Annotated in this window: 53 protein-coding genes (1 of these 53 cut by a window edge); 26 read left to right on the plus strand and 27 right to left on the minus strand. The window is 48.1% G+C overall.

Features of this window, described 5'->3' with window-relative positions; translation table 11 throughout:
• Positions 1–389: 389 nt before the first annotated feature.
• The 7 genes from ACTJJJ_RS28860 to ACTJJJ_RS28890 all read right to left on the minus strand — a co-directional run bounded on the left by ACTJJJ_RS28860 (position 390) and on the right by ACTJJJ_RS28890 (position 8,491).
• Positions 390–2,576, minus strand: a complete 2,187-nt coding sequence (locus ACTJJJ_RS28860) for a xanthine dehydrogenase family protein molybdopterin-binding subunit (protein WP_188927893.1) — start codon at positions 2,574–2,576, stop codon at positions 390–392.
• Positions 2,560–3,036: a (2Fe-2S)-binding protein gene (locus ACTJJJ_RS28865; RefSeq protein WP_188927891.1), complete on the minus strand. Its 477-nt coding sequence runs from the start codon at positions 3,034–3,036 to the stop codon at positions 2,560–2,562. Before ACTJJJ_RS28865 ends, ACTJJJ_RS28860 begins: the two co-directional genes overlap by 17 nt.
• A 177-nt stretch (positions 3,037–3,213) precedes the next feature.
• Positions 3,214–3,777 (minus strand): hypothetical protein, encoded by a 564-nt coding sequence (locus tag ACTJJJ_RS28870; protein ID WP_426293825.1) that lies wholly within the window; start codon positions 3,775–3,777, stop codon positions 3,214–3,216.
• A gap of 22 nt (positions 3,778–3,799) precedes the next feature.
• On the minus strand, positions 3,800–4,618 hold the full coding sequence (locus tag ACTJJJ_RS28875; RefSeq protein WP_188927887.1) for a metallophosphoesterase family protein: 819 nt from the start codon (positions 4,616–4,618) through the stop codon (positions 3,800–3,802).
• Positions 4,619–4,627: 9 nt separating this feature from the next.
• Positions 4,628–5,482 carry a helix-turn-helix domain-containing protein gene (locus ACTJJJ_RS28880; protein ID WP_440703723.1) on the minus strand — a complete coding sequence of 285 codons (855 nt, stop codon included), beginning with the start codon at positions 5,480–5,482 and terminating at the stop codon, positions 4,628–4,630.
• Between the two features lie 55 nt (positions 5,483–5,537).
• Positions 5,538–5,882, minus strand: a complete 345-nt coding sequence (locus ACTJJJ_RS28885) for a DoxX family protein (RefSeq protein ID WP_188927883.1) — start codon at positions 5,880–5,882, stop codon at positions 5,538–5,540.
• 206 nt (positions 5,883–6,088) lie between these two features.
• A complete protein-coding gene (locus ACTJJJ_RS28890) occupies positions 6,089–8,491 on the minus strand; it encodes a TonB-dependent receptor (protein WP_188927881.1) in 2,403 nt (800 codons plus the stop codon).
• Positions 8,492–8,764: 273 nt separating this feature from the next.
• Between ACTJJJ_RS28890 and ACTJJJ_RS28895 the strand changes: the two genes are divergently transcribed.
• Genes ACTJJJ_RS28895 through ACTJJJ_RS28905 form a run of 3 tightly spaced genes read left to right on the plus strand, consistent with a single transcriptional unit; the run spans position 8,765 to position 10,616 of the window.
• Entirely contained in the window at positions 8,765–9,547 is a 783-nt protein-coding gene (locus ACTJJJ_RS28895; RefSeq protein ID WP_188927879.1) for an SDR family oxidoreductase, read from the plus strand.
• Positions 9,548–9,563: 16 nt separating this feature from the next.
• Positions 9,564–9,689 (plus strand): hypothetical protein, encoded by a 126-nt coding sequence (locus tag ACTJJJ_RS28900; protein ID WP_262892313.1) that lies wholly within the window; start codon positions 9,564–9,566, stop codon positions 9,687–9,689.
• 18 nt (positions 9,690–9,707) lie between these two features.
• Positions 9,708–10,616: a helix-turn-helix domain-containing protein gene (locus ACTJJJ_RS28905; protein WP_426293821.1), complete on the plus strand. Its 909-nt coding sequence runs from the start codon at positions 9,708–9,710 to the stop codon at positions 10,614–10,616.
• Between the two features lie 157 nt (positions 10,617–10,773).
• On the opposite strand, the gene ACTJJJ_RS28910 is transcribed toward ACTJJJ_RS28905, so the two are convergent.
• Positions 10,774–11,130, minus strand: a complete 357-nt coding sequence (locus ACTJJJ_RS28910; protein ID WP_188927875.1) for a winged helix-turn-helix transcriptional regulator — start codon at positions 11,128–11,130, stop codon at positions 10,774–10,776.
• Positions 11,131–11,231: 101 nt separating this feature from the next.
• Here ACTJJJ_RS28910 and ACTJJJ_RS28915 point away from each other — a divergent pair, with 101 nt between their 5' ends.
• The 4 genes from ACTJJJ_RS28915 to ACTJJJ_RS28930 all read left to right on the plus strand — a co-directional run bounded on the left by ACTJJJ_RS28915 (position 11,232) and on the right by ACTJJJ_RS28930 (position 13,848).
• Positions 11,232–11,840 (plus strand): FMN-dependent NADH-azoreductase, encoded by a 609-nt coding sequence (locus tag ACTJJJ_RS28915; RefSeq protein ID WP_188927869.1) that lies wholly within the window; start codon positions 11,232–11,234, stop codon positions 11,838–11,840.
• Between the two features lie 11 nt (positions 11,841–11,851).
• Positions 11,852–12,226: a DoxX family protein gene (locus ACTJJJ_RS28920; protein WP_188927867.1), complete on the plus strand. Its 375-nt coding sequence runs from the start codon at positions 11,852–11,854 to the stop codon at positions 12,224–12,226.
• A gap of 114 nt (positions 12,227–12,340) precedes the next feature.
• On the plus strand, positions 12,341–12,910 hold the full coding sequence (locus ACTJJJ_RS28925; RefSeq protein WP_188927865.1) for a Crp/Fnr family transcriptional regulator: 570 nt from the start codon (positions 12,341–12,343) through the stop codon (positions 12,908–12,910).
• A 77-nt stretch (positions 12,911–12,987) separates the two neighbouring features.
• Positions 12,988–13,848 (plus strand): SDR family oxidoreductase, encoded by an 861-nt coding sequence (locus ACTJJJ_RS28930; RefSeq protein WP_188927863.1) that lies wholly within the window; start codon positions 12,988–12,990, stop codon positions 13,846–13,848.
• Between the two features lie 49 nt (positions 13,849–13,897).
• Here the strand turns inward: ACTJJJ_RS28930 and ACTJJJ_RS28935 are convergent, their stop codons facing one another.
• The 4 genes from ACTJJJ_RS28935 to ACTJJJ_RS28950 form a co-directional block, all read right to left on the minus strand.
• Positions 13,898–14,740 carry a helix-turn-helix domain-containing protein gene (locus tag ACTJJJ_RS28935; protein WP_188927861.1) on the minus strand — a complete coding sequence of 281 codons (843 nt, stop codon included), beginning with the start codon at positions 14,738–14,740 and terminating at the stop codon, positions 13,898–13,900.
• A gap of 17 nt (positions 14,741–14,757) precedes the next feature.
• Entirely contained in the window at positions 14,758–15,795 is a 1,038-nt protein-coding gene (locus ACTJJJ_RS28940; protein ID WP_229221114.1) for an SDR family oxidoreductase, read from the minus strand.
• Positions 15,796–16,132: 337 nt separating this feature from the next.
• Complete coding sequence (locus tag ACTJJJ_RS28945) at positions 16,133–17,599, minus strand: HAMP domain-containing sensor histidine kinase (RefSeq protein WP_188927857.1); 1,467 nt, start codon at positions 17,597–17,599, stop codon at positions 16,133–16,135.
• Position 17,600: 1 nt separating this feature from the next.
• On the minus strand, positions 17,601–18,305 hold the full coding sequence (locus ACTJJJ_RS28950; protein WP_188927854.1) for a response regulator transcription factor: 705 nt from the start codon (positions 18,303–18,305) through the stop codon (positions 17,601–17,603).
• 138 nt (positions 18,306–18,443) lie between these two features.
• On the opposite strand from ACTJJJ_RS28950, the gene ACTJJJ_RS28955 reads away from it, so the two are divergent.
• The 9 genes from ACTJJJ_RS28955 to ACTJJJ_RS28995 all read left to right on the plus strand — a co-directional run bounded on the left by ACTJJJ_RS28955 (position 18,444) and on the right by ACTJJJ_RS28995 (position 26,470).
• On the plus strand, positions 18,444–19,730 hold the full coding sequence (locus tag ACTJJJ_RS28955) for a spondin domain-containing protein (RefSeq protein WP_188927852.1): 1,287 nt from the start codon (positions 18,444–18,446) through the stop codon (positions 19,728–19,730).
• Entirely contained in the window at positions 19,727–20,194 is a 468-nt protein-coding gene (locus tag ACTJJJ_RS28960) for a YHS domain-containing (seleno)protein (RefSeq protein WP_188927850.1), read from the plus strand. The genes ACTJJJ_RS28955 and ACTJJJ_RS28960 overlap by 4 nt, the downstream gene beginning before the upstream one ends.
• Before the next feature lie 17 nt (positions 20,195–20,211).
• Positions 20,212–20,652, plus strand: coding sequence for a YHS domain-containing (seleno)protein (locus tag ACTJJJ_RS28965; protein WP_188927848.1), 441 nt, complete (start codon positions 20,212–20,214; stop codon positions 20,650–20,652).
• Positions 20,652–21,047, plus strand: coding sequence for a DoxX family protein (locus ACTJJJ_RS28970; RefSeq protein ID WP_188927845.1), 396 nt, complete (start codon positions 20,652–20,654; stop codon positions 21,045–21,047). The genes ACTJJJ_RS28965 and ACTJJJ_RS28970 overlap by 1 nt, the downstream gene beginning before the upstream one ends.
• Positions 21,048–21,109: 62 nt before the next feature.
• Positions 21,110–21,610 carry a DinB family protein gene (locus ACTJJJ_RS28975; protein ID WP_188927843.1) on the plus strand — a complete coding sequence of 167 codons (501 nt, stop codon included), beginning with the start codon at positions 21,110–21,112 and terminating at the stop codon, positions 21,608–21,610.
• The gene (locus tag ACTJJJ_RS28980) at positions 21,598–23,379 is read left to right on the plus strand and encodes an NRDE family protein (protein WP_426293820.1); all 1,782 of its coding nucleotides are present in this window, start codon (positions 21,598–21,600) and stop codon (positions 23,377–23,379) included. The genes ACTJJJ_RS28975 and ACTJJJ_RS28980 overlap by 13 nt, the downstream gene beginning before the upstream one ends.
• A gap of 378 nt (positions 23,380–23,757) precedes the next feature.
• On the plus strand, positions 23,758–23,892 hold the full coding sequence (locus ACTJJJ_RS28985; protein WP_262892346.1) for an amidohydrolase family protein: 135 nt from the start codon (positions 23,758–23,760) through the stop codon (positions 23,890–23,892).
• Positions 23,893–23,991: 99 nt separating this feature from the next.
• Positions 23,992–25,236, plus strand: a complete 1,245-nt coding sequence (locus tag ACTJJJ_RS28990) for a serine hydrolase domain-containing protein (protein WP_188927835.1) — start codon at positions 23,992–23,994, stop codon at positions 25,234–25,236.
• A gap of 16 nt (positions 25,237–25,252) precedes the next feature.
• On the plus strand, positions 25,253–26,470 hold the full coding sequence (locus ACTJJJ_RS28995; protein ID WP_188927833.1) for a DUF418 domain-containing protein: 1,218 nt from the start codon (positions 25,253–25,255) through the stop codon (positions 26,468–26,470).
• A gap of 94 nt (positions 26,471–26,564) precedes the next feature.
• On the opposite strand, the gene ACTJJJ_RS29000 is transcribed toward ACTJJJ_RS28995, so the two are convergent.
• The 5 genes from ACTJJJ_RS29000 to ACTJJJ_RS29020 all read right to left on the minus strand — a co-directional run bounded on the left by ACTJJJ_RS29000 (position 26,565) and on the right by ACTJJJ_RS29020 (position 30,756).
• Positions 26,565–27,065, minus strand: coding sequence for a DUF6691 family protein (locus ACTJJJ_RS29000; RefSeq protein WP_188927831.1), 501 nt, complete (start codon positions 27,063–27,065; stop codon positions 26,565–26,567).
• A gap of 3 nt (positions 27,066–27,068) precedes the next feature.
• On the minus strand, positions 27,069–27,632 hold the full coding sequence (locus ACTJJJ_RS29005; protein WP_188927829.1) for a YeeE/YedE family protein: 564 nt from the start codon (positions 27,630–27,632) through the stop codon (positions 27,069–27,071).
• 2 nt (positions 27,633–27,634) lie between these two features.
• The gene (locus ACTJJJ_RS29010; protein ID WP_188927827.1) at positions 27,635–29,116 is read right to left on the minus strand and encodes an MBL fold metallo-hydrolase; all 1,482 of its coding nucleotides are present in this window, start codon (positions 29,114–29,116) and stop codon (positions 27,635–27,637) included.
• A gap of 108 nt (positions 29,117–29,224) precedes the next feature.
• On the minus strand, positions 29,225–30,019 hold the full coding sequence (locus ACTJJJ_RS29015; RefSeq protein WP_440703724.1) for a sulfite exporter TauE/SafE family protein: 795 nt from the start codon (positions 30,017–30,019) through the stop codon (positions 29,225–29,227).
• Between the two features lie 83 nt (positions 30,020–30,102).
• On the minus strand, positions 30,103–30,756 hold the full coding sequence (locus ACTJJJ_RS29020; protein ID WP_188927823.1) for a Crp/Fnr family transcriptional regulator: 654 nt from the start codon (positions 30,754–30,756) through the stop codon (positions 30,103–30,105).
• A 275-nt stretch (positions 30,757–31,031) separates the two neighbouring features.
• Between ACTJJJ_RS29020 and ACTJJJ_RS29025 the strand changes: the two genes are divergently transcribed.
• Positions 31,032–31,202, plus strand: a complete 171-nt coding sequence (locus tag ACTJJJ_RS29025) for a hypothetical protein (protein WP_188927821.1) — start codon at positions 31,032–31,034, stop codon at positions 31,200–31,202.
• Positions 31,203–31,529: 327 nt separating this feature from the next.
• Entirely contained in the window at positions 31,530–31,847 is a 318-nt protein-coding gene (locus ACTJJJ_RS29030) for a hypothetical protein (protein ID WP_188927819.1), read from the plus strand.
• Positions 31,848–31,933: 86 nt separating this feature from the next.
• Here the strand turns inward: ACTJJJ_RS29030 and ACTJJJ_RS29035 are convergent, their stop codons facing one another.
• Positions 31,934–32,566, minus strand: coding sequence for a MarR family winged helix-turn-helix transcriptional regulator (locus ACTJJJ_RS29035; protein WP_426293818.1), 633 nt, complete (start codon positions 32,564–32,566; stop codon positions 31,934–31,936).
• Positions 32,567–32,678: 112 nt separating this feature from the next.
• Here ACTJJJ_RS29035 and ACTJJJ_RS29040 point away from each other — a divergent pair, with 112 nt between their 5' ends.
• Positions 32,679–33,089, plus strand: coding sequence for a DoxX family protein (locus ACTJJJ_RS29040; RefSeq protein WP_188927815.1), 411 nt, complete (start codon positions 32,679–32,681; stop codon positions 33,087–33,089).
• A 176-nt stretch (positions 33,090–33,265) separates the two neighbouring features.
• Here the strand turns inward: ACTJJJ_RS29040 and ACTJJJ_RS29045 are convergent, their stop codons facing one another.
• Both ACTJJJ_RS29045 and ACTJJJ_RS29050 read right to left on the minus strand, forming a co-directional pair.
• Entirely contained in the window at positions 33,266–33,631 is a 366-nt protein-coding gene (locus tag ACTJJJ_RS29045) for a hypothetical protein (protein WP_188927813.1), read from the minus strand.
• A gap of 152 nt (positions 33,632–33,783) precedes the next feature.
• Positions 33,784–36,909 (minus strand): ligand-binding sensor domain-containing protein, encoded by a 3,126-nt coding sequence (locus tag ACTJJJ_RS29050; protein ID WP_426293817.1) that lies wholly within the window; start codon positions 36,907–36,909, stop codon positions 33,784–33,786.
• 304 nt (positions 36,910–37,213) lie between these two features.
• Here ACTJJJ_RS29050 and ACTJJJ_RS29055 point away from each other — a divergent pair, with 304 nt between their 5' ends.
• The 3 genes from ACTJJJ_RS29055 (at position 37,214) to ACTJJJ_RS29065 (ending at position 40,736) form a co-directional block, all read left to right on the plus strand.
• Positions 37,214–37,528, plus strand: a complete 315-nt coding sequence (locus ACTJJJ_RS29055) for a hypothetical protein (protein WP_188927806.1) — start codon at positions 37,214–37,216, stop codon at positions 37,526–37,528.
• Between the two features lie 221 nt (positions 37,529–37,749).
• A complete protein-coding gene (locus tag ACTJJJ_RS29060) occupies positions 37,750–38,088 on the plus strand; it encodes a PadR family transcriptional regulator (RefSeq protein ID WP_188927804.1) in 339 nt (112 codons plus the stop codon).
• Entirely contained in the window at positions 38,085–40,736 is a 2,652-nt protein-coding gene (locus tag ACTJJJ_RS29065) for an ABC transporter permease (RefSeq protein ID WP_426293816.1), read from the plus strand. The genes ACTJJJ_RS29060 and ACTJJJ_RS29065 overlap by 4 nt, the downstream gene beginning before the upstream one ends.
• A 295-nt stretch (positions 40,737–41,031) precedes the next feature.
• Here ACTJJJ_RS29065 and ACTJJJ_RS29070 read toward each other — a convergent pair whose 3' ends face one another.
• Complete coding sequence (locus tag ACTJJJ_RS29070; RefSeq protein WP_188927801.1) at positions 41,032–41,265, minus strand: helix-turn-helix domain-containing protein; 234 nt, start codon at positions 41,263–41,265, stop codon at positions 41,032–41,034.
• Positions 41,266–41,344: 79 nt separating this feature from the next.
• Here ACTJJJ_RS29070 and ACTJJJ_RS29075 point away from each other — a divergent pair, with 79 nt between their 5' ends.
• Positions 41,345–41,779 carry a response regulator gene (locus ACTJJJ_RS29075; RefSeq protein WP_188927800.1) on the plus strand — a complete coding sequence of 145 codons (435 nt, stop codon included), beginning with the start codon at positions 41,345–41,347 and terminating at the stop codon, positions 41,777–41,779.
• A gap of 99 nt (positions 41,780–41,878) precedes the next feature.
• A complete protein-coding gene (locus ACTJJJ_RS29080) occupies positions 41,879–42,271 on the plus strand; it encodes a response regulator (protein ID WP_188927798.1) in 393 nt (130 codons plus the stop codon).
• A 495-nt stretch (positions 42,272–42,766) separates the two neighbouring features.
• On the opposite strand, the gene ACTJJJ_RS29085 is transcribed toward ACTJJJ_RS29080, so the two are convergent.
• The 3 genes from ACTJJJ_RS29085 to ACTJJJ_RS29095 form a co-directional block, all read right to left on the minus strand.
• Positions 42,767–42,946, minus strand: a complete 180-nt coding sequence (locus tag ACTJJJ_RS29085) for a hypothetical protein (protein ID WP_188927796.1) — start codon at positions 42,944–42,946, stop codon at positions 42,767–42,769.
• Positions 42,947–42,973: 27 nt separating this feature from the next.
• Positions 42,974–43,750 (minus strand): exodeoxyribonuclease III, encoded by a 777-nt coding sequence (gene xth, locus ACTJJJ_RS29090; RefSeq protein ID WP_188927795.1) that lies wholly within the window; start codon positions 43,748–43,750, stop codon positions 42,974–42,976.
• A 313-nt stretch (positions 43,751–44,063) separates the two neighbouring features.
• Complete coding sequence (locus ACTJJJ_RS29095) at positions 44,064–44,615, minus strand: hypothetical protein (RefSeq protein WP_188927794.1); 552 nt, start codon at positions 44,613–44,615, stop codon at positions 44,064–44,066.
• Positions 44,616–44,733: 118 nt separating this feature from the next.
• Here ACTJJJ_RS29095 and ACTJJJ_RS29100 point away from each other — a divergent pair, with 118 nt between their 5' ends.
• Positions 44,734–45,633: a LysR substrate-binding domain-containing protein gene (locus ACTJJJ_RS29100; RefSeq protein WP_188927793.1), complete on the plus strand. Its 900-nt coding sequence runs from the start codon at positions 44,734–44,736 to the stop codon at positions 45,631–45,633.
• A gap of 152 nt (positions 45,634–45,785) precedes the next feature.
• On the opposite strand, the gene ACTJJJ_RS29105 is transcribed toward ACTJJJ_RS29100, so the two are convergent.
• Together ACTJJJ_RS29105 and ACTJJJ_RS29110 are read right to left on the minus strand one after the other, a co-directional pair.
• Complete coding sequence (locus ACTJJJ_RS29105; RefSeq protein ID WP_426293815.1) at positions 45,786–53,036, minus strand: choice-of-anchor D domain-containing protein; 7,251 nt, start codon at positions 53,034–53,036, stop codon at positions 45,786–45,788.
• 992 nt (positions 53,037–54,028) lie between these two features.
• Complete coding sequence (locus ACTJJJ_RS29110; RefSeq protein WP_426293814.1) at positions 54,029–54,805, minus strand: helix-turn-helix domain-containing protein; 777 nt, start codon at positions 54,803–54,805, stop codon at positions 54,029–54,031.
• A gap of 61 nt (positions 54,806–54,866) precedes the next feature.
• Here ACTJJJ_RS29110 and ACTJJJ_RS29115 point away from each other — a divergent pair, with 61 nt between their 5' ends.
• Positions 54,867–56,366, plus strand: a complete 1,500-nt coding sequence (locus tag ACTJJJ_RS29115) for an alpha/beta fold hydrolase (RefSeq protein ID WP_426293813.1) — start codon at positions 54,867–54,869, stop codon at positions 56,364–56,366.
• Positions 56,367–57,147: 781 nt separating this feature from the next.
• Here the strand turns inward: ACTJJJ_RS29115 and ACTJJJ_RS29120 are convergent.
• A protein-coding gene (locus tag ACTJJJ_RS29120; protein WP_188927786.1) for a serine hydrolase domain-containing protein crosses the window boundary here: on the minus strand, positions 57,148–57,671 show its 3' portion. It continues 1,018 nt past the right edge of the window; only the last 524 of its 1,542 coding nucleotides appear in the window; its start codon lies beyond the right edge, outside the window — the gene reads right to left on this strand; it ends in the stop codon at positions 57,148–57,150.

Consider the following 57,671-nt stretch of genomic DNA (forward strand, 5'->3'; position numbering starts at 1 on the left):
GGTTAATTTAGCCATTCCTTTTTCCAGCTCATGACGACAAGAAAAGGGTTCACCACATTATAATGCTGGACAATCGTCGCGTGCCCCTTCCGTTGCAGGAACGTATTGTCTCTACGGTCAAGTGATTTACCCGCCGATGATGCAGCCTGGATATCAGAAGTTTGTTCAATTGTTTAACTGAAAGTCGCTACTACCGGAACATGCTTCCGCAAAGGGCAAAATAACGGAGTTTTTATAGGCGTTGATGCTTTGCTGTCAATGACTAAATCAACTATAAAGGTGGAAGTCATAAACTCCCACCTTTATTTTAACTGTACCTACACAAAGCCACCAGGAAACCTGGAGAGCTAATCACTCCATTGCCATCAGATTAGTGTTGATTAACTATTCTATTTTTCTGAATCCCGGTAATGAGCCTCCAATGCGGCCTGCAATGGAAGCGATCTTAGACGTATCCCGGATAGATTGTAAATAGCATTAGCAATAGCGGGCGCCACAGGCGAAATTGGAGGTTCTCCCACACCAGAGGGCAATTCCAGACTTCCCTGGATGATCACCTCGATTTGAGGCGTATCCCTGAGCGTAGCTACCTGATAATCAACAAAATTTGTTTGCACAAACTGACTGTTTTCAATCGTAGCCTCTTCATAAATGGCAGCGCTGATGGCCATGATCGTGGCTCCCTCTACCTGCTGTCTGACACCGTTTGGATTTACGATTATTCCCGCATCAATGGCTTGGACGACTCTTGTGACCTTTATTTTTTTATCTATAATTTGTACCTCAACCAACGCCGCCGATATGGTACCCCGGTCCTCACAGACCGCTATGCCCCGACCAAGCGAATCAGTTTTAGGTGTATTCCATCCGCCCTCTTCTCCAAGCTTCAATAACAACTTTTTACGGCGTTGCAGCAGTTCAGTGTTGCCGCAATGTTCAATTCTAAATTTTAAGGGGTCAACGCCTGCCCTCTCTGCCATTTCATCCATAAAGCTTTCCATAGCAAATGTATTGGCAAACATGCCTACACCCCGCCACAAACCGGTCTGAAAAGGGAGATCACCGCCCCATATTTTGGTGGTTTTGTTTGGAATGGTATAGGGAATCCTGGCTCCGTGACCCGCCGCCGGGAAGTCGGCTCCAATGATGGTTTTTGCGATGGGAACAGCTAAGAATGCCATAGAGCCAGTCGCAAATTCATGTTGTAAAACCGAAACTTTACCGTTTGTATCCAATTGGCCGTGAATGATATGATGCGTGTTGGGCCTTACATGTCCGTTTTGAAATTCCTGTTGCCTGGTATAAAGCAGGTGTACCGGCTTACCCGCAGCTTTGGAAAGTTTGACAGCCTCAATTCCATTGTGTTTGTATCCCCTACGTCCAAATCCTCCTCCGATGAATCTTGGAATAATTTCAATATTTTCCTCTTTGAAATCAGTTTCAGCGGCAATAGTTTCGCGCATGAAAGCTGAATTCTGTGTAGAGGCATATAATGTTACGGTTTCGCCAGATACATCTGCAATCATTACACTGGGTTCCATGGACGCATGATAGCCAAGCGGGGTCCGGTACTCACCGATCATCCGTTCACTTTTTGAGTCGACCGTAGCATCGCCTTCGTCTTGCATAACTACTGCCACTCCATTGCCTACCGTAATAGCCTCAATTGCGTCCCTTGTTGAATAATTTGGTTCAAAAGCCCAGGAGACTTCAATTTTTGAGACAGCTTGCTCCGCTGCATACCTTGTTCTCGCCACCACACCAATCCACTGCTTATCCTGAACAATCTTTAAGACGCCAGGGCTATCTGAGGCACGCGAGGTATCCGCCGTTTTTACCTCACCGCCAAAGTACGGACAATACAAAACGGAACCGTAAAGCATTCCGGGAATGTCCGTATCAATTCCATAAACTGCTTTGCCCAATACTTTTTCCTCGGCATCGACCCGTTTGTGCTCCTTACCGATCAGTTTAAAAGTGGATGCCGGACGTAAAGCAGGAGTTTGAGCCAGCTTCCATTTTTTGGTTTGCTGCGCTATTTCTGCATAAGTCGCCCGATGGCTTCCGGATGTGATCACACCATCGGCAGTTTGCAAAGTGGTTATTGGAACGCCCCATAACTTCGATGCGGCCAGTTTTAAGGTTTCCCGCAATGTGGCAGCCACTTCTCTGATACCAGTGTACAAAGAAGCGGTGCTGTTGCTCATTCCGGTGCTCGCGGTGCTTTGCGGGCCCGATAACGTCGATGCATGAACGACCTTGATACCGGCAAAGTCTACATCGAGTTCTTCGGCCGCCAGGATAGCAAAACCTGTAAAAATACCCTGCCCCATTTCTACTTTCGGAGACTTCAATGTGATGGTATTGTCGGCATTAACCTCAAACCACACCGTCGGATCAAAATCAGTGACGCCGGAGTCAAACTTCATACCAGCGGCCAAATTGCTCAGCGCACCGCGAACTCTGGACCGTCCAAAATAAAGTAAGGCAACCGACCCGAGTATTGTTGCACCGGAACGGGCCAGAAATTTCCTTCTGGAAAATCCCTTTTTTGGCTTTTCAGTCGATACTTTCATGATTTTTTGTTTGGGCAGCCAGGAGAATCGCTTTGATAATGCGCGGATAGGTCCCGCAACGGCAAATGTTGGAAATGCTGTTTTGAATATCTTCTTCCGTAGGGTTTTTGTGTCTTTTCAGAAAATCGGCAGCAGCCATCATAAATCCGGGTTGACAATATCCACATTGCGGCACCTGCACTTCCAACCATGCCTGCTGTACGAAGTGCAGGCGATCCTGCCCCTTTGACAAACCCTCAATGGTGGTCACCGCTTTTTCATGGGCCATATGTGCCGGATACAGGCATGAGCGAACCAATTCTCCGTCTATATGAACCGAACAAGCGCCGCATATTCCTTTACCACACCCAAACTTGGTTCCTTTTAACTTCGCTTCGTCCCTGATAAGCCACAAGAGAGGCATATCAGGATCCGCTTCAAATGTGCTGGCTTCGGTATTAATTTTGAGCGCTATTTTCATGTTTTTAAAGTAAAGATTTCATCGACTTTTAAAAGCACTTCGTGAGACTATGGCAACAAGGTGTGTGCGGTCGCGACTTCTTCAACTTCGCCGGTCGCGGGAACGATACAAAAGTGCTGTATATACAGTTGGCGCAATTAGTCTAAACACCTTTTGTTGTAGCCAAAACGGATGGCTTTAAAAATGGATCCTGATCCCACATCCAATCTTGATGATATCTGTGATTGCCAGTACCGTTGGATTGAGCACATAGCTGACCAGATACAGATCATTGGTATTTAACTCGATATATCCGGTTACCGCTTTTATGCTACCTGCGTTTTTCAATTCACGGGTAACAGAGGACTCTGTGGCCAAATGAAGCCGGAGCGCAGACTTCCACCAATAATAACCCCGGGGAAAGCGTTCGGGCCAGTTGAGATAAAACTGGTCGCCAAAATGGTACGCGGATTTTATTCCAATATCCAGCGGATGAATAGTAAAGGCTTTGGCCACCTTTATCTTCAATGGCTGGCAATAAACCGAGGCGGAAAGTATGTGCAACTCCCCACCAAAATCCTTGGGTAAATAGCCGTAATGCAGGCCGGTCCGTATCCGGCTGCGAAATAAGTCGTAACCGGTGCCCACACTGACCCACCCGATGCTCCCTGCATATTGAACCCCTAAGTGATCAGGTACTAAATTTTTCAGAAATTGCGCACAGCAATTCCGATCTGCTGATCCGATCAGCAGCGCAAGCATTACCCATACTTTCGGTTTCATTCTAGTATCCCACTATCGATTTGAAGACTCTTCCGTTTACCATTTTAAGCAGTACAAAAGCATTCTGGTTAAAAGCATAGCTGGTCATATACCTGATACCATCCTCAAATGGGTAAAAATCCAGATGCTGGTGAACATGCCCATGAAGTGACAGCAACATTTTTGGCGTTCGGCTTAATAATAATGGGTACGACTCAGCCAGCTCACGATCAAATTCCAGCGGGCTGAATGGTGGGACATGAGAAACGGTCACAATATACGCAGCATCTTCTGTACCGGACAATTCCCGGGAAAGCCAGGTCATGTCCGGTACTTTACGATTTGAGTATTCCAGGCTATTTGTATTATGACAGATAAATTTGACGCTGTCATATACGAACGAGAAATCGGTCGGTCCAAACATTCTTGTAAATACTTTCTCGCCATTCGCAATCAGGTCGTGGTTTCCGACTACGCCGATGTATGGTTTTTTCAAATGGCCCAACCGGCCAGTCACCCACTCAAACTCCTGTAAAAGGCCAAAATCCGAGACGTCGCCTGCAAGGAGAACCAGGTCGACATCATCCAGTGTATTTACCTTTTCTACAAACCGGTCGAGTTCATCATACCAGCGCTGCGAATCACCGACGAAAACAACAGTTACCGTATCGTCGGTCGGGTTAGCAAATAGCTTGATCAGATTTTTCGAATTCAGATCTCTGGGCGAGTCCTTGTCGCTGACCTGGTTGGGACTAAATTCGAAGCTGCCGCAGCCCGTCAGCAGCAAAAGCAGAAAGATCCAACATAGAAATTCAGTCTGTAATTCACATTGGCGTCTCATCAAAGATCATCAGTTGAACGACGCCCTGAATTCCAAAGGAGAAACTTTGGTTTTGCTCTTAAAAAGCTTGTTGAACGATTGCGGGTGCTCAAAGCCCAGGCCATAGGCAATCTCGCTGACCGACAAGGTGGTCGTAGACAGTTTTTCCTTGGCCTTATCAATCAGCTTTTCGTGAATGTGCTGTTGCGTGCTTAGTCCGGTCAAATTTTTAAGCAAACTCCTCAAATAACCTGGTGAAACGTGAAGCGCCTCGGAAATAAACTCTACTGTCGGCAAGCCGTTGGTCACCAGATCATCACTTTCAAAATAATTGTTCAATAAATCATTGAGCCGATCAAGGATCTGGTGGTTGGTGATCTTCCGGGTAATGAACTGTCGCTGGTAAAAGCGTTCAGAGTAATTGAGCAGGGTCTCCAAGTACGATACGATGATGTTCTGGGTGAACGGGTCGATATTCCCGTTGCATTCGTGGATAATATTTGCAACGATTTCGTTCATCACCTTTTCCTCTTTGTCCGATAAAAACAAGGCTTCCTTTACCGAGTAATTAAAAAATTCGTACTGCTTAATCTTTTTGGCAAGCGGTGTTCCCCAGAAGAAATCTGGGTGCACAAACAGCATCCATCCTTTGGGTTCATACCCGGGGGCATGCTCTTGCCCGCTTAAAATTTGGTTAGGTCCCACAAAGGCCATAAAGCCCTCGTCAAAATCGTATTTCTGCTGCCCATATATCAGGTTGTTACAATTCCGTTTGATCGAAATCATATAAAAATCCAGCACGACGCTCATGCCAGGACTGTCTTTTAGCTGGCCGCATTCGATAATGCTGATCATGGGATGCGGCGGCGGTGCGAACCCCTGCATCTTATGGGCCTGAGAGATGGAACTTATTCTAATCGGTGCATTCATCATATTTTTCTTAGAATTTGAAAGGATATCTGAACCAGATCAATAACAAAGGCAAGGCCAGAAAAGGGATTTCCATCAAAGCGGTTTTAAAGTCGCCCGCTCGTAAAGACAAAGCCATGATCAGAACAATGGTAACGGCATTAAGTACATTACCAAGAAAAAAGGTTTGCGGAAATAACAACATCAAGCCAATGATGATTGAAAACACGCCGAAATACGGCATGATAGACTCGGTAACGCCCAGGTTGCCCATCATTTTTGCCTGCTCCGGACTTGGCGGCTGAAACGCATCCCAGCCATGTTTGACGCTCAAAAATGCGGATGCCAGAATAAGTATCACACTTACTATTTTCATTGGAGAGATTTTATAAATACAATTAATGGTAAATCAAATGCCAGCTATTTTTTTGTTTGCGATACAACAAACCAGTACTTTTTTTGCACCACCCCTATCAGAGATGCGCGCGAGTGGCAGGGCGGCAAGTGTGTAACACAATGCTTACAAATAGTAAGGTCGCTAAAAGGGTAACTTTTCTCCAACCACGTATATAGGCATGTTATTTATAGTTCAACCCTTACCCCAAATGTTGGAAACATCCCCAGGCCGACCCTGTACACGTTTCCGGTATTGGGAATGAATACCTCGGAATTCACATTAAACTGGTTGTTGATGTTAGCAAGGTCTACGAAAGCGGAGAACATTCCTCTTTTCAAAGGCACATTGTAATCGACGCGAACGTCCAGGCTGACATAATCAGGTAGTCTTCTGCCATTAATCTCCGTGATTTCCTGCGAATAACGCAGCATATCAGGATCGCCGAGCACATTGGAGTGAAGGGTATACACATCGGCAGGACGGCCGGTACTGTACCGGAATTTACCTGAGAAGATCCATTTGTTATTAGGCTTGTAGCTGCCTAGCAATGAAAAGTTGTGTGGTACGCTAAAGGTGTAGTCGTATCGGCCTTGACCGTTATGATCATCCCGTTTGCTTTCCATATATGAGTAGCTGACAGTACCGTACCAGCTTTGTGAAAGTCTTTTGGTAAGGCTCACGTCAGCGCCGTATGCGTAACCCGTGCCATTATTATTAAGGTAGCTCTGCACCCGGTTGGGCTGGACAACCACGTCGTCGAACTGTTTATGCCAACCTTCCACGACCAGTTTCAGATCGCCTGAAAATTGGTATTTGTAGCCTACAATGTTTTGAAAAGTCCGTTCATTTTTCAGCTTATTGGCAGCGCTCTGACCTGCCAGATCGGAGAAAGCAGCATCCTGAAAGTAGATACCGGAAGCAAAATTGACGCTCTGTTTATCCCCCAACAGAATGCTCCCGCTCAGCCTTGGCGAAACGGTATGCTGCTCTGTGAAGCCCGTGTAATCGTAGCGAATGCTTGGGTTCAGGGTAAAGCCATCAGCAATTTTCCATGATACCGCTACGTAGCCCGAACCATTGAAGGCACTGTTATCGAAATCTGAATTGTACTGTGCCGGATTCAGTATCTGATAATACTGGCCAGCACCTGGTCTTGGATCGGTACGGCGGAAAGTGTAGACCGTATCTACCCGTTTAAGGGCCCGTTCATAATCCAGGTTTACCATGGCCGCATCTATCCCTGCGGTAAAGGTGACTTTATTGAAGCGTTTGGTATAAACCGAGCGGTAACCCATTTCTGCCTGGTTGTTCTTGATCCGCCTGAGATCGTCTTCGTATCTGCCATGTCTTGGGTTCAGGACCATGCCTTCTTCATTCAGGGATGGCGTGAAATTGCCAAAGTTGTTATCCACCCTCGATGTACGGAAATAAAGGACGTTCTTGATGTAACTTTTGCTATCGATCAGGGTCCTCAGATTCAGTCCGACCAGCGTCTTGCTACCCCTGTGATTAAAGAGCATCGTGCCGCCACTGTTGTCATCATTAATATTGTAGTTTGGATCGATATCTTCAATGCTCCGCCTTGGCCTTTCCGGATTATACATGGCAATAAATGAAAGTTTATTTTTTGCATTGAGCTCTGTTGTCGTTTTAATCAGGTAATCGCCAAAGCCGATACTCACCGGATTTTGCAGATCCAAAACCCTTTGCAGCAATGCAAAATTCTGATACCTTCCCGAGGCGAATACACTTGTCTTTTTAGAGATCGGGCCATCGGCAATCAAAGTAGCCCCCAGCAAATCGAACTGTCCGGCAAATGACCAGGTTTCTTTATTCCCTTCCTTGATGCCAAGCGCGAGATAGGACGAAGATTTTCGGCCATACACCGCATCGAAGCCGCCATTCTGAAATTGTACGTTATCAATGATCCTGGGTGCAAAAATGCTAAACCGTCCGCCATTAGGGTCGTTAAAACCAGAGTTGAAACCCTCCGCCTCCAAATGCGACAAGTTGAACATCGGTATATCATCGACCATGTAAACGTTGTCCTGAGTCCCCTGCCCTCTTGCGGCGATAGCAGAAAATTGGGCCCCGCTGCTTACCACACCCGGCAGGCTTCCCAAAGCCCGCATAATGTCGCCTTGGGCACCCGGATTTCTGAAAATTTCTTCCCTCGAATAGGAAAAAGTGGAGACTGGAGTCAAAAGATTGTTTTCTCCCTTAAATGCGCGGACCGTCGCCTCGTTTAAGTTGGCCACCGCTTCCAGGATTTCTAATTCGGAATAATAGGTTTTACCCGGTGTGATGACTACTTCACTGATATTCTTGGTCTGAAAACCGATATAAGAAATCGTTACCGCATAAGTACCGGCTGGGATATTATTGAGTGTAAATATCCCCGATGTATCGGTGGTCGCCCCGAATTGTGAATGATCGATCTGCACAGTGGCGCCGATAACGGGCTGTTTGGTGGATTGATACAAAATTTTACCTTTGAAATTCCCTGTCGCCTGCGCGAATGACGCCAAGCTCGCAATACTGAAAAGTAGGGTCAGCACATGGAGCTTCATCTTGCTTCTTTGTTTCATTTTATCCTGATTTCGTTTGCACAAAATTGCAGCAGGAATAAAAAGCGGAATTAGCCTAAACGCCTTTTGATGTAGCCAAAAGGAATATGATCTGCCTGAGCAGCCTATTGTCTCATTAATTATCAAGGCAAAATCAGCAGCAATCCCGAACCTGGACATCGACGGATGGAAACAGAAGCTCTTAATCTTCCTTTTCACTACAACCTGGCGACTTTTGGATACATCCGCTAATTGACATTTGCTGAACTTTGCATCAACAACAGCAAGAAAAATATGGACTTAAAGAATAGCACCATCCTGATCACAGGAGGAACCAGCGGTATAGGTTTGGAACTTGTCAGGCAACTTACCCGGCAAGGGTCAACAATCATCGTCACAGGTCGTAAACAAGACGCCTTGAATGATACCAAAAGGCGTTTCCCCAAAATACACGCCTTTCAGAGCGATGTAAGCGATCCGCAGGATATTGAGCGCCTGTATAAAGAGGTAACACAACAATTTCCTGATCTGAATATGATCGTTAACAATGCAGGTGAAATGCGGTTGCTCGACATTCAGGACGCCAGTAAGGACCTCGAAAACATAACCCGTGAGATAGATATCAATCTTACGGGAACGATCCGGATGGTTCATCAATTTCTACCGCACCTGATCAGCAGACCTTCTGCGGCGATTGTGAATGTTTCCTCTGCCATTGCTTTTATGCCTTACTCAACGGCTCCGGTTTACAGCGCTTCAAAAGCAGGGGTTCATGCTTACTCCCTTGCCCTTCGCCTGCAATTAAACAAAACCAGTGTCAAGGTATTCGAACTGGTCCCTCCGGGCGTGAACACCAATCTTCAGAATGATTGGGTGCTGCCACCTAATCCCAGCCAAATGATGGATGTGGATAAACTCGTCGGTGTAGCCATCAAAGGACTTTTGAACGACACACCCGAGATTAAGCCACTGCTGGTGAATGTGATCAAATTTTTAAGCCGCTTGATGCCCAATCAATTGATAAAAATCGGACACAGGGAATTTGAGAAATTCAAAAAACTGAATAATCAATCATAAATATCAGATATGAACCATGATCAAAAACATAGCTTCCGCGCTGCTGCTGCTCATTTCGGTATCGCTCAGTTTCAGACACGCCTGGGATACCCTGAATTACAAAAACAATCCCGAGTCCGTTAAGATGATGGTATCCGTTTAAATTTAAATAGCTCACAGGATGGCAAACAGCAAACCCTACCGGATCAGCTCCATCACGGAGATACACCGTTTGATGAGGCTCCCTAAACCCCATCACCCGCTGATCAGCATCGTCGACCTGAAAGGCCTGAAGAATGATACAGGTATAGAGGCGGTCATTTTCGATTTGTATGTAATATCTATGAAAAGAGGGTGTGACGGCTTACATTACGGGCAACAGAAATACGACTTTGATGAAGGGCTCATGGCCTTTTTGTCTCCCGGCCAGATCTTGCGCGGCGAAGAGAATGGTGTACCCGAGGCTCTGGAGGGCTGGATGCTATTCGTACACCCCGACTTTCTTTGGAACACATCGCTTGCTGCCAAGATCAAGCGGTACGAATACTTTAGCTATGCCACCAGTGAAGCGCTATTCCTCTCAGACAAGGAAGAAATAGTGATCAATGACCTGATCGAAAACATTAAAGCTGAATATTATTCCAATATGGATAAATTCAGCCAGGACATTATTATCTCGCACCTGGAGACCTTGCTCAAATACGCCGAGCGCTTTTACCAGCGTCAGTTCATCACCCGAAAGATCACCAACCACCAGGTCCTAAACCAGGTCGAAGAGATCGTAACAACCTATTTAAACAACGAAGCCCTGCTTTCCGAAGGACTGCCAACCGTAGCATACTTTGCCGATGCTTTGGACATATCCTCAAAGTATTTAAGTAGCCTGCTGAAACAACTGACCGGCCAGACGATGCAGCAGATCATCCACGAAAAACTGATCGAGAAGGCCAAAGAAAAATTATCTACAACGACGATGTCTGTCAGTGAGATCGCCTATCAGCTGGGTTTCGAGCATCCTCAGTCTTTCAATAAACTATTTAAAAGCAAGACCAAACAAAGCCCATTGGATTTTCGGCAGTCCTTCAACTGATATGGTCAAACAGCTTCCGAAGACTGCCAGGTCAGCAACTTCTTCGGGTTCAGCCATTCTCCCCATGAGCAGGTAAACGGGCCGTTGAATGCTGGTTAATTTCTGTTTGACAACCGTACGGTGATGTCAGCCGGTTGCCCGTCGAGACTAAATATTATCATTTAGCGGTAATTTTCTTTTTATGTTTTTGTCCCCAGTCTGCTAATACAGCAAAAACGTCTTTGAGTGTTTTTGCATATTCCGTAGGAACGTATTCTACCACGACGGGGGTTTGGTCAGCTTGCACCATCCGTTTTAGTAATCCGTTTAACTCTAATTGCTTTAACTCATTGGAAAGCACTCTTGCCGAAATGCCATTAACTATTCGTTGCAATTCGTTGAAACGTGTGTGTCCGCCGACCAATGCAATAACAATTCTCAATTTCCATTTACCACCTACCACATACAGCGCGTCTTCAACTCCGTTGATGTGACTCGTGCATTGCTCTTCTGAATACAGCGTTCTTTCTTTCATATCTTATAAGGTAACCTAAATATTACTACTAACCTTTTGTTTACTACTAATTATTAGTTAGCAAACATAGGTAATTTTGCTTCATTAAAAAACAAAAAATAATGAGCAAAAAAGTATTACATATTATTACAAGCCCACAAGGTGAGGCTTCAGTCAGCAAACAATTGGGTAATGTAATCATTGAGAAAATTCAAGCGAAATACCCTAACAGTTTTGTCAAAGAAAGAGATTTGGCAAAAGAATCCTTTCCACATTTAGATGGACTGCAAATTGGTTCGTGGTTTACGCCTGCCGAAAATCACACACCTGAACAAATAAAAGCGATAAAGATTTCAGACGAAGCTATTGCGGAAATGCGAGAAGCGGATATCTATGTTGTTGGTGCGCCATTTTACAACTTTGCGATAACGTCCACATTAAAAGCCTATCTAGATCACATTGCAAGACCAGGAATAACTTTTAGCTATAAAGAGGACGGAATGCCTGAAGGCCTTTTGAAAAACAAAAAAGCATATATCGCAATCGCTTCAAGCGGCGTGTATTCTCAAGGCGTAATGCAGTCGTTTGATTTCGTTAGCCCATATCTGAAATTCATACTCGGTTTTCTTGGCATTACCGACATTACTACGTTTCGTGTGGAAGGACAAAGAATTCCAGGTCTTCAAGAAACTGCGTTGCAAAAAGGTCTTGAAAGTATTGTTATTGATTAAAAGCTATTATTATGAATAAAATAAAAATCACTTACTACGTTTCGACAGGATTGCTGTCGTTGGCAATGGCGTTGTCAACCTATGCGTATTTGGTAAATCCAGCAACAAAAGCGGGATTTCAACATTTGGGTTTTCCCGATTACTTTAGGGTAGAATTGGGAATCGCGAAAGGCCTTGCCGCTATCGCCCTTTGGATACCTTTTCGTTTAGCGAAAGAAGTCGCTTACACTGGTTTATCAATTAGTTTCGTGTCTGCGCTCATTGCACACGTTGCTATTGGCGATCCGGCTTCCGTTTTCATCGCTCCCCTTATTGTCTTGACCATACTTGTTACGTCTTATGTAACTTATCTAAAACTACAAGCCCTTACCAATAAATCTGAATGACTCTCTGTCACGGCAGTCCTTATGCCTTCCATTGTCTATCGTTATGTGCCCGGCTTGCCTCATTTTTTACCATATGATAAATGGATGCCCCCCCATGTGTACTATTTTTAGGTGATGGAAGCACTCATAAATCTTATCCTGCAATTTGGTGACCTGAACAAACAGCAGATCGAGTTTTTGCTAAGCAAGGTTGAAATGCTTGAATTCAAAAAAGACGACTACCTCTCGGAAGCCGGGAAGGTGCCCCGGTATGTGGCGTTCGTGCTGGAAGGCGTGTTCCGCTTTTGTTATTACAACAACAAGGGCGAGGAAATCACCAATTATTTTGTGGACGAAGGCAACTTTGTGGTCGATAATCAAAAGTTCGAATCGCAGATCGTAGCGTCCGAATATGTGCAGGCCGTAACCGACTGCAAGGTTCTGGTTTTCAACAAAAAGAACTGGGACCAGATATCCGACACCATTGTGGGCTGGGAAATGATGAAGGCCAACATGGTAAAAAAGTGCCTTACGTTGGCCATGGAACGGCGCAGTCCGCTGGTTTCAGAAGATGCCACCACGCGTTATCTTTCGTTCATTGAGGCGTTTCCCAACATGATCAACCGCATCCCTCTTTCATACGTGGCCTCATACCTGGGCATCACCCAGCAATCGCTCAGCCGGATACGCCGGAATATCCGTTAGCGGCGCTTTTTACCAAATGATAAATGCTTTGTTGTTGCCGTTTTCAACCTTTGCTTATTCATGTAAAAGTAAAAAAGATGAGCAAAAAGATCGTATTAATAACGGGAACAAATAGTGGTTTTGGCTGGCTTGCCGCCCATAGCGTAGCTGCCGCGGGACATCAGGTATACGCCACTATGCGCGATACCGATGGCCGTAATGCCGATAAAGCCCAGGCCCTTGCGGCCGTGGAGAACGTGACCGTATTGGACGTTACCCTGACCGACGAGCAGAGCGTAAAACAGGCCGTTGAATCCATTTTGGTCAAAGAAGGCACTATCGATGTATTGGTAAACAACGCCGGTTACGGCATGACTGGTGTGGCCGAGAGCTTTACTACTGCCGATGTGCATACCACTTTTGACATCAACGTTTACGCGCCCTGGCGACTGATCAAACAGGTGCTGCCCGCCATGCGCAAACAGGCCGACGGACTGATCATTAACGTGACCAGCGGTTTCGGGCGGGTATCGTTCCCGTTCGCTACCGTGTATGCGGCCTCCAAATTTGCGCTGGAAGGAATAAGCGAGGGCCTGCATTACGAGGTAAAGCGTTTAGGCATTGATGTGGCCCTGTTGGAGCCCGGCGCTTTCCCGACCGAAATGCAGCAAAAAAACAACCCCGCATCCGATCAGGGGGTATTCGAAGGATACGGTGCCATTGCCGATATACCCAACAAAATGGTAGCCGCATTGGGCGGAGAGATGCAGGACAAAAAACCTAATCCGCAGGACGTGGCCGACGCCATTGTAAAACTGATCGGCGCCCCGAAAGGTACCCGGCCATTACGCACCGTGGTTGACCCCATCACCGGCCACTACATTGAGGCCGCCAACCAGGCCGTAGCCGAACAATTTGCCAAAGGATTGACCGTGTTCGGGATGGGTGAGTTATTGTAATGAAATAGGTTTAACGGGAACGGCAGTGGTTTAGGCTACTGCCGTTTAATTACCTGGAACTGGCGGGCAAAGTCCCGTTGGGTAAAGTCTGGAGATTTCTTAACTCGCCTTCACGCTGGTTTGGACTATAACCAAAATGCTTTTTAAAGGCAAAGGAAAAGTGTGAAAGATCTTCAAACCCGGTCTCTATGTAAACGTCTGATGGCTTTCTTTTTTGTTCGAAGATCTGATAATGGGCCAACTCCAATCGTTTCTGCGTCAACCACCTGCCGGGGGTATTCTGAAAAATGCGTTTAAAATCTTTTTTAAATGTGGTCAGGCTTCTGCCGGTCAGATAACCGAATTTTTCCAGCGGCAGGTTGAACATATAATTCTGCTCCATGAATTCGGCCAAATCCAGCTTCCCCGGCTCGTCAAACTGCCCGAGCAGCTCATCTACATCCGGATCAATGGCGCGAAGGATACGAACTGCTTCTTCGATCTTAAAAGCAGCAATGTCTTCCGGTAAAGCATCGGTCAGTTCAAAATAAGGCTGCAACGAATTAAATAGGCTCTTCAGTAAAGGATGCGCTCCGAACTTTTTAAGCTCACAGCTATGATGCGCATTTGATTTATATTCATTAGCTGAATAGTAATGTTGGAGCCTTTCCTTGCGAAACAGCACTGATATAGCGATGCAGGGCTCTGCGTTCAATGGGAGTTTGCTCATTCTGCCAAGCTGATTACGGGGCAATAGTACGGTGTCGCCTGCGAAGAAATGATAGCTGCGCTCGGCGGTCGCAACCCGCATTTCACCCGAAACGATATGAACCAGGGCCGGTTGCGGTAGGATCAGTTCCCGGCTGTAATGGGCCTGCTTCTTGCAAGCGATAAATACTTCGGCTACTTCCATCTTTACAAAGTTACAAATTATGGGTGGAGCAGCTGCAAACGGATCAGGCTCTGCGCCGCGGCCAGCACGGCCTGTTCGGTAGAACGGGGCGACCAGCCTAGCATACTAATGGCTTTGGCGCTGCTGACGTTCATCACCCTGCCTAACAGCGGGATCATTGATCTGACCATCGGGTCTGTTAGCGCTGCAATACGCAGTAAGATGCTGGGCAGCTCTCTAACCTTGACCTTACTGGCAGCAGCGCCCAGGTTCTCCCTAAGTATTCTTGCCACAGCCACCAACCAAATACTTTCGCCTGCGGTGGCAATAAAGCGCTCGCCGTTTGCCGAAGGATGCTCCATCGCCCGCAGGTGCAAATCGGCTACATCCCGCACATCTACAAAACCGGAATTAATCTTCGGACAACCTGGCATCTTGCCCGTCAACAGATTTTTGATCAGATATATGGAGTGCGAATAATCGGGCCCCAATACTGGCCCAACAACTGTTGCGGGGTTAATGGCAGCAAGTTCCAACCCATTCCCTTGTTTTTCGATAAATTCCCATGCCGCTTTTTCCGCCAGGGTTTTGGATTTCTGATATGCCGGTGCATTAGCCGTATCTGTCCAGGTCGCTTCGTCAAAGGGTTCGGTCTGGTTGGGATGTCCGTACACAACCGCACCTATGGCAGAGGTCAATACCACGCGTTTAACACCGGCCTCCCTTGCGGCCCGCAATACCCGCAGCACGCCTTCCCGTGCCGGGATGATCATTTCATCCTCATGTTTATAATTAAGTTTTGGTGTGGGCGAAGCTACATGCAATACATAGGTACAACCGTTCATAGCTTCTGGCCAATGCGTATCGGAAGATAGATCGGCCTCAGTGAATGTAAGACGGTCACCTGCATCAATACCACCCTCTTTTAGCATCGACCGTACGTCATCCTGACGGCTCAGGGAACGCAAAGTCGTTCTCACCTTGTAACCCGCACTTAATAATTGGAGAATGCAGTGCACTGCAATAAAGCCGGAGCCACCGGTAACCAGCACTAATTTTTCATTTTTCGAATTCATGTTCATCTTCTTTGATTTTGATGAAACAAAATTCGGTTTAAAGGCATATTGCTAACTTTGTTTAAAAGGCGCAATATGCTTTGTTGAAAAGTCGGGGTTAACCTTGAAAAGAGTAATGGTAATAGCTCGAAATAGTGCTCCCTTTATTCTCATCTTCGGGAATGAAGTTGAAGCTCTCTGGATTCCTTAAATGGAGCATTGCCAAGGGAATCCTTATTCAGGTAGCCTACGATCCTTCCCATAAGTGAGCACCCAAGACTCAGTTGCGTCATTTTTAGAAGGCTCCCTGCTATCTCCGCACGAATCAATTCAGGGAGGGTATTCTTAGGACTAACAATTATTCCCGATACATCACAAACTGAAAAGTCGCACCCTTGCCACTATCACTCACCACCTCGATCGTCGTTTGGTGCAGTTCCAGGATCTTCCGCACGATCGCCAGACCGAGACCTGCCCCCTTTTGCCCCGACGGATACATTTCCGCCTGTTTGTAACGTTCGAAAATCTGCTCCTGATAAGCTTTCGCAATACCCACGCCTGTATCGGCCACCCTGATCTTGATGCCGTTTGCGGCCTGGGCCAGATATACGGTAATCTGCCCACCATCCGGCGTGAATTTAAATGCGTTGTCGAGCAGGTTCTGGAACACCCGTTCAGTTAATGCGATGTCGGCAAAAACCGGAGGCAAAGAATCAGCTGCCTCTAACGACAACCGAATCCGCCGCTCCGCCGCCTTCAATTGATAGGAGCTTAGTATATCCGAAACCAGCTCACCCAGCGGGAACCCCTCTTTTTGTACCGACACCACATTGGCTTCCAGCTTCGAATACTGGAACAACTGGTCCACCAGCCCCGAAAGCTTCCGGGTACCATCCTGAACAATGGACAAATACCGTTCTTTTTCCTGCTCGGAAAGCGTATCCTTCTTGATCATCATCGTCTCCACATAACCCTGCATGATCGAAAGCGGCGTCCGCAAATCATGCGAAACGTTGGCGATCAGCTCCTGCCGGAGCCGGTCTGTGGCGGTGATCTTTTCGATGTTACCAACGATCACGTCGGCCATATCGTTGAATGTGGAAGTCAGCACGCCCAGGTTCCCTTTCGCGTACCCATGTACGCGAGCCGCGTGATCGCCGTCTTTAAAGCGTTTCACAACACCGGCAATGCTGCAAATGCTGTCGGTGATCAGAAAGAACGTCACCACGCCCACGACAAATGCCCCGAGTAATGCGGCGAAAAATATGTAGGCAGCCAATCTGAAATTCAGGTCGTCGGTCAATGAGGCGAGTATCTGCTTCTGGGGCTCGCTGGCGAGCACAGCGTACACATACCCCACCTTCACGCCATTTTCCAGCACCGGCGCTACCGAGAAAATGCTGGCTTCACCGGGCTGTTTGGGGTTGTCGCCCATGGGCTTCCCGGCATCCGACGCCAGCCATTCCTGTATTTTTGCCATGTCGACCTTCTTCATCTGCACGGTCGCTTCGGGTACGACGTAATCCGTGATATTCCCCAGCGTATCCAGCAGGTAAACCTCCACGCTCGGATTGGCGACCATTGTGGAATGAATGATGTCGTGGGTGACGGTGGTATCAGGCTTACCGTTTTTAATGGGTTGCGTAAACGTCGCCAGGTGCTGGGCGATACCGCCGTACAACTGCTGATGGGCCGTCATATAGTACGACTTCGAAAACCGGGAGGCGATCATGACGAATATGATGCCCAGGATGATCAGCAGGCTCGCAAAAACACCACTTATTTTCCAGAAGAGTAGGTTTCCCCCGATGGTTCTTACTGACATTTCACAGTTCTTCGTTAAACCGGTAGCCAATGCCCCAGGTGGTTAATACAAATACAGGATTCGAAGCATCTGCTTCAATTTTTCCTCGCAACCGGTTGATATGCGTATTGACCGTGTGCTCATACCCCTCGAAATCATACCCCCATACCAGGCTCAGCAATTGCTTCCGGCTGTAACTTTTCCCCGGATTCGACGCCAGCAACACGATCAACTCAAACTCACGGGGTGATAAATCGAGCCGCTCGCCCCGCAGCATGACCTTCCGCTTGTCAATATCGATTTCCAATCCTGCTACGCTGATCAGCTGCGGTACGGGCGTTGCATACCGTGCTTTTTCTTCGCTTCTCCTGAATATCACCCGCACCCGGGCAATGAACTCCCGTATGCTGAACGGCTTGGTGAGGTAATCGTCCGCACCGGTTTCGAGGCCCATTACCTTGTCTATTTCTTCGGAACGCGCCGTGAGCATCATAATGGGCGTCTGCCTGTCCCCCAGCCGGATTTTCCGGCAAATCTCCATGCCGTTCAGGCCCGGCAGCATCACATCGAGAATGATCAGGTTGAAGTTCTCCTCCTGTGCCCGCGCGAGGCCGCTCTGCCCGTTTTTTTCTGAAACCACTTTGCATCCCAGGTCTGAAAGATGGATTGAAAGCAGTTCGGTAATGTTGGTATCGTCCTCGACGATCAGAACAGTTTTGGTATCCATATCCGCTGATTTTGTGCAAAGTTTACAAATAAAACAGCGCCGAATGCGGCTGTGATACTTTTGTTATAATTCCGTTACGCCGCCGGGATACCGTGTTTGTTGCTTTGCATCATCCAAACATTCAAAACGGAAACAGATATGATGAAATCTCTGCTAGGGCTGTCGCTGACCGCCCTCATTTTCGGGGCCTGTACCAAAGACCACGATCCGCAGCCAACCACCAAAACCCTGACCATTGAAAACGTCCTCGACAGCAAACCGCTCGTGCAATCGGGCACATTCAAAGGTACCGGTACACCACCGGTGATATTCCCCGGCCAATCCGTATCCTTCTCGTTTTCAGCCGCCAAAAACCAGCGCCTCACCTTTGCTACGATGTACGGTTGGAGCAACGACCTGTTCTTGGCCCCCGCCAATCCGGGCATCAAGTTGTACGAGGACAATGGCACCCCCATTACCGGCGATGTTTCAGCACAAATCAAACTTTGGGACAATGGCACGCGCGTAAACCAGGCGCCCGGCATGAGCGTGACGCACCCGGGCACGGCCGAAGCCACCGCACGCAATATCAAGGAAGTAGCCGGTATGGACGACTATGGACACGCGTTTCTGCCTGCATCCCAGCTTATGAATGTTTCGCTGGCTTATGACGGCAATTCGATGTTCACCATCACCATTAAAAACCAGTCGGGCGGCACTGCGAACGAAACGCCTTTCAGCCCCGGCGCCTGGGCGATTTCCTATGTAGCCGGCGGCAACCTGCTGCTACCCGAGCCTGTTTACTCGGAAGGCAAAGCTTCCACCGAAGCGCTGACCCGCATTGCCGAAGCCGGCGACAATGGCCCCATGAATATCGGGCTCATAGCACAAACCGGCATCTTCACGCCCCTTTCACCGGTATTGGTGGTGGTTTACAACGGCAGTGAAAATCCTTTTTTCAAATCTGGTGAAAACGACCGCGGCGAAGGGCTTAAGGAACTCGCCCAGAAAGGAAATGCAGACTTACTGGCCGCCGCGTTGAAAATGAAGGCTGGCATTAAGAATGTGTACGTGCTCAAAGAACCGACCAGCACAGTACTATTGCCTAAAATCGGCGGAAATGCCGGCGGCAAGGTTTCACAACCACTCACGCTCGCATTCGGTGACCGCATTGCGATTGCCACCATGTACGGCTTTTCCAACGACTGGTTCTTTGCCACAGGCGGTAGCGACATCGATGGCAATGCCAGCGGCGACGTTTCAGGGTCCATCCGACTCTACGACAACGGAACGGCCATCGACCAGTTCCCCGGCGCAGGCATTACGCAATTCAACCTCGCAGGAACCCCGCTGAACGAAAGCAAAGCCATCGGCCCCGTACCTAACCCCAACAAATTCACGACACTTCCGACCATTAACAATATTATCAAAGTGACATTGCAATGAAAAAACAAATCAATATCCTTTTCCTCTTCCTGGTGCTCTCGGCCACCGCCTTCGCCCAGACTCCGGAAGTGCGCAAAAAGCAGTACAATCTCGAATCATCCGGCCTTGCCATTGGGGGTTATGACCCGGTAGCCTACTTTACCATGAACAAGGCTGTGGAAGGCAAAAAGGAACTTTCAGCGAATTACGACGGCATTACCTATCGTTTCGCTTCGAAGCAAAACAAGGACGAATTCACACGCAACCCCGCACGCTACGAACCGCAATTCGGCGGCTGGTGCGCATATGCAATGGGCAAGAAAGGAGAAAAAGTGGAGATCGATCCAGAGACATTCAAAGTGCTGAACGGCAAGCTCTATCTTTTTTACAACAAATATTTCAGCAACACCCTCAAAAGCTGGAACCAGGACGAGGCGCGACTGAAAACGCAGGCCGACCACAACTGGATGAAGTTTATACCTTAAATCAACCTGCATTATCCATGAACAAAGTACTATTTGCTGCCGCGCTGATGCTGGCGGGCCCTGCAACATTTGCACAGAAATCCGAAATTTTTGCGCCGAAAGGCAAAGCCATCAAGGGCTATGATGTCGTCTCGTTTTTCAAAGACGCCAAACCGGTGGAAGGCGCCGACAGTCTGACCTACCATTACAAAGATGCGGATTGGCTCTTCAGCAGTCGCGCCAATCTCGAAGCCTTCAAAGCAGCACCCGACATGTATATACCCCAATATGGCGGCTACTGCGCCTACGGAACTTCCGAAGGCCACAAGGCACCCACGGAGGCTGAAACCTGGACGATCGTGGATGAAAAGTTGTATTTCAATTACAATATGAAAGTCAAAAACAACTGGTCGAAAACACGGGAAGAATTCATTGAAAAAGCAGATATACAATGGCCATTGATCAAAGACAAACAGTGATGAAACCCCAAACACATCCGAAATGGTCGTGGGTCCTCCGGCTGGTAGCGGCAGTGATTATGTTGCAGACCCTCTATTTCAAATTTTCGGCGGCCCCCGAATCCGTGTACATCTTTTCAACGGTCGGTATGGAGCCCTGGGGACGTATATTCGTCGGCGTATTGGAGCTGATCGCCTCGATTCTGATCCTCATTCCCCGCACAACTGCCTATGGGGCGCTGATCGGCATCGGCGTGATGACCGGCGCCGTTTTTATGCACCTGACGCGCCTGGGTATTGTCGTGCAAAACGACTCGGGCAAGCTTTTTGCTATGGCAGTAATTGTGCTCGTAACCTGTCTGATGCTTGCGTACCGGCACCGCAGCAGCATTTCGGGCGTGAAGTTGCGCGATTAACACGTAAACCAAACCTCCCCAAAAGGGCATTGTTTTTGTTCCCTTTTTCCAAAATGAACGACATGAACAGACAACTAACAAAATCAATCCAGGCACTGCTGGTGCAGATCGGCGCGATGCTGGACGCATTGTCCGACGAGCAGTACGGGCGGAGCTTACCTGTGCTATCAGGTGCCTCCCTGGGCGGACACGTACGCCACGTAATCGAGTTCTTTATTGAGCTCGACCGCGGCTACCGAACCGGTGATGTGAATTACGACGCCAGACGCAGGGATAAAGCCATTGAGCAGCAGCGGGAAGTCGCACTGGCCAAGTTAGGCAGCATTGCAGCTTTGCTGGGCAAAGAAAATAAGGCACTGCTTTTAACGACTGCTACCGAGGCTGCCTGTTTTCAGGTTGCCACCAACTATGAACGGGAACTAGTTTACAATCTCGAACATGCGGTACATCATATGGCTTTGATGAAAATCGGTATGCGGGCGCTCACCTCCCTGCCACTGCCGGAAAGTTTCGGAGTAGCCAGCTCCACCATCCGATACCGTCAGGCGCAATGTGCACGGTAACCTACATTCCGACCGAAAAAGGTGCATTCCTAACCTCCAACCGGGACGAACGCACCGATCGCGCACCTGCGGAGCCACCCGTAACCCGCTACGCAGGCAAGGCGCTCACCTACCCGAGAGACGCCCACGCGGGTGGCACCTGGATCGCCTTGAAGGGCCGGCGGGATGCCGCAGTGCTCCTTAACGGAGGCTTTAACAATCATGTGCGTAAGCCTTCGTACCGCAGAAGCCGGGGGCTCGTCATGCTTGAAGTCCTCGAAGCTCCCTCTTCGGCTGATTGTTTTGAAACGATTTCACTCGAAGAGGTCGAACCCTTTACGCTGATCCTGTTTGCGGATGGCAAGTTGATGCGCTACACCTGGGACGGCAACCAAAAGCACCGGAACGAACTCGACCCGCAGCAGCCGCACATCTGGGCTTCATCCACGCTATACAATCGCCAAGCACAGCAAATGCGATCGCAAAAGCTGCAACAATGGTATGGCAAAACCGCCATTAACACGAAAAGCATCCTGGATTTCCACCGCCAGAAAGGCATCAGGTTTGACGCCAGCCAAAGTTTTAATGCCGATCGCACCGCAATAGCTACGGTAAGTGTCACATCCATTGATCTCACCAATCCCGAGCCTGCCGTGCATTACCATGACCTCCGCGCCGGAGCGACCTTCGTGACCCGGCCGGAAACAGTAGCTCCCGGCCAGGATACTGCATTCGACAGCTTCCGCTGGAAAGTAAAAAGGTTCCTGATCCGCTTACAGAACTGGGAATACTGGCCATTGGAATTCGTTTACCTGCCCATGGTACCGGCATGGCTTCGGCTGAGCATGCAGGCACGCTCCGTCTGCTTTTTTGGTGCCGCCAATCCTTCGATGCGGTATGCAGGATTCGCAGAGGAACGCAAGAGCAGGATTTATTCGCTGATGCCGGAAGGGACTTATCCTGAAACCCTGGTGTGTGAAGCTGGCATTTCCACAGGCAAGGTACAGTCTTTATTAAAGAGAACTTCCCTGAAATTTCCATTGATCGCCAAACCAGACATCGGCGAGCGCGGCGTGCAGGTAAAGCTCTTGGAGACGGCCAGCGACCTGGAAGATTACCGCCAGCGCAGCCGGGTCGACTTCCTTTTACAGCCCTATATCGATTACCCGAATGAAGCCGGCATATTCTACTACCGGATGCCCGGAGCGCCAAGTGGGCACATTTCAGGCATTGTCGGCAAAGAGCTCCTGAGCGTTACCGGCGACGGGATTTCGGATATTCTGACCCTGATCCTGCAAAACGACCGGGCCATTCTGCAACTCCCGGCCCTGCATGCAGCTTTGGGCGAAAAATTGAGGTCCATTCCGGCCACCGGCGAAAAGGTAGGGCTCGTCCCGTACGGCAACCACAGTCGTGGCTCGAAATTCACCGACCAAAGCCATCGCATCACCCCCGCGCTCACGCACGTGATCGACCGCATATGCACACGCATACCCGGCTTCCATTTCGGGCGGCTCGATATCCGTTTCAAAAGCTGGTACGACCTCGAAGCCGGGCAGCATTTCTCCATCATCGAACTCAACGGCGCCGCCAGCGAACCGACGCACATCTACGATCCGGCACATTCGCTACACTTCGCCTGGAGAGAAATTTACCGGCATTGGGAAATATTATGTGAAATCAGCATGAAAAATATGCGCATTGGCTTTGGACGGATGAGTTTCAGAGATGGGGTCAAGATGGTAAGGGAACATCTCGTGCATTTAGCTTTAATGCGAGGCTCCAAATAATTGCTGATATCTGGCTCTTCGTTGATGGGATTGCACTTGTCTGTTGCTTTTTCGGAGCCGCTGGCTTTTGGGCTGCCGGGATTAGAACCTTCAACTACGAAGGATGTGGCAAAGGCAGCAACAGACAAGTTGAAGGGGTAGATTTTAACACCAAAGACAGTTCTATTAACCAGATCTGGCCGGGCATCCTAGCAGGTGAATGGCATAACAATCACCACCTGTACCCCAAAAGCGCCCGAAGCGGATTCAAGCCCTACCAATTTGATTTGGCCTGGTATTATATTAAATTGATGTACCTTGTCGGGGCGGTCACGGTAACTCGCAAGCGATTGAATTGCCGGTAGAAATTGACGAATTCACGCCCTTGCCTCCATTAAAATCGCTACCTTAAATGGCGCAACGGCGCTGGGAATGAACCAGAGTATCGGAACGATTGAAACCGAAAAGGCCGTAGACCTGCTCGTTGTCGATAGTGATCCCTCCAAGAACATCTACGATATCCGGAAAGTATGATATGTATTAAAAAAGGAATTGGATATAATTTAAAAAGGCTGTTTGAATCGAATGAAAGGGAAGTCAGAATTCATCAGGTCAACCTGCAAAACACAACGTATGAACAAATTTTTACTACTTCTATTTCTTGCCACCATTCCGGGTTTTGCTCAGAAAGTAAAGCGAATCGCAAATACCGCGCCGCGGGTCTATTATCCTGATAAAGAATGGCAGAAAAAAGAGCCGTCCGAAATGGGTTTTGACCCGGTTTTGCTCAAAACAGCGATCGAGTTCGCGATCGCTAATGAAAGCAGTGCGCCAAGGGATTTGAAATTAAACCATTACCGGACATTCGGAAGAGAGCCTTTTGGCGACGCAGTCGGGCCTCTGAAAGAACGTGACGCGCAGTCCGGGATTATTATCAAAAATGGCTATGTCATAGCCGAATGGGGAGACCCGTATCGAATAGACATTGTGAACAGTGTGAGTAAAAGCCTTCTATCCAGTGTAGTGGGACTAGCCTATGACCAAGGACTGATCCCCGATATCGACGATCAGGTTTACAAATATGTGCCGCCGATTGAGCTTTACAATCCATTGCCCTCTGCCAACAAAGCCGATGATTTTGGTAAAAAGTCAGACTTCTTCGAACCATTCAATACGCCACACAACAAAAAGATCACCTGGCGACAAATGCTGCAGCAAAACAGCGATTGGGAAGGTACGTTATGGGGCAAACCCGACTGGGCCGACCGTCCCGACAAGGATTACAAAGTGTGGCTCGCCAAACGAAACACCCCCGGAACAGTTTACGAATACAACGATACACGCGTAAACGCACTGGCACTCGCGATCCTCAACGTTTGGCGGAAACCGTTACCCGAAGTCCTTAAAGAGCACATTATGGATCCTATCGGCGCCTCGAATACCTGGCGGTGGTATGGTTACGAAAACTCCTGGATCGTACTAGACGGAAAAGCGGTACAATCCGTTTCAGGTGGCGGGCATTGGGGCGGCGGCATGTACCTGCACGCCTACGATATGGCGCGTTTCGGCTATCTGACCTTGCGTAACGGAAAATGGGGAGACCGTCAGCTGGTTTCCGAGCAATGGAACAAATGGGCGCAGACGCCGTCGACGCCGGAGCCAACTTATGGCTTTATGAACTGGTTTTTAAATACAGGAAAGAAATTATATCCCAGCGCGCCAGAAAAGGCATTTGCTCACATCGGAAACGGCACCAACGTGATTTATGTCGATCCTGAAAATGATATTGTCGCTGTGGTAAGATGGATAGAAGATAATCAGATCGACGGATTTTTGAAACTACTCTTAGCTGCCAAAGCTATACCAAACAGTAAATGACAAAAACCAACCGAACATGCTACAACCAACCAAAGTCACCGAACGGCATTCTTTATTGGACTCGCTGCGCGGCTTCGCATTGCTCGGCGTGCTGCTTGCCAATATGGTCTCACATTCCGGGTATTTCTTTCTCTCGGAGGGCCAAAGAGCCGCATTCGACACCGCCAAAATAGACCATTACGTGGAGTGGATTGAGCATTTCCTGATCGATGGTAAGTTCTATTCGCTGTTTTCGATGCTTTTCGGGATCGGATTTGCATTGCAGATGAAACGGGCGTCCTCTGCGGATATCAACTTTGCTTCCCGTTTCCGCAGACGGTTGCTTATCATGTTCGTACTCGGATTGCTGCACGCCATTTTGTTTTATGTCGGTGATATTCTGACAGTTTACGCGATCACCGGACTTTTTCTGATCCTTTTTCGAAACAAATCCGACCGGTTCATCTTGCGGGCTGCTGTTATCCTTACCTTACTGCCGATCGTGCAATACGCGATTATGCTGGGAGTCAACCTCGCCAATCCTCCTGCTCCTTCCCCGCCTGAATCGGGACCGCGTTTTCTGGACCAGGTGATCGACACATATCGCACAGGCACTTATCTCGAAATTATAACAAATAATCTCGGCGGCCTGATCATCGGCAGATACCCGGACCTATTCTTCACCGGTAGATTTTTCCGAGTGCTGGCGATGTTCCTGATTGGTTTTTATATATCAAAAAACCTGATCCACGCTAATGTGCAGGCATATCGTCCACTCATCCGGAAGGTGATGATCTGGGGCGTAGTGATCGGGATTCCCTGCAACTTTGTGCTTGCGATAATGATGACTTCCGAGGCATACTATGAACTTGAACCAATCGGTATTATTCAGCCGATTGTGTACGCGTTTGGCGTGCCGGCATTATGCCTTTTTTATGCTTCTGCATTTACTTTATTATTTGAAAAGCCGAACTGGAAAAAGCGGCTCAGCGTTTTTGCGCCGGTGGGACAAATGGCACTCACCAATTACCTAATGCAATCTATCATCTGCGCATTCTTATTTATGAGCTACGGCCTGGCCATGGAAGCATTGGTCGGCCCCGCAAAACTTTCTCTCATCGCATTGGCGATTTACATTGGCCAATTGATTTACAGCCCTATATGGCTGCGCTATTTCCATTTCGGCCCGGCAGAATGGCTTTGGAGATCGCTGACTTACAGAAAATGGCAACCGTTTCGGAAGGAAGGTTTGTAAGAAGATCCAAACTACATTCAACGCAGTAAGAAAAGCGTACCCTCACTGGCAAAGTATCTAAATATACAGATCACATATCCTGAACAATTCTGGGTCAATGCGGCAGCGAGTCGCGGAAGCGGCCATACATCCAGGTACCTGCCACAGCGCTGGCCAGCACCACTGCTACGACCGTGACCCCGGTTCCGACCTGTGCAAACAAGGGTCCGGGACAAGCCCCGGTAAGTGCCCATCCCAGCCCAAACAGGAGCCCGCCGTATACTTGACCTTTGTTAAATTTCTTCGGCGTGAAGGTGATCGGCTCTCCGTAGATGGTTTTAATACCAAACCGCCGGATGAGCCAAACCGAGATAATGCCCGTCACGACCGCCGAACCGATGATGCCATACATATGAAACGATTGCAGCCGGAACATTTCCTGGATACGAAACCAGCTGATCACCTCCGCCTTCACTAAACCGATGCCGAACAGCACGCCGACGATCAGGTATTTAAAATTATAGTACCATTTATGCTGCAAATGCGATTCGTTGATGCAGATCGTGTCTAGCGACCGGGCTTCCAACTCGGCGGTATTATCATTGGAAGATTGCATGGATTAGCTATTTAAAATTATGGGTAAAATAAAATTGGCCATCAGGAAGCCTCCGGCCATGAAGCAGATTGTTGCCACCAGCGAGGGCCATTGCAGCGCGCTTAGCCCCATGATCGAGTGTCCGCTTGTGCACCCGCCCGCATAGCGCGAGCCAAATCCGACCAGAAACCCGCCACCCACCATCATCGTCAGCCCGCGGACCGTCAGCAGGCTGTCCCACGAATAGAGCTGCACGGGCACCATCCCCGAAAAATCGTTGATACCATAGATGGCCAGTTCGTTGGCCAGTTTCGGATCGATTCGAATTGCCGCGGGGTTTGCCAGAAAGTAAGCTGCCAATGCACCGCCCAACACGATGCCCGCCGCAAAGAACAGGTTCCAGATTTCTTTCTTGTAATCGTATTGAAAGAATGGAACATTTGCCGGAAAACAACTCGCGCAGACGTGCCGAAGATTGGCCGAAATCCCGAAATGTTTATTACCTAAAATCAGCAAGGCTGGTACCGTAAGGCCAATCAGCGGACCGGCCACGTACCACGGCCAGGGTTGTTTGATCATTTCCAGCATCCTTATTTCGTCTCCTCGTTTAATGAATGTGAAACCTGGCCGTTATCAGCGGCGTTGTCCGCCGCGGCCTCCTGTGTGGTCGGGCAGACGTAATCTGTGACTTTCATACGCCCCGACTCGCTGATAGCTTTAAAGCCTCCCGCTACGTCGATCAAATTATGGTAGCCACGCGCCCGGAGAATTGAATTGAAGATCATCGAACGGTAGCCTCCCGCACAATGCACCAGATAGGTCTTATTGCTATCAATCTCAGCCAAATGTTCATTTAAATAGTCCAGCGGCAGGTTTTGCGCCCCTTCCACATGCTCGGCCAGATATTCGTTGCGCTTCCTTACGTCCAGGATTTGCCAACGGGGATTAGCTTCCCGCAGGGCTGGTATGTCGCCGGGCTCCACCGATGGAATGCGGTCTGTTTCCTTTCCGGCTTCTTCCCACGCCTGAAAACCTCCCGCCAAATGCCCGATGGCGTTATCGTAACCTACTCGTGCCAATCGCGTCACGACCTCTTCCTCCCGGCCGAGATCGGTCACAAGCAGGATCGGCTGCCGGATGTCTTCAATGAGGGCGCCTACCCAAGGAGCAAAGCTGCCGTCAATACCAATGTTGATCGAATTAGGAATAAAACCTTTGGCAAATACCTGCGCCGCACGGGTGTCGAGGATCAGCGCTCCCGTTTCATTGGCAGCTATCTCGAATGCATCGGGTGTCATGGACTGCATTCCCCGGCTCAATACCTCATCAATGCTTTCATACCCCTGGATATTCATCATCACATTCGCCGGGAAATAGGCGGGCGGTGGCGTCAGGCCGTTGGTCACTTTTTGGATAAATGTCAGCTTATCCATGGGCTGCAAAGCATAGTTCGTGGCCTTCTGATGTCCCAAACTATCGATGGTTTCCTTGCTCATATTCTTACCGCAAGCCGAGCCGGCCCCGTGCGCGGGATACACCATGATATCATCGGATAGCGGCAGTATTTTATCGTGAAGCGAATCGTAGAGCATACCTGCAAGCTTATCCTGGGTCAAATCTCGTACGACCCTTTGTGCAAGGTCAGGCCGGCCCACATCCCCGATAAAGAGCGTATCGCCGGTAAATAGCCCACTCGGACGGCCATTTTCGTCGGATACCAGGTAACAGGTGCTTTCCAGCGTGTGACCCGGGGTGTGGATGACCTCGATAGAAATTCCCCCCAGCCTGAGCACCTCCCGATCCTCCGCGATATGCGCCTTGAAACCAGGCATAGCCGTAGGACCATACACGATCGCAGCGCCTGTTTTTTCGGCCAGGTCCAGATGCCCGCTCACAAAATCAGCATGGAAATGGGTTTCCAGCACATACTTTATTTTTGCCCCGTTCCTTTCTGCTCGCGCCAAATAAGGCCCTGTCTCCCGTAGCGGATCGATAACCGCCGCTTCGCCTTCGCTTTCAATATAATAGGCCCCCTGCGCCAGGCAGCCTGTATAGATTTGTTCGAGTTTCATTTTTCGTTAACTGTTTGAGTGATAGGTAGGAAAACCATGCGACAAAGTTCGCCAGACAGCCGGCCATTGTCTGTGATCTTTGTCACACAGGTTTATTTCATTTAATAATTACAGGACCAGTTCTTTGACGAGGATGAAGCACCCCATTGCGAGCACAAACCAGCCGAAGCTCTTTTTCAATTGGTCGCTGTCCAGCTTACGTGCCAGCCGGCCGCCTATGAAGATGCCGGCCACGGCGACGAGCGTCACCGTCAGCAGAAAATACCAGTCGATGACGAAATGGCCCAAATCCCCGGCAAACCCCACCAGTGAATTCAGCGCGATGATTAGTAGCGAAGTTCCTACTGCTTCCCGAATGGGCATACCGAGCACCAGTACCAATGTTGGGATCAGTAAAAAGCCGCCGCCCGCGCCCAGCAGCCCGGTTGTAAGTCCGATCCCTACCGCACTGAGGCCCAGTTTTACGATATTGCGCCCCAGGTCGCATTCCAGGCAGCCGGGCTGAGTTTGCCTGCCACTGATCATCCCGATCGACGCCGCGAGCATCAGCACTGCAAACAAGGCCATCGTCAGCAGAGGCTCAGTAACCTGGAAATGACCAATGCGGAACAGGTTTTGAGGAATGACAGGAACGAGGAACTTCCGGGTCAGGTAGACGGTCACCATGGAGCTCAGTCCGAAGAACAATGCCGTTTTGAAATTGACAAGTCCGCGCCGGTAGTTGCCATATGCCCCTACTAGGCTGGTCGAGCCGACAATGAACAGCGAATACGAAGTGGATACGACCGGGCTGATACCAAAAATATAGACCAGGACCGGCACGGTCAGGATGGACCCTCCCCCACCAACAAGCCCCAAAGAAATGCCGATTAACACCGACGCGATATAACCAATGGTTTCCATATGCTTTTGCTCTGACTGAGCACAAAATTGCAATACGGATACCGGCGGGTTAGTGACAAATGTTACACAGCAGGAAAAGTCCTTCAAAAAAGGGTGGTTATCGTGTTACGGCCCAGTCGCACCATGCCGCGCTGCTCCATTTTTTTAAGAAGCCTTGAAATCACTTCCCTTGAAGAATTCATATCCGTGGCGATCTGCTGGTGTGTGAGCGCCAGTTCATCGTTACGGGAAAGCTTGCGCTGATTTTTGAGGTAAAATTCAATGCGTTCGTCCATGCTCTTGAAAGCGATGTTATCCACCACTTCCAGCAATTCCTCGAAGCGGGAACGATAGGTTTCCAGCACAAAATAGTACCATGTTTTATAGCCGGTCATCAACTCATCCATTAATGCGATCGGTACAAGTAAAGCCTTGGAAGGCTCAATGGCTTTGGCGGAAATCTGGCTCTGTTCTTTCCGCGTTGCGCAAATCATCGATAGCGCGCACGCATCCCCGGGGCCGAGCTGGTACATAAAAAACTCATTGCCATCCTGGTCTTCGCGGTATATTTTCACGCCCCCCTCAACGATCAGCATCGTCGATTTGAAGTACTGGCCCGGACGCATCAATTGCTGGTCAGCGTCAAAATCGCGGACAACGCAATGTTCTGCCAGTTTGTTGATTAGCTCCGGTTCAAATTGACCGAAACGTGATTCCAGCAGTTGCTGCACCCCGGAATGCTGTATCGTAATGCCCATTAGTTGTTGATTTGAAAATGGCTAAGTTAAACATTTACGAACGTCTTGTTTGTGATATTGGTGTAGCGATTCTCAAAAATCAGCTCTGCCGAAGCAATTGCAAAAGTTAGAATCGGTTTTGCCATTTAGTGAGCTCCTCGTTTCCCACTTACCTATTTGCACCCTCCAGCGTACCTTACACCGGCCGCAAAATTTCTATCAGTTTTCAAGCAAAGATTATTCTATCCAACAGCGTTTAGATTCTCATCTTTACAGTTTCATAATGGATTCAATCGTTGGAGGTATTTCGGGCCGACGGTTCGAAGGTAACGTGGGACAGCAATCAATCGGGCTATGCTATCATTGGTCCCGGGCGCAATTTCCGGGAGATTAACCTCAGCGGTCAAAAGCCCGGCATCTACGTCGTGGTCGTGAACGGCAAAAGTTTTAAGATATTGAAGAACTAGGTCAGCCAGGTTTGTGCAATACAGCCTCATTCAGGACTTATACCAAAAACGAGTCCGGAATGAGGGAAAAGCCGGAATGGCCGCTGGATAGCTATTCGATCGTGAGCTACTGGCGTAAAGGCGAACGGGAGGAGCAGTTGTTGGCTGCGAGGCCGGAAGACAGAAGCCGTTAGGCGCTATTGCCTGATTCACAGCAATTACTAAAAAGGGACAAATCGAAATTCATCGATTTGCCCTTTTCTTTGCTTTAAATAGCGCAACGCTGTATTTCCACTAAAGGTCTCAGCCAAAAATAAAACCTTAAAACATAGTCGTTGATTCTGTTATATGGAAAAACTGGAAAGTCTTTTAGCAAATGAGATAGCGTTTTTTGCGGATGGTGGCCCCAATCTTAACGTAGTAGCCAAAACATTAAGTGGTATACAGCCGGTGTCCGATCTGTTACTATACATTTACGATAAATATCAAACCAATTTTTTCGTCGTCTCGGCAGAGGTCAATCATCAATCCGCAGTGCTATTCTATTCGGGCCAGCGATTGATAAGCTGTCAGGTGTTTGAATTGTTGGATGATGGCAAGATAAGCCGCATCAACACCATTGTGGATCCCGAGAAATTGAAAGATTTGGAGAAGACTTTGAGTTGAACACAGTTTTTGAGATAGTGTCACGGAACCAGGTCACTTATCTCCAAACAGTTTCAGTGGGGCTATTCGTTGCATGGTGAAATGAGCTACCCTCCCATTAGCTCATCATATATGTCGCTGAACTCCTTACCTCTATGTTTCTGCCAGGAAGCCGACAGCTTTATCTCGACATCTTTGAGAATCTGGATGCAGAGTGCTTTATCCTCTTCATGAAGCTGAGCCATGAGCATTTTTGCATTCTTGCCAATTCGACCCGAGCACTCCGTAGCAACTTGCTCCCCCAGCGTTGTTAATTCAATCCGTTTTGAGCGCTTATCCTCCTGGTCGCCATACTCTTTGATCAGGCCGCGCTTTTTCATTCGGTTGAGCATGTCCGTGCCGCTCGACAGCTCAAAGAGGTTCGCATTGATCACGTCAGTTTTTCTGGGGTTTCCCTGCTTGCGGATCGTCATGAGTATTCCGAACTCCTCGATTTGGTTAAGGCCCGTATCCCTCAAAGCTATGTTGGCATATGCCATATTGAGCTTGCTTATCCGGCCAATAATTTTCATCAAAAGCCCGTCATTAAAAGACGGAACAACGCCACCAACCAGTGGTCCGTCGGCCACCCGGTGCTGTTGATGAGCCAGATGATAACGACAAAAGTCATCAATGGTCCCTTCGGGATGTTTCTTTTCAAATTCTGCCCAATGATTTACGAGCTCGACCGTCTTGTTCATTCTAATTTACTTCGTTATCGTAGCAAATTTAAATAAATAATTCCGATATTATTTTTTTTAATTCGTTTTCGTATTATTTTTGTTAAATTTATTACGTAAACGAAACAAACACATGGAAGCTTCAATCAACAAAGTGCGGCTCTATTGGGTCGCTAAGGGTTTCATTATTTTCTTCATTTTGTTCAGCGCCTACTACTCTTACACGCATGCCAGCGATCTGCGAAAGCTGGGCTTTCCGGATTATTTCAGAATTGAACTGGTCATTGCCAAAGTCGCCGGCGCACTTGTGCTGATCATGCCATTCAGTACTTTGCGAATGAGAGAATGGGTTTATGCCGGGTTCATAATTACGATGGTCTCTGCACTCACAGCACATATATGCAGCGGTGATCCGGCGAGTAAGATCATCTTCGTCTGTCTGGATCTTGCACTGGTTTTTATCTGCATCAGGTACGTGTCAGGCAAGGAAAAAGCACAAAAAAATTTGTTAAAGCAGACAGATCATGAACCCGACAGTCTATAATGCGGCTTTGGTAATCCACATTGTCGGTATTATCATTATGGCAGGAACTACCTTCCTGTAATTCTTCGCGTTTCGCCCGCATCCGAACCAATGACAATCTCAAAATCAATATCTTAACCAAAGCAATGTTCAGTAGCAGGAGATTCGTTCGAACCAATAAAAAAACAATACAAGGTTTATAATAAGCTGATTACCAACCAACTTAAACGCAAAAAAGAGCGGCCAATTTGTAAAAACTGATCGCTCTTTTTTGCGTTGTGCGCCCTACGGCACAAAAGCCGAACTTTTTGCTGGATAATTTTAGGAAGCTGGCTGCTCTTTTTAAAGGCACTTATAAACCGCAATGATTTTTTGGATAAGGTATTGGCGTCTGACAGGCAGGTCTTAATTTGCCTCAAAATACTCTGACCGTTCTGGATCCGAGCACATACACCCCTATCCTCAGTAGGTCCAAATGCTACTGTCCGGTATTTTGATATGGGTTCTTGGCTTCCCCAGATCGTAATTTTCTCACTTCCCGGATCATAGATGGCCTTTTTCACGTTTCGAGCATCTAATTTCCCAACAGAGACTGAAACGTTCCCTATGTGAGGCCAGATGCTTCTTCTAATATTTTTCCATCGTATATCTGGCTAAAAAATTCTCGCATCCGGAGGAAAATACCGCTGACCACCCCTGAACTAGGCCTTATAAGCTATTGTCCCCTGAATATCAACTGGATAGTTGCTCCTGGCCGATTTGTAACGTCCAAATCCACATGTAATATTTTGGAAATTTGTTTCAGCAGCAGTAAACCCAGACCTTCATAACCGGCTGGCAGAAAGGAATCTTCCTCAGAATTAGAAGAATTGAGCCATCTGATAAGTTCAGCAGGCAGGCCTGGGCCATTATCTTCAAAAATAAGATGTAGGTCGGAAGGCGTGCGCCTTATATAAATTTGCAGCGTATTACCATACCTAATCTTGATGGCATTATCGATCAGGTTATGAATGATGATGCCCAGCAGCTTTGGATCGGTAAGAATGGTTTCGCCACCAGCGATTTCGTACTTGATATTGGCATTGTTTGCTGCAGCGATATGTTCAAATAACAAAATCTTGTTGTTGATCAGCTCGCCGAGGTTCACCTGTGTCACGGCATTAGTTACGCCTCGTACCTCAGGCTTAACGAAAGTAACCAGATTGTCAATCATATTATACATATTGTCGACGGCCTGTCTTATCTGTTTAAGAAGTGTTACGGCGCTGTCATACTTCTTCTCTTCGATTAATCTCTGACCATATTCCAGCACGTAGGATGTGTGCCTGACAGGAGCGCGAATGTCGTGCGAAATAGAGGCGATCACATGAATGTGCAGCTTGACTTGTTGTTCGAGTTGTTTTTCCGAATCACTCAGGATGCTGAGTGTTTTTTCCAAATGCTCCGTCCTTTCTCTAATTTTCATTTCCAAAGCAACGTTCTGCCGTTTTACGAGTTTGAGGCGCTGTTTCATAATGACGTAAAACAGCAAAAGAACCAACGTCACAACGAACGCTTTGAACAACCATGTTTCATAATACCGCTGGCTAACAGAGATATCCAGGTGCATGGTGTAATAATTTCTGACACCAAAACCGCCAAGCTTCCGAACAACGAGTTTGTATTTTCCACCACCGGAAAAAGGGACTGAGATACTTCTGTTTTCCTGTAATGGCTGCCATTCGAACAATGGTTCGTCGCCTTTAAAAATCCGGTATGAGATCCTTAGATTATAAGGCTCACCAAAATATGGCGTACTTACTTTTAGGATGATCTGCGGTACCCCAGACTTGACTAATATTTTTCCGCTGTTAATCACAAATGAACTATCATGTATGTCCGGATTGTCGATGAACATCTGTCCGTTTGGAAGCTCTGGCCTCACTCGTTCCGGAATGAACCAGACCAATCCATTGATGGAAGGGAACGATATGAGACCTCCATATGCTTTCAATCCACATGGCTGACACCCGCCATTGAATTCATTTGTGTTAAAACCAGCGATCTTGGAATAATAGTGATAATACAGATCAAAGGGCTTTGTTGCATAGGATAAAAGGTCCGTTCTCCTGCTTTGAAACAGACCTTTATTGGTCGTTATCCAAAAGTAGCCGCTGCTATCTTCAATAATACAATGGGCGCTGGAAAGATATTGTTCTTTATCCAGAGGGAATCGCGTCAGCTTGCCATTTTTTAAAAGAAACACCCCGTTAGAGTAAGTGGTAACCCAGATTTCGTCATGGTTGTCAGGAATGTATAGGCTCCGTATGTACATGTCGAAAAATCCCTTGATCTGAGACAATTTCTTGGAAGGTAAATGGATTTTGTAAAGTCCTTTCCCTGTTCCGATCCACATTATTTCGTTTCCCTGCTGTTGCATCCATGAGATGTTGGACAATTGTCGGCCTGCAAAAAAATGTGGTTGTGCACCGATCTTGTCGGGATCAAGATAATACAGACCAAGCGAGTTAGTGCCGATCCAGATCCCGCCGTTCGGGCTTTGGTAAAGCTGCTTTATCTCGTCGGGTACTTTCCAGCTTGACAGGATCCGTTTACCATCGCCATTGAACCTGAATAAAGTTTCTCTTCGCTTGCTCCATATTGTGCCAGCGCGGTCTCTAATAATAGAGTATTGGTCCCATTGGACATGTTTTTTAATTAATGTCAGAGGTGTAATAGCCCCGAGACTTCTGCTATCCAGTGAGAAAGCCGTCCCTGTAAGGGTTGCAATCTTGTTGTGTTCGATCAATGCCTGACCATAATAAACATTATTTGATTGAGCAGATGGGTCCACTAAGGTCCGAAACGGCTTCTTAGATAGGATATATAGGCCATTGAGCTGGCTCCCGAAAAATAACCTGCCTGTTTCGCTCTGCAGAAATACGGTTTTAATATCCTTGCCGCGAAAATCGAATCCTTCCAGAATCAAAGTGCTAACCAGCGAGCCATCCTTCGAAGGCCGCAGTTCGTATAGGCGCGAGCCGGTAGATATGAAAGTCTGATTGGAACAGTTGTTCCAAAAAATCTGGTATTGTCCTGTCAAATTATAATTTGCATCGGCTAAAAGGGGACCAGTAAGTATTGTTTCTTCCGGTCCGTTATTATCACCCGTTCCAGCAAAACGCGTCGGTTTCAGCTTCTCGTCCAGATAATAAAGATTTTCACCCAGACGGAAAAAGCGAAAAAAACTCCTTCCGGGAAATGGGAGGAGCTGTGCCACCTTGTTATTTACATAGTAGCAAATGTTTTGTTCATCGTACACGAAGTGCCTTCCGGCTGGTAGGGGATATACGGCGGCAATGCCGTGACGATAATGTGTTACGGCGGCCTCGTTGAGATCAGGTAGGGACTCAATCAAATGCAGATCACGAGCTTTTGACACATTTGCAGACCTGCGCAAGGGATACCCTCTTAGGGTAGAGTCGATCGCCGCTTTGCCATCAACGATGCGGACCCAAACTTGGTTGCTGGTCATTGCCAACACACTTCCTTTACGACTTTGCGGGTCAAGGTTGAAGCCGTAAATGCTCCGGGCTGCAAATGAGTTCCCCAGGTTGTCGTAGTTCAAAAAACGGTTTCCATCAAATCGGGCCAACCCCCTTTCAGTAGCAAGCCAAATGTACCCGCGTGAGTCGCTAATGATCGATCGAACGCTATTTTGAGGCAATCCGTTCTCGTCTGTGAAATGCTTAACCTCATAGCCGGGCAAGGACGTTTGTTCGATCTGCTGACCCAGCGCGAAATTTAGGCTAAAGAAAATGCAAAAAAATAATTGTGCTAACGGGATGGGTATTGTGCGCATTTGTATTGCTAATATCAACGGTAGACCTATTGATGTCGCCTGGAACCCTAAGGTCACATTCGATGACGTTTTGATGAAGGCACTCCTCACGAAAAACAGTGGCCGTCCGAAAACTGCTGCATGATAGAAAAAGTTCTACAATATTGATAGCGAAACAGCTCGATATAACAACTGTGAGTTGAATTTAGGTGGCCCAAAGAACGTCGCTGATACTTTAAAGTCCGAGGCGAAATTTGCAGTTGTTGGGCTAAGTGTTTACCGGGAGCTTGTTGGTCAGCGGGATAAGCCTTAACCGGATTTTTATTTGAATCGAACTTGTTGGATTTCCAACAAATCACACGCAAAAGAAAAACCCGGCTGTCATTGGACCATCGACTTCGCAGACAAAAAGTTTCCGCATTGCATCATCCGACGCGGCCGCAGCCTCACGGTTTGCGAGATACGCGGCTATGATCCAGAAACTTTATGCTTTCGCGTCTGCGGCTTGAACCCCGACAAGGCCCGGTTTCCGGACTTCGATATCTACCTGGATGAGATATCAGAAATGCGTTATTTGAAAACTGTCAGACGGGAAATCTGGCTCTGCGAGGCAGCCTCACTCGGACCTCATTCTACTTGATTCGTTAAGGACATCGGATTGAAGCACAAAATTCAATGAACTACACCGTTTTGCTAACCTCATTATTTTTTACCAACACAACAGAGTCGGACATCGACTGTCCGAAAATGAACATCCCCGTCAGTCATTATGACTTTTAACATGTTGAATACGAGTTCTTTACTCTTATTTATGCTATTTGGCAAGCTATTTTATCAGCAAATATGAAACTAATTGACAACATGAACAGAGCCTATCTGGGAGAGTTCGAAGAAATTGTGTTGCTTTCTACTGCGGCGCTCGACGGCCGTGCATACGGTGTGCTGCTCATGCACGAGATTGCGGAAAATACTGGACGCCCAGTAAGGCTGAACCAGATCCATTCGGCCTTACAGCGTTTGGAGGAAAAAGGGATGATCAGGTCCAATATGAGCGAGCCCACTCCCGAACGTGGCGGGCGGCGCAAGCGATTATATATACTCACGGCCTACGGTGAGCACACGCTTACGCAAGTGCGCGAAGTCCGTGAAAATCTTTGGTCCCGTATTGTAAAACCATTTACATTGGCTATCGACTTATGAAATCAAAACTGCCCCCGCAGCCTCCCATCTGGGCCGACAAGCTACTGAGCCTGGTTTGCGCTCCACATTTGCTGGAATCGATCCTGGGCGACCTGCATGAAGAGTTTGATTACCAGGTTGGAGAATCCGGCGAGCGAAAAGCGCGGATGCGCTATTGGCGCGAGGCTTTGGGTTTTCTAAAATGGAGGTATATCAAAAGACCAAAAAAACGCTATCCATCCACTTTTATACTCAGCCATGATATGATCCGCAACTACTTCACTATGGCCCGACGAACCCTTGCCTACAACAAGGTCTATTCGTTGATCAACGTGGTTGGCCTGAGCATCGGTCTTGCCGCCGCCATGCTGATTTTGCTTTACGCCAAAGACGAGGTCAGTTTTGACCAGTTTCATGCCAACAGTCCAAACATCTACCGCATCACCAACAAATACATCAATCCAGCAGGGAAGCAGGTAGGCGCAACGGGGAACACGGGCTATGTGGCAGGTCCGAAATTTGCTGCGGGCGTACCGGAAATCAAGGCATTCGTGCGTTACCATGGACACCGTAACGATATTAAAAAAGGTGAGGAAATCAAGAGTGAGGAAATTTTTCGAGTGGACTCTTCATTCTTTTCGGTATTCTCCTTTCCCTTGCTGAGCGGGAATCCGAAAACGGCATTGAAAGAGCCTCGTTCGGTGGTATTATCCGAGGATATGGCTGAGAAGCACTTCGGCAGCAAAGACGTGCTCGGAAGGACGATTTTGATGAAGGATAGCTTTGATAAAGATGCACGCTTTGAACCATATACCGTCACGGGCGTTGCAAAAAAATCCCCCCAAAATTCTTCGATTAGATTCGATATCCTCATTCCGATGATCATCGGTCAGAGTGAAATATACCGCGCTACCAACTGGTTCAATACTTTCATGAACACTTTCGTCCTGCTCAATCCCGAAGCGAATCTGGCTCAGGTTGAGCGGAAGATGAACCTGGTTTACAATGCAGACGCGAAAGAAGCTATTAAGGAAGTGGCTCAAAAATATGGAATGAAGGATAAGAAGGAATACAGCCTTCAACCCTTTACGGATATGCACCTGAGCGCCGAGTTACCCTCCGACAACGGGTTGGTGAGGCACAGCAATCCACAATGGTCATATATTCTGACCGGTATTGCCCTTTTTATACTCGCAATTGCCTGCATCAATTTCGTAAACCTGACCGTCGCCCGTTCGTTGAGACGTGCGAAGGAAATCGGTATCCGCAAAGTGGTCGGTAGCGGGCGTATGCAACTGGTCATCCAGTTTTTGGGCGAATCTTTTCTGCTTTGTATAGTTTCATTCATTTTTGCGCTTGTGCTGGTACAGTTGGTGTTACCTACCTTTAACCATCTTGCCGATAAGGCCCTTGCCCTCTCATACCTTTTTGACATCAACCTGGTGCTAGGCTATCTCGCTCTTTTCCTGACCACGGGCTTACTGGCCGGGTTCTATCCGGCCATTGTGTTGTCTGGTTATGATCCTGTCAAAACCCTTTACCAACGTTTGCAGCTTTCTGGGAAAAACTATCTGCACACTAGCTTGGTGGTACTTCAGTTTACCATTGCATCCTTCTTGATCATCGGCACGCTCACGATCAACTCCCAGTTCAATTATCTGATCAACAAGGATTTGGGCTATAACGATGAGCATTTGATCAGCGTCGAAAAACCCAACCTAACCAGGGAGCAAGCCCAACTGCTCCGGCAGGAACTTCAAAAAGACCCCAGTATCATCGCGGTAGCACCCAAAAACAACGGCCGCTGGAATACGTCAGTGAAAGTAAACAGAGGCGCGGATCTAGCTTTTACCTACGAAACTGTCGATCCCGAGTACCTGCCGGCCATTCAGGTACCGGTTGTGAGAGGCCGTAATTTCTCGACTGTTTTTCCGGCCGACTCTACCAGCTCAGTACTTGTGAATGAGGCGTTTGTCAGGCAAGCCGGTTGGAAAGACCCGATCGGGCAAATTGTGGATTTCTCATATGAAAACTTCAAGTGTAAGGTTATCGGCGTTGTGAAAGACTACCACTACACCGATTTAAATGAGAAAATTGGTCCTCAGCTCTTCGCAATGAGACCAAGCAATCCATATGGAAGGTTTTTTGTCAAGATCAAACCCGGAACTGAGACTTCCAGCCTCCGGCATATCGCCGAAACCTACACCCGGTTGTTTCCGCTCAATCCGTATACCTATCAATTCATGGACGATGAGAACGTGAAAAGATACGAATCCGAGGCTAAATGGAGGCAAATCATGCTCTTCGGTACGGTTCTTACGATTTTTATTTCCTGCATCGGCCTTTTCGGGCTGGCAACGCTTTCCGCCCAGCGACGCAGTAAGGAGGTAGGTATCCGTAAGGTCATGGGAGCGTCCGTCGCCAGTATTACCCGGTTACTGACTTCCGATTTTCTGAAACTTGTTTCGATTTCCTTAGTTTTCGCTTTCCCGCTGGCCTATTATGCCATCGATAAATGGTTACAAAACTATCCGTACAGGATCGGCATCGACGTGTTCATATTCCTGGAAGCCGCACTGTTAGCTGTTGCCGTAGCTTTCCTGACGGTAAGTTTCCAATCCGTACGGACAGCCCTGACAAATCCTGTAAAAAGTTTGCGAAGCGAATAAAATAGATTATTCTGTGATAATCGTAGCGAAAAGCATTAGTTGGCTAATACCTGCCAAGTTGCACTGTAAGTGTGCCTTCTCTGGTTAAAAACGATTTAATAATCAGCACATTTTGCGGGAAATCAGGTCAGTCTGAGTCATAATATGATACGAAGATCAGCACCCGTTTCTTTTCGTCTTGCTGGCTTTGGTAATCTCGTTTATGTGTGGCGGGAAATATAGTCTGGACGCGAGGCTGCTCAGAAATAAATGATATCGCATTAAACACCTCCCGGGAACTCTACTTCCCGGAGACTCATTCGCGGACCTTCCGGAAACTCAACGGAGACACCCCGCTCCATTGTTTGAATGCCTTTCCAAAAGTGGCCGGGTCAGCATAACCAAGTCTGTAAGAAATTTCCGAAACAGTGTACTCTCCATGCCTTAGCAATGCGGAAGCAAACTCGTATTTCACGGCATCGCTTAGTTCCCGTAACGAAGTATTTTCTTTTTGTAATTTCCGCTGCAACGTGCGGGTCGTGATATTCAAAAATTGCGCTACAGAACGGGCCGTTGTTCACAACGCATAACTTTAAATCCGATATTTGCAGTAGTCAAACTTCTTCTACATGTCACTGATAGGTCCTATTGTTATTATCGATGATGATGTCGACGACCGGGATATGATCGGGGCGATGCTTGACGAGCTTGCAATCATTAACCCGTGCCGCTATTTTGAAAATGGGCAAGCCGCATTGGATTATCTGTTGAATACAGCTGAAAGCCCGCTGCTGATTTTGTGTGATATCAACATGCCGGTCATGAATGGGCTCGAACTGCGCGATCAAATCGATGCTGACCCCTACTTGAAAAAGAAGTCAATTCCGTTCATTTTCCTGACCACTTCCGATAGTCCCATACTAGTGCGTCGTGCTTACAGTGGTAATATCCAGGGATATTTCAAAAAGTTTCACAGCTTCCAGGAAGGCAGAGATCGCCTTCGGTTGATCATAAACTACTGGAAATACTGCCTGCACCCCAATAATTGTAAACAAACGGACTGATCTTCACATCCCCTCGTTTACCCCGTTCCGCCGAAGGCATGAATTGACCGGCGGCATAGATTTTTAAGTGAGCGTCAAACTTAAATTTTCAGCGCCGCTATGGGAAATAAAGGACTTCTTGTAATGATTGATGACGACACCGATGACCACGAAATACTCAAAATGGCTGTCGAAGATCTGGATAGGCCCATGCAGTGCCTATTTTTCCCGGATTGCGAATCCGCGATCGCCCATTTTAGTAAAAATGCCGTTGTCGCGCCCGGCTACGTTTTAATTGACCTGAAACTTCCCCGGATCGATGGCGATCAGTGCTTGGAGGAACTACAACAGCTTCGCAGGTTCGACAGTCCCCAGATCGTGATTTACTCATCCTCCATTCCCGATGAATGGCGAGAGCGGCTTTCTAAAATCGGCGTTGACCATTTTTTGCAAAAGACAGATTCGCTGCCCAATTTGGTGGATAGCATCCAGGATATTATCAACGTTAATTAGCTTGTGGACGAGATTTGGCGAAACAGAACTTATCAATATGTACCTCATGCAGATTTCCGTTCCAACCCGTGACAATGAAGGCAATCCATTCGATCAATGGCGCTTCAGTGACCTGGGAGACGAGCTCAGACCGGATTCATAAGTTTATGTTATGTTAAATAGAAGTGACTGATCAGACCTCTATTTTTTTGGTTTGTGCGCAATAAATAACACCCTGCGACGCAGATAGCCCTCAAATCCCCCAATCAGTCCCCCTTCTTATGCTTGTGCGGTTTCAAGGAAGGTGTGTTGCCAGCAGATTCTTTATTATCTCGTTGGCGCTTGTCTGGTTTACCTGTCGAATCTGCGATTCTTTTCGGTCCCGGCTTTATTCCCATGACTCTCTATATTATGGTTACACGTTAAACAGTCACAATATTTAAAAAACATCGTACCAAACGTGATCCGGTAAGTCGTCCCGATGCCTTAGGATTGAATACATGCGCGAGTTGTAGCTTACTGCTCGCTTTTCTTGTGCTTGAAAAACTCCCTCGCATTTTTCAGCCCGGTTGCGATGGCAACACCCTCTTCTGCTCCGTCCAGCAGAAGGGCATTTGCAATTTCGACCGCTTTCTCGCGGATCTTCTTTGGTTGGTTTTTATAGGATGGCGGATAGTCCCCGTTATACCAAGGCATAACATTCAAGTTTAAGTTGAAACCATTTCATTGGTCGGTTAGCTCGATCCAGGCCGGCGCATGGTCACTTGCCCTCTCCCAGCCCCTTACGTGCCGGTCAACGCCTGCGCCGACGAGCCGCGGCGCAATTTGTGGACTCAGCAATAGGTGATCCAACCTAAGGCCGGCGTCGCGGCCGTAGGCATTGCGCAGGTAATCCCAAAAAGTGTAAATCCTTTCATCAGGGAAAAGGTGACGGATTGCGTCCGTCCATCCCTGGCCGACCAGCTCTTTGTACGCTTTACGGGCCTGTGGGAAATATAAAGCGTTATCCTCCCAACGCTCGGGCTTGTAAACGTCCATATCCGTTGGGATTACGTTGTAGTCGCCTGCCAGCACGACAGGTACTTGTTCTGAAAGCAAATACTTCGCATGCTTCTTTAACCTTTTTAGCCAGGCCAGTTTATAGTCAAACTTCGGCCCCGGTGCAGGGTTGCCGTTGGGAAGATAAAGGCAGCAAATCAGCATCCGGTCTACGATCGCTTCGATGTACCGGCTATGGTCATCAGCCAGATCACCAGGCAATGAGTTTCGGACTTCTTGTATCTCTATCCCCCTGGTCAGGATCGCCACCCCATTCCACATTTTTTGCCCGTGCCAGACCGCGTTATAGCCCAATTTCGAAAGCTCGCGCTGTGGAAACTTGTCTGTCGGCGCTTTCAATTCTTGAAGGCAGACAACATCAGGTTGCTGCTCGTCAAGCCAGCGAACTAGCACCGGCAGCCTGCCATTGATACCATTAATATTGAACGTGGCAATCCTCATTTACAGCATAGCATTTAAGGGAGCTTGTCTCCAAAATCATGCCTCCCTTTTTAGATGGCGCCTGAGTTGAGATTCAGGTGATCCCCCAGCACGGATTTACCAAAGATAGCGTGACCGGAAACTCTACTTTCTGCCGTTTGAATACCTGGGAGGGCGTCATTGGATCTTTAAAGTGTAATCTTCTCATGTTAAAAATCATCAGACAATTTTATATAACCCCAAAAACCTCGGAAGGCGTTTCCATTCAAAGCGTAGGGACGATAGGTCAATTAGTCTTAACAAGCAAATGCTTTGCGGAATTCAGGGTGGTTGATCAGATTCCGTACCTACGGGTTAATGCCTTCTTCTCTATGCTTTTGGCAAAAAGCGGTGTTTCTTCCTGGTTGTGCAGGTCGGATGCAGCTTGCCTTGCCGCCGCTGCCTCTGCCAATGTAATGCCATGAGTCGCAATAAAGTCAAGGAATTCTTGTGTTGCAGTTGCGTGGATCTCGTTGGTATACTCGCAGGTGTTGTCGTCAATCCTGGTGGCCCTCAACTCCCAAAGCACCTGCACTTTACTACGACCATTCCTTCCGATCACATCTGATTGGGATAGCATGCGGCAATAGTCGGCGCGGTGCTCTGTGGCGACATAGTGCTGGATAACGAGCGCGTCTCCAATCATTTCCACGTTAATGGACATCGGTTGTCCTTGGTAGGTAGTCGTTACCCCAGCAGCAATATGGTTGACCGAGCATTTCTGGTACTCTGCGTCAGGCAGGTTCAGCAGCCAATCGGCGATGTTGACTTTTTCAATTGGAGCGTTGATGATTGCTTTGGCTACAACATGAGATAAGGCGTTAGCTGCGGTTTGTTGGATTTCCATGATCTGTTTGTTTTTTGATTTTTGATGAATCAAAGGTCGCATGGATCTTTTAATCGTCTAAACTCATTTTTTCAATATAGTTCATCGTTAAAACCGATTAACTGTTTAACTTGTCTTCATGGAACTACGACAGTTGAAATACTTCATCAAGGCAGCCGAGCTGCAGAATTTCACCAATGCAGCCGAGGCACTGTTCATCACGCAAAGCACTCTATCGCAGCAAATCAAGCAATTGGAAGAAGAGCTCGGGCTGCCGCTATTCGATAGGGTCGCCAAGCGTGTGCGGCTCACCGAAGCAGGAAATTCCTTCCTGCCTTATGCCAGGAAGACGGTGCAGGATTCGGAGGATGGCAGGGTGATGCTGCGTGATATGATGGATTTGAGAACGGGCGTCTTAAATATCGGCGCAACTTACGGCCTGACCAACCTGCTGACAAAAGCCGTATCCGACCTGAGCCGGCAATATCCCAAAGTAAAGCTGATCGTCAGTTTTGGTACGACACAGCAACTGCTCCACCAATTGCATACAGGAAAACTGGATTTAATGCTTTCCTTTTACGGCCAGCATAACAATGATCACGTGACAATCGAGCCACTATTTTCATCGAGGCTGTCCCTGATTGTCCATTCCAGACATCCCGTCGATGCAAATCATTCTGTCAGCCTGAAAGAAGTGGTTTCCCTTCCGCTCATCTTGCCCTCGGGCGGTTACAGTATCCGCCATCAACTGGACACGATCCTTCAAAGTGAAGGCCTACATCCGGATGTAAGCATGGAAGTCAATGATATTCACATGCTGTTGCAACTTGTAAAAACCAGCCGCTGGGTGACAGTACTGATGAGCTCCACGGTCGAACATGACCCTGAGCTGAAATCCATCGCCATCAGCGGGGACGGTATGGCCCGGGAGGCAACCATCGCTTGGCCGAAAGATGCCTACCGGAAGAAATCAGCATTGATACTGGCAGATTCTTTACGAAAACACGCATCTGACTACGAAAGCATCTCACGAACTTAAAGTTGAAGGCCTCGGACTACCTCGATCACTCTTCAACCCGTATTTTTCTATGATCACATCAGCAGGAGTTTAAGACCAGATTAACTTGTCCCATTAGATTGCTCTTAATCCCTTTATATGCCAGTGCACCGAATATCGCACTCAGATGAACATCATTGCCAAAGTAGCAGCTTTCTCGTGACAATTCCGTTGTTGGTATGAATGCGCACCAGCAATACACCGGCAGCGACTTGAGACAGGTCAAAACTTTTCTGTTTCGAAACAGCCACTACCCTTCCCGACAGATCAAATACTGTTACTTGTTTTATAACCTCTTCTGTTTTGATGTGACCCTGGCGGGCAATGTCTGCCCAGACAGTAATCTCCGCACCGGAGGTCAGCCACTTGACGGCCCTGATTCGAGAGTGCTCTGTTTTGCCGTCAAAATCTGTCTGTCTTAAACGGTAGTAGTTCATGCCCGGCATTGGATTGATATCCTCGAAGCGGTAGGCTTTTGAAGTATTAGCTGTCCCATTTCCTTTGACAAAACCGATCTCGTGCCAATTGGCAGCATTTGTACTGCGTTCTATATAAAATCCTGCATTGTCCGTTTCGGAAGCGGTACGCCATTGCAATTCAACAACAGACCCCGCCGCGCTCGCATTGAACTCTGCCAGATTAACAGGCAAAGTCGAGTCATACACCAGCTTGATTGTTCCAGATCCATACTCCATGCGCCAGCGCGTGGCACCGGTTACGGTACTAAACTTGCCAACAATGGCTGTTGCATTCAGTATAATCACTTCGTCGCCGTCCATTGGCGCGTAGTTGACAGTCACTTTCAATGCACCACCCAACGTCGCCATCCCTAGCACCTCTATCTGATCGTAGTTCACGCCGGCTGTACCGGGACCATTGATCTCGATGTCCATGATACTGCTACTAAAATCCTTGCTTTCGTTAAAGGTCAATTTGCCGGGCGAATAGCCTGGCGACAGCTTGCCACCCGCATTCGTGAACCCGGCCGCTGCGATCTGTCCGGAAGCTTTAAAAATACCTTTTTCATTATTACTGAAATTACCCGGTCCCTGCCGTGTTAGCAGCGTGGCCATTGCTTCAACCCCACCAATTGTGACGGTACCTGCATTGGCAAAGGTGTTATCTTCTACTAAAATCCCCTCAGCCGCGCGGTCGATCGTGATGCTTGCTCCCTCATTGTTTGCAAAAGCGGCCTGGTTTCGGATGCCGAACGTGCCGACACTAGTTTTGGAGCCGATTGAGATGCGTGCCGCATTGCTAAAAGCACCGTTGAAATTACGAAGCCCGGCGGCAGTACTGCGGTCAATGTGAATGTTGCCTTCCCCCGCATTCATAAATGTAGCCTCGTTGAATATGCCATGAACACCTATTTGCTCAGAGCCACCGATGGTGATGACCGCATTGTTGCTGAATGTGCCCGCAGATTCATACAAGCCGGTGTCGGTAGAACGATCGATCCGAATGTTGCCGCCAGCACTGTTATTGAATGCGGCCCGGTTTACCAGACCGTAACGGCCTACATTTGCCACGCCACCGATTGTAATTTCGGCTGCGTTAGTGAAGGTCCCGGCGGGTGTTGACAAAGCGATATCGGTCGTATTGTCGATCCGGATATGCCCGCCCGTGTTATTGTTAAATACGGAATGCGTCTCAACGCCGACTTCCCCTGCGGCGGCAATCGACCCGATTGTGATCTCACCTGCATTCGTAAAGCTGGCCAAGTTTTGCAGCGCGCTCCGGATGGAGCGGTCTATCTGGATTTTACCTCCATTCAGATTATTGAAAGTAGCTTTGTTAAGAATTCCATTTGAGCCCAACGCGTTGTTTGCACCAAGCACGAAAGAACCGGAGTTGGAAACCGTTCCAGCCAAAATCGCAATGCCGTTGACAGTACTTTGGTCGACGCCGATTAGTGCGCCTGTATTATTTTCAATATTGCCAAGGTTATCTATTCCGGCTTTACCAACAGACGATGTCAAACCAATGAACAAATCGGCATTGTTGACCAGCTTTCCCCTGTTTTCAAATCCCGCTTCCCTAGATCCGTCGATCCGAATCTGACCACGGACGCCGCCTGTGCCTAAGTTATTGTTAATGATGCCGTTGTTGTTATACAAACCATAATTCCCTTGTAGCTCCACCGAACCGATCACGATGCTGCCCGCATTGTTCAGCGTTCCTGAAACTTCTACCCCCAAAGTCTGGTTATGATCGGCTTTAAGAAGGCCACCAGCATTGTTGTTGAATGTCCCGTTTTTATCGATGAGCAGACTGGTCTTTCCTCCCGCAGCGTTTGTCCCGATTATAATATCTCCAAAATTTTCAAAGACGCCCTGGTTCTGATAGATCCCAAGTCCTTGGTATGGATCGCTTCTGTCAATATGGATCGTTCCCGTGGCGGCATTGGTGAAAGGTGCTTCTGTCGTGATGCCGTACCGGCCGACAGTTCCCAGTGCGCCGATCACGATCTGCGCCTCATTATTGAAGTCCCCTTCAAGATGATGGATTGCTGTCGCCAATGTGAGGTCGACCCTAAGCTCTGCCGCGCCTGTATTATTGAATGTGCCATTGTTTTGAAAACCGGTCCTTCCTGCACCCGCTGTTGCTCCGATGATGATTTTTCCTCGATTTTGAAGAGTACCCGAGGCGTTATGCAGCCCGATATTAGACACCCGGTAAATTTGAATGTCTCCGTTAGCGCTATTGGTAAAGTTACCCCAGGTCACCAGGCCATTCAGTCCGGTAGTTGCGGAACCACCAACGGTAATGCGTGCGCTATTAATAAACTTGCCTGACGCGTGGTAAAGGCCGTTTTCGCTCGTCTGATCGATGTTGATATTACCCGCACCGATATTGTTGAAGTCGGCCAGGTTTTCGACACCCTTTGCCCCGGTAGTGGCATTTTGGCCTATGGTTATTGTCCCTTCATTGTGAAAGGTTGCGTAAACAGACTTGGGACTATCCGCATTGTTCATCAATGCCCTCAGCGTCGATCGATCAATTTTAATGACACCGTCGCTGCTGTTTGTGAATGTAGCGTCGTTCCATACTCCGTGGTTACCTATGTTTTCAGCAGCCCCGATGGTAATCGCGGCGCCATTGGTGAAACTTCCGGCAGCATTATAAATACCGGTATCCTCCGAGCGGTCAATTTGAATGCTTCCTCCGGATTTATTGATCACATTACCCTGATTAACAACCGCATAAGCCCCTACCCCACTCGAAGAACCAATGGCGACGGTACCGCTATTGTTCAAGGCTCCCAGATTATTGAGTCCAGCCGTAAAATTGAATGGCGCCGCACCCGATTGCAGCGATGCGTAGGATGCGAAGCCATTAATCGTTAGCGTTGCTCCGGCATTAACAGTAAGCGAGGCCCCCCCCTGCACAAATATCGACTTCGCTACGCCAGTGATTTGCGCCCGGATGATGGGATCATTAGCGACGTCAGGGATAGTCACATCGTCGGATGTGGTCGGAACTGTCCCATCCTGCCAATTTCCTTCCAGGTTCCAGTCATCCGAAATAGCACCAGTCCAGGTATCCATGGCTGTTGTAAATTCCGTAAGCACGACAGGATTATTTGCATAAGTGCTCTCGCAAGCCGGAAGTGCGGTAATCCTTGCTTTGAGACGATAACTGCCAACCGGCAGATTACCGAATGTCGCATTTCCAGACCAGTTGCTGCCATTATCCACGCTATATTCAACGGGTTCCGCAGCCGTGATGTTGATCACGATCGTTCCCGTGGCCACAGGATACGCGGGTTGCGTTACAGTGGGAGCAGCGAAAACGGGTGGGATGCAGCATTTTGTCACAGTCAACTGCCAGGGAACAGTTCTCACGCAGCTGTTAGAGGGGTCTTCAATTTTGACGAATAACCCATGAATGCCTTCCCCCAAGGCGGCGTCAGCTGTAAACGCATTGGCGCCTGCATTATAGGCGCCCGCACTCACCAAACCGGACGCATCCTTGAAAACACCCGAGATCGTAAATGTTGTAGGCCCGTTGAAGTTAAAGGCGGGACTTAATGTTTCACACGACGCTACCGTGCCCGGCACGACGATGATTTCATTGTTGGTTACAGCCGGGATCGCATTTCCCTGAGGGTACACGATGATCCCATCGCTAGTGAATGTGCCCGTATTTATATGTGCAGAGGCCGTTGTGACCGTCATCAGCCCATTGTTATCAAATGCAGAAGTGTTTTTTAGTGGTTTTGATATCGAAAGTTCTGCGCACGAAGTATTTGCAAATGTTCCAGCATTCGATATGGCATAAGTCGCGGTGCCAGCCGCATCCAGCAATGTAAGCTGCCCGTTGTTTTGAATACTGCCGGCATTGTAAAGTGCCGTTTCTGAATCCCCGGTCAGTTTCGATCTCATCACCGTAAGACTACCGAGGGCTTCGATTACCAGCGTTGCGCCACTTTGGACCTCCAAGGCCTTAATCCTCGCATCATAACCCGCAGGGATCACCGGTTGGTTAGCAGTAGCCGGGATTACGATGTCATTAATTTCCGCGGGAATCGATGCAGGAGACCAGTTACAGCGGTCCTGCCAGTCGGTCCCCGCAGCGCCGGTCCAAACCATCTGACCGTTAGCTGTCTTCGGGAGGCAGCCCTCAGCTCCGTCGCCAGCTACCCCGAAAGTGTAGGGATTTTTATAGGAATCGTTGCTTGCGACAGTTACAATTGCCTCTTTGTGCCCTGCCGAACTCGGATCAAAAGTGATTTGAAAAGTAGTATTTCCGCCCGGCGGCACAGTCGTGGCCGGCAGGACGGTGACCGTAAAATCGCCGGATCCTGTCAGACTTACTGCGGGAGTTCCTGTCAGGTTCAGCACAGCGGGCCCCACATTCTCAATGGTATAGGTACGCACTGACGTTCCTTCACTGGGGTATAACAGGCCGAACGCGGTGTCGTCTACCGGATCGGCAATATGATCTCCGTTTTTAATAATAACACCTTTGCCTTTTATGCTGATGGCCGGAGCAGCCGCCGGAAGTCGGAACGGTACGATGTAACTGCACGACCCCGAATTGAGCGTTACTTTGGCATATAGCGCCAGGACTGTGTTGTTAACTACGTCCGGCACGAAAGTGTTCGGTGCGGTGAAAATTCCCGCGGACTGCGTGGCTTCCTTATCCTTGAAAATGCCGTCGACGGTCCCGGAAAATGGGCTGCCGTACCGAAAGATCGGAAGTGCCTCATTTTGAACGAAAACCGAATTATTGAAAACATTTACCTCGTAGCTGTTGTCTCCGACATTCAATACCCCATTATTGGTAACCATCCCCCCGTTGACAAGCGAATTAGTGATCAGTAGCAGCCCATTGTTTTCGACCCGATTTGGATACACGATCAGAAAATTGCCACGAGGCAACCGAAGCGTTGCGCAGGCCTTATTGGTGATCAGTCCTTGATTGTAAATGGCATTGGCGCCAACAGCCGCATTTTCTCCGATAATAATATTTCCAGCATTATTAAAAGTGTAGGCGTTGTAAAGGCCAGCTTCTGCTGTCCGGTCAATCCTGATCTCTGCTCCGGCATTGTTGTCGAAATCGAAGCGGTTATCAATGCCGTAGGTTCCTGCGGAAGCTTCCCCGCCAATCGTGATCGTTCCGTTATTGGTAAATAAGGTACCAGCGGCTGATTCATTCGTGATTGCACTGCTGGAAGATCGGTCTATGCTAATCGATCCTGTGTTTGAATTGAAGAAATCGGCCCTGTTCCAAATTCCAACACTGCCGATGTTTGATTTTTTTCCTAAAATAAGGCTTCCCGAATTCGAAAAGGCTCCTGACGCATTATAGAGCGCGGTTTGCGAGATATAATCGATTTGGATAGCTCCCCCGTTGTTATAAAATAGTCCCAGGTTAAAAAGGCCGTAAGACCCTGCGGTTTCCGTCGTTCCAACGATCACATTACCGCTGTTTTTGAAAACGCCTGCATTATAAAACGCAGCGGTCAGATTAAAGGGACTCGCATATGGTGCTGAACCGCTGATTGTAAGGCTGCCGCCTGCTTCAATATTCAACAAGGCAGCTTCCTGAACATGAACCGCATAAGCCACTGCTTGCGTAGTAGTGGAAATGACCGGGGCATTACTGAAAGTCCCTGGAATAATCGCCAGGTAATCCGCCGTCGGCGTACCATTGGACCAGTTGCCAGGCTCGTTCCAGGCCCCGTTTATGGCGCCAGTCCAGGTCGTTTGGTTTGCCGTTGCGGGCGGCGATACAACGTAGGTAAATGGCACAAGATATTCGCAACTACCGGCTGCAATGGCCACTTTGGCATAAAGTGTATTCGCACCGACCGGTAAAGATGCATCGGGAACAAAATTATTCGGAGCAGAGAATACACCTGCCGACACCGCGCCGTCGCTGTCCTTGTAGATGCCTTCAACACTTTCTGACGCTCCTACACCGTAACTAAAAATTGGTGTCGGCGCGTTTTTGACAATAACATAGTTGTTGGACACCGATCCGCTCAAATCACTGTATTTGAGAACACCAGCATTCGTAAAAGTGCCATTATTCGTCAATCTGTTGCTGATCTGAATCAATCCGGCATTGGTCACGCTTTTACCGCTTTCATTGACAAAGCCTCCTTTCAGCACAAGCAGTTTCCCGCAGGCATCCACATTCAGGGTAGCCCGGTTCTCAACCCCATTAGAACCTACGTTAGCCATGGCACCAATGGTAATTATCCCGCCCGTATTGAAGCTGTTGCTATTGGTTACAAGGCCTCTCAACGAGGAACGGTCAATCTGAATGTCGCCATCTGCATTGTTGACAAACGCCCCGTCATTCCAGATACCGTGGTACCCAACAGTTTGGCTGCTGCCTATAATGATATCTCCACTATTGGTAAAGCTTCCGGAAACGACATATAAGCCAGTGTCGGTTGTTCGGTCAATACGGATCACACCGGTTGAAGTGTTTGTAAAAACGCCCTGACTGGCGATACCGTAAGCACCTGCTCCCGTTGCCGATCCGATGGTCAGCGTGCCGTTATTGGTGACGTTTCCAAGGTTGTTAAGTGTGGCCGTGGCATTGAACGGAGTAGTATATACCGAAGAACCGTCAATCGTCAGATTTCCCGCCGCTTGTATCGTCAATGAGCCTCCCGATTCCACGAGTACAGAATTCGCCAGCGCCATCCCGGAAATGACGGGATCATTGGTCACGTCCGGGATAGTTGCTTTCACGTTGGCGTCCGGCACACCCGCCGACCAGTTGGCCGGCTTACTCCAATCCGAATCCTCACTGCCATTCCAGGTTGTTTGCGCCAAAGCGCCTTCCACGGATAATAGCATCAGGGGCGCAAGCAACAGTCTCATTACTGCTTTTGGCAATTTATAAGCAAGTACAGTTTGTTTCATTTCGTTGAATTTTAAACAGGACGAAACCAGACCCGTCTCCGGACCTGGCATTTGTTTCCGCCTTTCCAGGCTGGATTTGATCATTTCAAACGTTGAGTATATATGCTTTGGAGTCATTCTGTGGCATACTGTGCCACATCCTCGACACGGAACTTATTCAGTTCGACAATGTGTTCCTAAGGCCGCATTAGCGGGGGAATGAATTGAAGAACTTGTTCTTTGCTGTCAAACCACATTTTGTGCACACCAGCCTTACATCCCCAATGTCCTGTGAAATGAGGTGCGAACCTGAGCTCAGAAACCATTGATGACGTGCAAGCAATCCGAAACTTTCTCGGAATGACGAATTTCAACCAGGTAGGTAGGCATGATTAAAGGTTTAATGGTTTATAATTAACTATTTTCAAACAGGTCTGAATCGAACACGCCGGTGCCGTCAAAGCAGTATGTACCGCTTTTTGCAGGTTTCGCATGCATAGTCTTTAGGTCTGACGATGCCAAGAGAAATGATCCTGGCAAGCTTGCTAATGGCAGATTCTTTCTCAGAAACAAGCAGGTTTCCTCCGCATACAGTACAGCGAATACCCAGAATGGTTCTTTTTACAATAATTTTATCCAGATCGATCAGTGCCATAGCTTTCCCAAAGGTGGCTTTGGGTAGCTATAAAGTCAAAAAAAAGGGACGAACGTGCTTGTTCCGGGACGAAATGCAGAAAGTTTGTGAAGACAGCTGATTCGATTGAAAGGAACCGTTGAGGTATCATTATTTACTCCTTCAAGGATGAAAATTCCTATATCTATGAGTGCCAAGACGGGCCGGTCAAATTTGAATTGTTCAGTGATGAGCTAAATCCGAAAGCGACCTTCAAAGATTTAAGCAGTTTAGATACTCACTACAAGATCATATAGAGCCAACACCAGATATCGAATTCATCCCCAGCTTTACAGGCTAACACTCAAATCTGTCGTTGATACATCAGCGCAAAGTGGTATTAAATGTTTGATAAATGGGTCCCCGCGAATTTCACCGCATCCCTATAAAAATGGCTGCTATCGTAATAGCCAAATGCACATGGATCAAACTCCTGGCTTGCGACATAAGCTGTGAGTGCGGTCCTGGCCCGGAGTATTGAGAAATAACCCTTGGGATTAATGCCGATGACGCGGTGAAAATATCGGTTGACGCTCTTCGAAGTAACAAAATGCTTTTCTGCAAGCTGGCTCACGTTGAGTTGTAAACGTGTTTGATGATAGGTCTCCGTCAGATCCTGCACAAAAGTCAGATAATGGTCACTTGCCCTTTTTTGATGTTTTTCGAGAAGAAACGCTTCTGCTACCTTCCTGCGCACGTGGAAGGTGGGGCTGTCTCTTAGTTGGCTAATCACGCTTGCGGGCAATATTTTATGCAACGGCACAAGCTTTTCTTTGAATTGGACCTGGCATATACCCAGAATGGCCTCCAATCCGCCAGGGTGAAATTTGATCGTAAAAATCCGGTCGCCGGGCAGGTTATGCCGTGTGGTCGGCAGGTCACGAAGAACAAGAATGTCTGTACCGGCGTGTATGTCCCAAGTCGACTTGTTAAGAGAAATCCGGTAAGGATTACCGAGATTGATGTACATCGTAGGTGTCCAGCTTGGGAACATTTCGACCGTGAATTCGCTGTCGTTGACAATGGATTCGGAGAAAAAATCGATATGGTTCGCAAGCTCGCCGCAAGGTTGGGCGAATGTATAGTGATCGCGGATAGGGTCAAAGATCTCTTTCAATTGTCCGATTTTTACCTTGACGAAGATACTGACAGTCAACTAGATTTGGAAAAAAAATTATATGCCTCGTCTTACCACCCTTTTCCTGATCATTATCCTTTGCATCGGCCGTCTTTCTGCGCAGTTCGTCAAAATCGAGCAATCGGGCTGCGATTTTAGGGTTGATCCCGATTTTTTGAAAACGGTCCCCGACAATGCGAAGCAATCTTACACTTCCGGCCCCAGCCTGCCGGACAGCACTTTTGAGAAGCAATGCGGCTACCTGCTTGTTCCCGAGAATCGCAGCAAGAAAAACGCCCGGATGATCAAACTGCCATTCATTGTCATCAGGAGCAAAAACCCGGACAAGCGCCGTGACCCGGTACTTTTTACGGCCGGCGGACCGGGTGGCAGCTCGCTGGGAATGGCTGCTGGGCTTGCCAAAAGCCCCTTCATCGAAGACCGGGACTGCATTGTTTTCGAACAGAGAGGCACGCGTTTTGCATTGCCCTACCTGCGTACATTCGAGCTCGATAAAACACTTAAAGAAGCCACCCGCCGCAACCTGAACAAAGACAGCATGGCCATTGTGGGTCTGAAAAAATACAAGGTCGCGCTGGAAAAGCGGGGCATTGACCTTGCCGGCTACAATACCGACGAAACCGTTTCGGACATTCACGACCTGCTGAAAGCATTGGCGATCGATTCGGTGAACTTGTTCGGGGTATCATATAGCGGTGGCCTGATGACGGCCGTGCTGCAACGTGACCCTGACCGTATCCGCTCGCTGATCCTGGACTCGCCGCTTCCAACCTTTGTCCCTATCGATGAAGACGAACCGGTGAATTTTATGGAGGCATTGCATATCTATTTTGAAAATATTGCCCGGGACTTCACAAGCCAGCAGCATTACGGTGGGCTTAGGAGCCTTTTTCACCAATACTTCACTTCCATCGCCGCCAAAACTTTTGAACTACCGTACCTGGAACCAGGCACCAAAGACTCCATACGCATCAAGTACACCAAAAACGAGCTGCTGACCATCATCCTCGACAAGCTCTACGATGACTCCGGCCGAAAGGAGCTACCCCGCATCATCACCGATATGGTAAACGGGAACCACCAACCGTACATCCGTCCCTATTTCGATGGTTTCTTCCGCAGAAACGGTGCGCCGGACGGCATGCGGCTATCCGTCTACTGCGCCGACCAGACGGCCTACCACTCCGAAAAAGTTCGAAAAGAACTGGACAAGATCTACCCCTATCTGGCGGGCTTCCATATCAACGACGTTTATGGCGAAATGTGCGACTGCTGGAAAGTGCCTTCGGTCAGTCTAAACACGAAACAGCCATACTATTCCGCTGTCCCAGCCCTTCTCGCAGACGGCGAGCTCGACCCCGCCTGCCGCCCCTTGTACATCGATCGCATTAGCCATTACATGCCCAATAGTCAGCGTTTCCTGCTTAAAAACAAGGGGCACGGCGTGATCGGCAATTCCATGCGACCAATTGTTAAATCATTCCTAGCTAATCCTTACAAGAAAATAATGTCAAACGATGTAAATATGATCGCGTATTAAGGTGGAAATTACAGGAATACTGGCCACTCTATCTTTCTTTTCACCAGCGAGTTACCCCAAGGGCAGCGAATTGTGGCTGGTGGTCAATCTGTCACGGAATGGGGTGGTCTGTGGTACCGTATTTTCCAGCCAGACACCCGTTTAATGAGTAACCATAAAAGTGTTATCTGTAAAATACAAAATCTGGCAATTATGTAACTTACAAATAACAATTTTCGCTCATTTTTAACAAATTACCTACCATCGCCATTCCGTATCATAAGGCCCTCATATCGATTGGCCAGCTTACGTAATTTAAAAATGATTGTAGTTTAACAAACTCGATGCCACAGATCACCACTGGTGGTATTGCCGCTTCCGTAGCAGGTTGCTCCCCGCCAAATTTCGTGGTTTTCAAATAAGTCGTTATTGAAAAGAGATAAGTAATCAAACTATACGGAAACCAGATGGTTAGTCCAAAACAGATTTGCGTGGTCTATTTCTTGAGAATTTACAGACAAAAACCCAGTAATTATACCCGGTCACAACATCTGGCAGTCGTGTGCAATAACAGTAGACCGGGAACAAATGATTAGCCGACTCAACGCTCCGATTAATTTCCCCGATATCGATGAACAACTCTTTCACCACCGAGCCTACCGCATTTTGCGTATAGTTCTCCTGACAAGGCGTGCTCCAAGCCTGACTTCTCAATACTGCCGGCATCACGAGGTTTTCATTTCACACGGGTACTCTGGGCAAAATTGTTTTTAGAGAAAGGCTATTTTCAGACGTGTCTTGCCTACTCTTTTTGTTCAAGCAATTTCATGAGCGCTTTTTTACCATCCTCGTTTCCCGGGGAAAGTGTAATTGATTTTTTGTACATAAGAATGGCCTCTTCTTTTTTGCCCGCTTTTTCAAGTGCATTTGCGTAGCTGTCGTATGTGTTGCCACTTCTGGGGTAAATGACGGTATTCAACTTAAAAACTTCCAGCGACAAAGGCAGGAATTTGTCGGAGGGTTGGTTCATAAAATCATAGCCCAGACGGTTCAGTTCGGATTCATCTACATGGTAATTTAGCGTATCACTCTTCATTTCGTTGAATCTCGCTGCTCCGAAATCAATTCCTTTACTCACGAGTGCTTCTCCATAGATTCTGGCCAGAGAGCGGGTCTGCCGGATCTTTAAAGGTGCGGCGCCCGTCATGATATTTGAAACGGAAATTATCAGTTGTATCGGGTTGTTATCCATATTATCGTAAAGAAGGATGGTTTGGTCGGAAGTAAGGTTTTTGTGCATGGCCGTGGAAAGGCCTACAATATGGC

Source organism: Dyadobacter sp. 22481 (assembly GCF_052044875.1).
In the GTDB taxonomy this organism is placed as follows: domain Bacteria; phylum Bacteroidota; class Bacteroidia; order Cytophagales; family Spirosomataceae; genus Dyadobacter; species Dyadobacter endophyticus.

Excerpts from the sequence above, each read along its gene's own strand:
- ACTJJJ_RS28995 (WP_188927833.1), top strand. The coding sequence starts at position 25,253 with ATGCTACAACCAACCAAAGTCACCGAACGGCATTCTTTATTGGACTCG.
- ACTJJJ_RS29100 (WP_188927793.1), top strand. The coding sequence starts at position 44,734 with ATGGAACTACGACAGTTGAAATACTTCATCAAGGCAGCCGAGCTGCAG.
- ACTJJJ_RS28865 (WP_188927891.1), bottom strand. The coding sequence starts at position 3,036 with ATGAAAATAGCGCTCAAAATTAATACCGAAGCCAGCACATTTGAAGCG.
- ACTJJJ_RS29080 (WP_188927798.1), top strand. The coding sequence starts at position 41,879 with ATGGGAAATAAAGGACTTCTTGTAATGATTGATGACGACACCGATGAC.
- ACTJJJ_RS28935 (WP_188927861.1), bottom strand. The coding sequence starts at position 14,740 with ATGGAAGTAGCCGAAGTATTTATCGCTTGCAAGAAGCAGGCCCATTAC.
- ACTJJJ_RS28890 (WP_188927881.1), bottom strand. The coding sequence starts at position 8,491 with ATGAAACAAAGAAGCAAGATGAAGCTCCATGTGCTGACCCTACTTTTC.
- ACTJJJ_RS29050 (WP_426293817.1), bottom strand. The coding sequence starts at position 36,909 with ATGCGCACAATACCCATCCCGTTAGCACAATTATTTTTTTGCATTTTC.
- ACTJJJ_RS28870 (WP_426293825.1), bottom strand. The coding sequence starts at position 3,777 with ATGCTTGCGCTGCTGATCGGATCAGCAGATCGGAATTGCTGTGCGCAA.
- ACTJJJ_RS28955 (WP_188927852.1), top strand. The coding sequence starts at position 18,444 with ATGATGAAATCTCTGCTAGGGCTGTCGCTGACCGCCCTCATTTTCGGG.
- ACTJJJ_RS28960 (WP_188927850.1), top strand. The coding sequence starts at position 19,727 with ATGAAAAAACAAATCAATATCCTTTTCCTCTTCCTGGTGCTCTCGGCC.
- ACTJJJ_RS28880 (WP_440703723.1), bottom strand. The coding sequence starts at position 5,482 with ATGCAGGGGTTCGCACCGCCGCCGCATCCCATGATCAGCATTATCGAA.
- ACTJJJ_RS28980 (WP_426293820.1), top strand. The coding sequence starts at position 21,598 with ATGTGCACGGTAACCTACATTCCGACCGAAAAAGGTGCATTCCTAACC.
- ACTJJJ_RS28920 (WP_188927867.1), top strand. The coding sequence starts at position 11,852 with ATGAATAAAATAAAAATCACTTACTACGTTTCGACAGGATTGCTGTCG.
- ACTJJJ_RS28875 (WP_188927887.1), bottom strand. The coding sequence starts at position 4,618 with ATGAGACGCCAATGTGAATTACAGACTGAATTTCTATGTTGGATCTTT.
- ACTJJJ_RS28900 (WP_262892313.1), top strand. The coding sequence starts at position 9,564 with ATGATCAAAAACATAGCTTCCGCGCTGCTGCTGCTCATTTCGGTATCG.
- ACTJJJ_RS28915 (WP_188927869.1), top strand. The coding sequence starts at position 11,232 with ATGAGCAAAAAAGTATTACATATTATTACAAGCCCACAAGGTGAGGCT.
- ACTJJJ_RS28925 (WP_188927865.1), top strand. The coding sequence starts at position 12,341 with ATGGAAGCACTCATAAATCTTATCCTGCAATTTGGTGACCTGAACAAA.
- ACTJJJ_RS29060 (WP_188927804.1), top strand. The coding sequence starts at position 37,750 with ATGAACAGAGCCTATCTGGGAGAGTTCGAAGAAATTGTGTTGCTTTCT.
- ACTJJJ_RS29015 (WP_440703724.1), bottom strand. The coding sequence starts at position 30,019 with ATGGAAACCATTGGTTATATCGCGTCGGTGTTAATCGGCATTTCTTTG.
- ACTJJJ_RS29005 (WP_188927829.1), bottom strand. The coding sequence starts at position 27,632 with ATGCTGGAAATGATCAAACAACCCTGGCCGTGGTACGTGGCCGGTCCG.
- ACTJJJ_RS29085 (WP_188927796.1), bottom strand. The coding sequence starts at position 42,946 with ATGCCTTGGTATAACGGGGACTATCCGCCATCCTATAAAAACCAACCA.
- ACTJJJ_RS29040 (WP_188927815.1), top strand. The coding sequence starts at position 32,679 with ATGGAAGCTTCAATCAACAAAGTGCGGCTCTATTGGGTCGCTAAGGGT.
- ACTJJJ_RS29020 (WP_188927823.1), bottom strand. The coding sequence starts at position 30,756 with ATGGGCATTACGATACAGCATTCCGGGGTGCAGCAACTGCTGGAATCA.
- ACTJJJ_RS29035 (WP_426293818.1), bottom strand. The coding sequence starts at position 32,566 with ATGAACAAGACGGTCGAGCTCGTAAATCATTGGGCAGAATTTGAAAAG.
- ACTJJJ_RS28940 (WP_229221114.1), bottom strand. The coding sequence starts at position 15,795 with ATGAATTCGAAAAATGAAAAATTAGTGCTGGTTACCGGTGGCTCCGGC.
- ACTJJJ_RS29010 (WP_188927827.1), bottom strand. The coding sequence starts at position 29,116 with ATGAAACTCGAACAAATCTATACAGGCTGCCTGGCGCAGGGGGCCTAT.
- ACTJJJ_RS29105 (WP_426293815.1), bottom strand. The coding sequence starts at position 53,036 with ATGAAACAAACTGTACTTGCTTATAAATTGCCAAAAGCAGTAATGAGA.
- ACTJJJ_RS29000 (WP_188927831.1), bottom strand. The coding sequence starts at position 27,065 with ATGCAATCTTCCAATGATAATACCGCCGAGTTGGAAGCCCGGTCGCTA.
- ACTJJJ_RS28970 (WP_188927845.1), top strand. The coding sequence starts at position 20,652 with ATGAAACCCCAAACACATCCGAAATGGTCGTGGGTCCTCCGGCTGGTA.
- ACTJJJ_RS28975 (WP_188927843.1), top strand. The coding sequence starts at position 21,110 with ATGAACAGACAACTAACAAAATCAATCCAGGCACTGCTGGTGCAGATC.
- ACTJJJ_RS29065 (WP_426293816.1), top strand. The coding sequence starts at position 38,085 with ATGAAATCAAAACTGCCCCCGCAGCCTCCCATCTGGGCCGACAAGCTA.
- ACTJJJ_RS29075 (WP_188927800.1), top strand. The coding sequence starts at position 41,345 with ATGTCACTGATAGGTCCTATTGTTATTATCGATGATGATGTCGACGAC.
- ACTJJJ_RS28910 (WP_188927875.1), bottom strand. The coding sequence starts at position 11,130 with ATGAAAGAAAGAACGCTGTATTCAGAAGAGCAATGCACGAGTCACATC.
- ACTJJJ_RS28965 (WP_188927848.1), top strand. The coding sequence starts at position 20,212 with ATGAACAAAGTACTATTTGCTGCCGCGCTGATGCTGGCGGGCCCTGCA.
- ACTJJJ_RS28990 (WP_188927835.1), top strand. The coding sequence starts at position 23,992 with ATGAACAAATTTTTACTACTTCTATTTCTTGCCACCATTCCGGGTTTT.
- ACTJJJ_RS28945 (WP_188927857.1), bottom strand. The coding sequence starts at position 17,599 with ATGTCAGTAAGAACCATCGGGGGAAACCTACTCTTCTGGAAAATAAGT.
- ACTJJJ_RS29115 (WP_426293813.1), top strand. The coding sequence starts at position 54,867 with ATGCCTCGTCTTACCACCCTTTTCCTGATCATTATCCTTTGCATCGGC.
- ACTJJJ_RS28895 (WP_188927879.1), top strand. The coding sequence starts at position 8,765 with ATGGACTTAAAGAATAGCACCATCCTGATCACAGGAGGAACCAGCGGT.
- xth (WP_188927795.1), bottom strand. The coding sequence starts at position 43,750 with ATGAGGATTGCCACGTTCAATATTAATGGTATCAATGGCAGGCTGCCG.
- ACTJJJ_RS29030 (WP_188927819.1), top strand. The coding sequence starts at position 31,530 with ATGGAAAAACTGGAAAGTCTTTTAGCAAATGAGATAGCGTTTTTTGCG.
- ACTJJJ_RS28930 (WP_188927863.1), top strand. The coding sequence starts at position 12,988 with ATGAGCAAAAAGATCGTATTAATAACGGGAACAAATAGTGGTTTTGGC.
- ACTJJJ_RS28885 (WP_188927883.1), bottom strand. The coding sequence starts at position 5,882 with ATGAAAATAGTAAGTGTGATACTTATTCTGGCATCCGCATTTTTGAGC.
- ACTJJJ_RS28950 (WP_188927854.1), bottom strand. The coding sequence starts at position 18,305 with ATGGATACCAAAACTGTTCTGATCGTCGAGGACGATACCAACATTACC.
- ACTJJJ_RS28905 (WP_426293821.1), top strand. The coding sequence starts at position 9,708 with ATGGCAAACAGCAAACCCTACCGGATCAGCTCCATCACGGAGATACAC.
- ACTJJJ_RS28860 (WP_188927893.1), bottom strand. The coding sequence starts at position 2,576 with ATGAAAGTATCGACTGAAAAGCCAAAAAAGGGATTTTCCAGAAGGAAA.
- ACTJJJ_RS29095 (WP_188927794.1), bottom strand. The coding sequence starts at position 44,615 with ATGGAAATCCAACAAACCGCAGCTAACGCCTTATCTCATGTTGTAGCC.